Source organism: Reyranella aquatilis (genome assembly GCF_020880995.1).
Classification (GTDB): Bacteria; Pseudomonadota; Alphaproteobacteria; order Reyranellales; family Reyranellaceae; genus Reyranella; species Reyranella aquatilis.
On the sequence record NZ_JAJISD010000005.1, the window covers coordinates 169776 to 225673 of the forward strand.

The 55898-nt window shown below is 66.5% G+C and carries 54 protein-coding genes (2 of these 54 cut by a window edge); 23 read left to right on the forward strand and 31 right to left on the reverse strand.

The window, feature by feature from the left end:
- Positions 1-161 carry the start of an SDR family NAD(P)-dependent oxidoreductase gene (locus LJ725_RS13325; protein WP_230551152.1) on the reverse strand. It extends 751 nt beyond the left edge of the window, so 161 of the gene's 912 nt are visible here — the first part of the coding sequence; the start codon lies at positions 159-161; its stop codon lies off the left edge, out of view.
- A 9-nt stretch (positions 162-170) separates the two neighbouring features.
- Positions 171-1421, reverse strand: a complete 1251-nt coding sequence (locus tag LJ725_RS13330) for a thiolase family protein (protein ID WP_230551153.1) — start codon at positions 1419-1421, stop codon at positions 171-173.
- A 71-nt stretch (positions 1422-1492) separates the two neighbouring features.
- On the opposite strand from LJ725_RS13330, the gene LJ725_RS13335 reads away from it, so the two are divergent.
- Positions 1493-2896: an FAD-binding oxidoreductase gene (locus LJ725_RS13335; RefSeq protein ID WP_230551154.1), complete on the forward strand. Its 1404-nt coding sequence runs from the start codon at positions 1493-1495 to the stop codon at positions 2894-2896.
- A 140-nt stretch (positions 2897-3036) separates the two neighbouring features.
- On the opposite strand, the gene LJ725_RS13340 is transcribed toward LJ725_RS13335, so the two are convergent.
- The 4 genes from LJ725_RS13340 to LJ725_RS13355 all read right to left on the reverse strand — a co-directional run bounded on the left by LJ725_RS13340 (position 3037) and on the right by LJ725_RS13355 (position 8022).
- On the reverse strand, positions 3037-3531 hold the full coding sequence (locus LJ725_RS13340) for a hypothetical protein (protein ID WP_230551155.1): 495 nt from the start codon (positions 3529-3531) through the stop codon (positions 3037-3039).
- Between the two features lie 194 nt (positions 3532-3725).
- On the reverse strand, positions 3726-7061 hold the full coding sequence (locus LJ725_RS13345) for a Calx-beta domain-containing protein (protein ID WP_230551156.1): 3336 nt from the start codon (positions 7059-7061) through the stop codon (positions 3726-3728).
- Positions 7062-7275: 214 nt separating this feature from the next.
- Positions 7276-7623 (reverse strand): RidA family protein, encoded by a 348-nt coding sequence (locus tag LJ725_RS13350; protein WP_230551157.1) that lies wholly within the window; start codon positions 7621-7623, stop codon positions 7276-7278.
- Between the two features lie 48 nt (positions 7624-7671).
- Positions 7672-8022: a RidA family protein gene (locus tag LJ725_RS13355; protein ID WP_230551158.1), complete on the reverse strand. Its 351-nt coding sequence runs from the start codon at positions 8020-8022 to the stop codon at positions 7672-7674.
- Between the two features lie 114 nt (positions 8023-8136).
- On the opposite strand from LJ725_RS13355, the gene LJ725_RS13360 reads away from it, so the two are divergent.
- Positions 8137-9372 (forward strand): CaiB/BaiF CoA transferase family protein, encoded by a 1236-nt coding sequence (locus tag LJ725_RS13360; RefSeq protein ID WP_230551159.1) that lies wholly within the window; start codon positions 8137-8139, stop codon positions 9370-9372.
- Between the two features lie 132 nt (positions 9373-9504).
- Positions 9505-10341, forward strand: a complete 837-nt coding sequence (locus LJ725_RS13365) for an amidohydrolase family protein (protein ID WP_230551160.1) — start codon at positions 9505-9507, stop codon at positions 10339-10341.
- A gap of 82 nt (positions 10342-10423) precedes the next feature.
- On the opposite strand, the gene LJ725_RS13370 is transcribed toward LJ725_RS13365, so the two are convergent.
- Positions 10424-12007: a peptide chain release factor 3 gene (locus LJ725_RS13370; RefSeq protein WP_230551161.1), complete on the reverse strand. Its 1584-nt coding sequence runs from the start codon at positions 12005-12007 to the stop codon at positions 10424-10426.
- A 103-nt stretch (positions 12008-12110) separates the two neighbouring features.
- Between LJ725_RS13370 and LJ725_RS13375 the strand changes: the two genes are divergently transcribed.
- Entirely contained in the window at positions 12111-13205 is a 1095-nt protein-coding gene (locus LJ725_RS13375) for a hypothetical protein (RefSeq protein ID WP_230551162.1), read from the forward strand.
- Positions 13206-13226: 21 nt separating this feature from the next.
- On the opposite strand, the gene LJ725_RS13380 is transcribed toward LJ725_RS13375, so the two are convergent.
- Positions 13227-13778 carry a hypothetical protein gene (locus tag LJ725_RS13380; protein WP_230551163.1) on the reverse strand — a complete coding sequence of 184 codons (552 nt, stop codon included), beginning with the start codon at positions 13776-13778 and terminating at the stop codon, positions 13227-13229.
- Between the two features lie 188 nt (positions 13779-13966).
- Here LJ725_RS13380 and LJ725_RS13385 point away from each other — a divergent pair, with 188 nt between their 5' ends.
- Positions 13967-15394 (forward strand): M20 family metallopeptidase, encoded by a 1428-nt coding sequence (locus LJ725_RS13385; RefSeq protein WP_230551164.1) that lies wholly within the window; start codon positions 13967-13969, stop codon positions 15392-15394.
- 110 nt (positions 15395-15504) lie between these two features.
- On the opposite strand, the gene LJ725_RS13390 is transcribed toward LJ725_RS13385, so the two are convergent.
- Positions 15505-17313, reverse strand: coding sequence for an ABC-F family ATP-binding cassette domain-containing protein (locus LJ725_RS13390; RefSeq protein ID WP_230551165.1), 1809 nt, complete (start codon positions 17311-17313; stop codon positions 15505-15507).
- An 89-nt stretch (positions 17314-17402) separates the two neighbouring features.
- Here LJ725_RS13390 and LJ725_RS13395 point away from each other — a divergent pair, with 89 nt between their 5' ends.
- On the forward strand, positions 17403-17738 hold the full coding sequence (locus LJ725_RS13395) for a DUF1491 family protein (RefSeq protein WP_230551166.1): 336 nt from the start codon (positions 17403-17405) through the stop codon (positions 17736-17738).
- Positions 17739-17881: 143 nt separating this feature from the next.
- On the opposite strand, the gene LJ725_RS13400 is transcribed toward LJ725_RS13395, so the two are convergent.
- From LJ725_RS13400 to LJ725_RS13470, 15 genes are all read right to left on the reverse strand, one after another.
- Entirely contained in the window at positions 17882-18766 is an 885-nt protein-coding gene (locus tag LJ725_RS13400) for a M23 family metallopeptidase (protein ID WP_230551167.1), read from the reverse strand.
- Between the two features lie 118 nt (positions 18767-18884).
- Positions 18885-19532, reverse strand: a complete 648-nt coding sequence (locus tag LJ725_RS13405; protein WP_456239138.1) for a protein-L-isoaspartate(D-aspartate) O-methyltransferase — start codon at positions 19530-19532, stop codon at positions 18885-18887.
- A gap of 12 nt (positions 19533-19544) precedes the next feature.
- Positions 19545-20342, reverse strand: a complete 798-nt coding sequence (gene surE / locus LJ725_RS13410) for a 5'/3'-nucleotidase SurE (protein ID WP_230551168.1) — start codon at positions 20340-20342, stop codon at positions 19545-19547.
- Positions 20339-21895 (reverse strand): serine--tRNA ligase, encoded by a 1557-nt coding sequence (gene serS / locus LJ725_RS13415; RefSeq protein ID WP_230551169.1) that lies wholly within the window; start codon positions 21893-21895, stop codon positions 20339-20341. The genes surE and serS overlap by 4 nt, the downstream gene beginning before the upstream one ends.
- A gap of 2 nt (positions 21896-21897) precedes the next feature.
- Complete coding sequence (gene tatC / locus LJ725_RS13420) at positions 21898-22716, reverse strand: twin-arginine translocase subunit TatC (RefSeq protein ID WP_329958362.1); 819 nt, start codon at positions 22714-22716, stop codon at positions 21898-21900.
- A gap of 69 nt (positions 22717-22785) precedes the next feature.
- Positions 22786-23280 carry a Sec-independent protein translocase protein TatB gene (gene tatB / locus LJ725_RS13425; RefSeq protein WP_230551170.1) on the reverse strand — a complete coding sequence of 165 codons (495 nt, stop codon included), beginning with the start codon at positions 23278-23280 and terminating at the stop codon, positions 22786-22788.
- Positions 23281-23307: 27 nt separating this feature from the next.
- Positions 23308-23580, reverse strand: coding sequence for a twin-arginine translocase TatA/TatE family subunit (locus tag LJ725_RS13430; protein WP_230551171.1), 273 nt, complete (start codon positions 23578-23580; stop codon positions 23308-23310).
- A 111-nt stretch (positions 23581-23691) separates the two neighbouring features.
- Positions 23692-24792, reverse strand: coding sequence for an SMC-Scp complex subunit ScpB (gene scpB / locus LJ725_RS13435; protein WP_230551172.1), 1101 nt, complete (start codon positions 24790-24792; stop codon positions 23692-23694).
- A gap of 11 nt (positions 24793-24803) precedes the next feature.
- Entirely contained in the window at positions 24804-25676 is an 873-nt protein-coding gene (locus LJ725_RS13440; RefSeq protein ID WP_230551173.1) for a segregation and condensation protein A, read from the reverse strand.
- A gap of 54 nt (positions 25677-25730) precedes the next feature.
- Entirely contained in the window at positions 25731-26762 is a 1032-nt protein-coding gene (gene nagZ, locus LJ725_RS13445; RefSeq protein ID WP_230551174.1) for a beta-N-acetylhexosaminidase, read from the reverse strand.
- Positions 26763-26775: 13 nt separating this feature from the next.
- Positions 26776-27552, reverse strand: a complete 777-nt coding sequence (locus LJ725_RS13450; protein ID WP_230551175.1) for an SPOR domain-containing protein — start codon at positions 27550-27552, stop codon at positions 26776-26778.
- Between the two features lie 147 nt (positions 27553-27699).
- Positions 27700-29442, reverse strand: a complete 1743-nt coding sequence (argS, locus tag LJ725_RS13455; protein ID WP_230551176.1) for an arginine--tRNA ligase — start codon at positions 29440-29442, stop codon at positions 27700-27702.
- Positions 29443-29489: 47 nt separating this feature from the next.
- Positions 29490-30677 carry a deoxyguanosinetriphosphate triphosphohydrolase gene (locus LJ725_RS13460; RefSeq protein ID WP_230551177.1) on the reverse strand — a complete coding sequence of 396 codons (1188 nt, stop codon included), beginning with the start codon at positions 30675-30677 and terminating at the stop codon, positions 29490-29492.
- A 60-nt stretch (positions 30678-30737) separates the two neighbouring features.
- The gene (locus tag LJ725_RS13465; protein WP_230551178.1) at positions 30738-31169 is read right to left on the reverse strand and encodes a universal stress protein; all 432 of its coding nucleotides are present in this window, start codon (positions 31167-31169) and stop codon (positions 30738-30740) included.
- Positions 31170-31173: 4 nt separating this feature from the next.
- Complete coding sequence (locus LJ725_RS13470) at positions 31174-31902, reverse strand: TerC family protein (protein WP_230551179.1); 729 nt, start codon at positions 31900-31902, stop codon at positions 31174-31176.
- A 137-nt stretch (positions 31903-32039) separates the two neighbouring features.
- Here LJ725_RS13470 and gpt point away from each other — a divergent pair, with 137 nt between their 5' ends.
- The 5 genes from gpt to LJ725_RS13495 all read left to right on the forward strand — a co-directional run bounded on the left by gpt (position 32040) and on the right by LJ725_RS13495 (position 35573).
- Positions 32040-32543, forward strand: a complete 504-nt coding sequence (gpt, locus tag LJ725_RS13475) for a xanthine phosphoribosyltransferase (protein WP_230551180.1) — start codon at positions 32040-32042, stop codon at positions 32541-32543.
- A gap of 154 nt (positions 32544-32697) precedes the next feature.
- Complete coding sequence (locus tag LJ725_RS13480) at positions 32698-33711, forward strand: zinc-dependent alcohol dehydrogenase family protein (protein WP_230551181.1); 1014 nt, start codon at positions 32698-32700, stop codon at positions 33709-33711.
- Positions 33712-33845: 134 nt separating this feature from the next.
- The gene (locus LJ725_RS13485) at positions 33846-34058 is read left to right on the forward strand and encodes a hypothetical protein (RefSeq protein WP_230551182.1); all 213 of its coding nucleotides are present in this window, start codon (positions 33846-33848) and stop codon (positions 34056-34058) included.
- Between the two features lie 75 nt (positions 34059-34133).
- Positions 34134-34886 (forward strand): ADYC domain-containing protein, encoded by a 753-nt coding sequence (locus LJ725_RS13490; protein WP_230551183.1) that lies wholly within the window; start codon positions 34134-34136, stop codon positions 34884-34886.
- Positions 34887-34946: 60 nt separating this feature from the next.
- Positions 34947-35573 (forward strand): 2-hydroxychromene-2-carboxylate isomerase, encoded by a 627-nt coding sequence (locus LJ725_RS13495; RefSeq protein ID WP_230551184.1) that lies wholly within the window; start codon positions 34947-34949, stop codon positions 35571-35573.
- Positions 35574-35580: 7 nt separating this feature from the next.
- On the opposite strand, the gene LJ725_RS13500 is transcribed toward LJ725_RS13495, so the two are convergent.
- Positions 35581-37035, reverse strand: a complete 1455-nt coding sequence (locus LJ725_RS13500; RefSeq protein WP_230551185.1) for a tetratricopeptide repeat protein — start codon at positions 37033-37035, stop codon at positions 35581-35583.
- Positions 37036-37176: 141 nt separating this feature from the next.
- On the opposite strand from LJ725_RS13500, the gene LJ725_RS13505 reads away from it, so the two are divergent.
- Genes LJ725_RS13505 through LJ725_RS13520 form a run of 4 tightly spaced genes read left to right on the forward strand, consistent with a single transcriptional unit; the run spans position 37177 to position 41644 of the window.
- Positions 37177-38151, forward strand: coding sequence for a Bug family tripartite tricarboxylate transporter substrate binding protein (locus LJ725_RS13505; RefSeq protein WP_230551186.1), 975 nt, complete (start codon positions 37177-37179; stop codon positions 38149-38151).
- Positions 38152-38159: 8 nt separating this feature from the next.
- On the forward strand, positions 38160-40196 hold the full coding sequence (locus LJ725_RS13510; protein ID WP_230551187.1) for a bifunctional aldolase/short-chain dehydrogenase: 2037 nt from the start codon (positions 38160-38162) through the stop codon (positions 40194-40196).
- Between the two features lie 25 nt (positions 40197-40221).
- Positions 40222-41118: a TauD/TfdA dioxygenase family protein gene (locus tag LJ725_RS13515; protein WP_230551188.1), complete on the forward strand. Its 897-nt coding sequence runs from the start codon at positions 40222-40224 to the stop codon at positions 41116-41118.
- A gap of 1 nt (position 41119) precedes the next feature.
- Positions 41120-41644 (forward strand): hypothetical protein, encoded by a 525-nt coding sequence (locus LJ725_RS13520; protein WP_230551189.1) that lies wholly within the window; start codon positions 41120-41122, stop codon positions 41642-41644.
- Between the two features lie 6 nt (positions 41645-41650).
- Here the strand turns inward: LJ725_RS13520 and LJ725_RS13525 are convergent, their stop codons facing one another.
- Positions 41651-42292: a glutathione S-transferase family protein gene (locus tag LJ725_RS13525; protein ID WP_230551190.1), complete on the reverse strand. Its 642-nt coding sequence runs from the start codon at positions 42290-42292 to the stop codon at positions 41651-41653.
- Positions 42293-42356: 64 nt separating this feature from the next.
- Between LJ725_RS13525 and LJ725_RS13530 the strand changes: the two genes are divergently transcribed.
- Entirely contained in the window at positions 42357-43385 is a 1029-nt protein-coding gene (locus LJ725_RS13530) for an aldo/keto reductase (RefSeq protein ID WP_230551191.1), read from the forward strand.
- Between the two features lie 10 nt (positions 43386-43395).
- Entirely contained in the window at positions 43396-44223 is an 828-nt protein-coding gene (locus LJ725_RS13535) for an amidohydrolase family protein (protein ID WP_230551192.1), read from the forward strand.
- A 140-nt stretch (positions 44224-44363) separates the two neighbouring features.
- Here LJ725_RS13535 and LJ725_RS13540 read toward each other — a convergent pair whose 3' ends face one another.
- Positions 44364-44828, reverse strand: coding sequence for a CHRD domain-containing protein (locus tag LJ725_RS13540; RefSeq protein ID WP_230551193.1), 465 nt, complete (start codon positions 44826-44828; stop codon positions 44364-44366).
- 45 nt (positions 44829-44873) lie between these two features.
- Positions 44874-46619: an NAD(P)/FAD-dependent oxidoreductase gene (locus tag LJ725_RS13545; protein WP_230551194.1), complete on the reverse strand. Its 1746-nt coding sequence runs from the start codon at positions 46617-46619 to the stop codon at positions 44874-44876.
- Positions 46620-46707: 88 nt separating this feature from the next.
- Here LJ725_RS13545 and LJ725_RS13550 point away from each other — a divergent pair, with 88 nt between their 5' ends.
- From LJ725_RS13550 to LJ725_RS13560, 3 genes are read left to right on the forward strand one after another with little or no spacing between them, the layout of a single operon-like run.
- Positions 46708-47847: an amidohydrolase family protein gene (locus LJ725_RS13550; RefSeq protein ID WP_230551195.1), complete on the forward strand. Its 1140-nt coding sequence runs from the start codon at positions 46708-46710 to the stop codon at positions 47845-47847.
- A 1-nt stretch (position 47848) separates the two neighbouring features.
- Complete coding sequence (locus LJ725_RS13555) at positions 47849-48691, forward strand: DMT family transporter (protein WP_230551196.1); 843 nt, start codon at positions 47849-47851, stop codon at positions 48689-48691.
- A gap of 24 nt (positions 48692-48715) precedes the next feature.
- Positions 48716-49918, forward strand: a complete 1203-nt coding sequence (locus tag LJ725_RS13560; RefSeq protein ID WP_230551197.1) for a pyridoxal phosphate-dependent aminotransferase — start codon at positions 48716-48718, stop codon at positions 49916-49918.
- Positions 49919-50117: 199 nt separating this feature from the next.
- Here LJ725_RS13560 and LJ725_RS13565 read toward each other — a convergent pair whose 3' ends face one another.
- The 3 genes from LJ725_RS13565 to puuE form a co-directional block, all read right to left on the reverse strand.
- A complete protein-coding gene (locus LJ725_RS13565) occupies positions 50118-51095 on the reverse strand; it encodes a Bug family tripartite tricarboxylate transporter substrate binding protein (protein ID WP_230551198.1) in 978 nt (325 codons plus the stop codon).
- Positions 51096-51213: 118 nt separating this feature from the next.
- A complete protein-coding gene (locus LJ725_RS13570; protein WP_230551199.1) occupies positions 51214-51666 on the reverse strand; it encodes a hypothetical protein in 453 nt (150 codons plus the stop codon).
- Positions 51667-51901: 235 nt separating this feature from the next.
- Positions 51902-52816, reverse strand: a complete 915-nt coding sequence (gene puuE / locus LJ725_RS13575; protein ID WP_230551200.1) for an allantoinase PuuE — start codon at positions 52814-52816, stop codon at positions 51902-51904.
- A gap of 91 nt (positions 52817-52907) precedes the next feature.
- Between puuE and LJ725_RS13580 the strand changes: the two genes are divergently transcribed.
- From LJ725_RS13580 to LJ725_RS13590, 3 genes are all read left to right on the forward strand, one after another.
- Positions 52908-54149 carry a Zn-dependent hydrolase gene (locus LJ725_RS13580; RefSeq protein WP_230551201.1) on the forward strand — a complete coding sequence of 414 codons (1242 nt, stop codon included), beginning with the start codon at positions 52908-52910 and terminating at the stop codon, positions 54147-54149.
- A 91-nt stretch (positions 54150-54240) separates the two neighbouring features.
- Positions 54241-55395 carry a M20 family metallopeptidase gene (locus tag LJ725_RS13585; protein WP_230551202.1) on the forward strand — a complete coding sequence of 385 codons (1155 nt, stop codon included), beginning with the start codon at positions 54241-54243 and terminating at the stop codon, positions 55393-55395.
- 58 nt (positions 55396-55453) lie between these two features.
- Positions 55454-55898, forward strand: partial view of an alpha/beta fold hydrolase gene (locus LJ725_RS13590; protein ID WP_230551203.1) — the 5' portion only. Its footprint extends 302 nt past the window's final position; 445 of the gene's 747 nt are visible here — the first part of the coding sequence; it begins with the start codon at positions 55454-55456; its stop codon lies beyond the right edge, outside the window.

A 55898-nucleotide genomic window follows, 5' to 3' on the forward strand; every position in this document is an offset into this window, starting at 1 on the left:
CCGCCGCCCCCTGTATTGATGGGACGGCCGTCGACCGCGCCGCCCGGATCGTTGACGACCACCCTGGCGCCGCGGCTGGCCAGCAGGAGGGCATGCGCCCGGCCGAGCCCGTTGCCCGCGCCGGTGACGATGGCGACGCGATTGTCGAAGCGGATTGTCATGTCTGTCCTCTACTCTTTCGTGAGAATTACGACCGAGGCCACGGCCTCTTCCATGCCGATCACGCCGCCGCCGTTTTCGGCCAGCGCGACCTTTGCGCCTTTCACCTGACGGGCACCGGCCTCGCCGCGCAGCTGGGTGGCGAGTTCGGCCAGCATCGACAGGCCGGTGGCGCCGACCGGATGGCCCTTGGAGACCAGCCCGCCCGAGGTGTTGACCGGCAGCTTGCCGCCGGGACCGGTGGCACCCGACTCGACGAACTTGCCGCCCTCGCCCTCGGGGCAGAAGCGCAGCATCTCGCACTGGTAGATCTCGCAGAAGCTGGTGGCGTCGTGGACCTCGGCGACGTCGATGTCCTCCGGCCCAAGACCGGCCATCCGGTAGGCCTTGTCGGCAGCCGCGCGCGTCAGGCCGGGCTCGTCGAGGTTGCGATACATGCCGCCCGAGAAGCCGACGCCGGCGATCTTCACGGCGCGGTCCTGGACTTCCTTGGGCTGCTTCTCGAGATACTCCGCCGAGCAGAGCAGCGCCGCCGCCGCGCCGTCGCCGATCGGGGCGCACATCGCCCGGGTCAGCGGGAAGGACACGGGGCGATCCTCCAGCACCGACCGCGGCGTCATCTGGAAGCGGTACTGCGCCTTCTCGTTCAGCGCCCCGTAATTGTGGTTCTTGGCCGCGCCGGCCGCGATCTGCGCCTGGGTGGTGCCGTACTTCCACATGTGCCACTTGGCCTGCATGGCATAGGTATCCATGAAGATCGTGCGGTCATCGCCCGGCTTGAACTCGGAGCCGACCATCCTGCCGACCCGGTTCATCTCCTCGACCAGCCGGTCGTGCTGGCTGGTGATGTAGCCCTGGTTGAACAGCCCGGTCGTGCGCTCCGGCGCCTCCGGGCTGAACAGCTTCTCGACGCCGATGCAGAAGGAGAGTTCGTGGGTGCCGGCCAGCACGTCCTTCCAGGCCCCCATGAAGGCGGTCGAGGCGGTGGCACAGGCATTCTCGACGTTGAACATCGGCACCCGCGCGGGGAACAGCCCCTCTTCCACGAGCGGCTGGAACAGCGCCTGCCCGCGGATCGAATTCTGGCCCCAGAAGCCCATGCCGCAATTGCCCAGCCAGCCGGACTCGATGTCCGTCCCCCGGTCCATGCCGGCGTCCGCCAGGGTCCCCAAATAGGCCTCGCGGGCCAGGTCGCCGAAGCTGAGGCCGGGGTGCTTCTTGAAGACGGTCGTGTAGGCGCCGATCATGTAGACGTCGCGCATGGGGCGGTTTCCTCAGGTTGGCTTTGGCCGCATTTGAGCGTATCCAAACGGCTTACGCTAGGAGAACGAACATGGCTGTAGCGGCCCAGGCGAGACCCCTCAACGTCGATGCCACGATCGCCGAGCTTAAGGCGCTATTCGGCGAACGGGTCAGCACCGCGCACGCCGTGCGCGAGCAGCACGGCAAGGACATTTCGTATCACGAAGCGCACCTGCCGGACGCCGTGGTCTTCGCCGAATCGACCGAGGAAGTGCAGCAGATCGTCCAGCTCTGCGCCCGCCACAAGACCCCGATCATCCCCTTCGGCACCGGCACCTCGCTGGAGGGCCATATCAGCGCCCCCAACGGCGGCATCTCGCTCGACGTCAGCCGCATGAACAAGATTCTGCAGGTCAACGAGGCCGACCTCGACGTGGTCGTGCAGCCCGGCGTCACCCGCAAGCAGCTCAACGAATACCTGCGCGCCACCGGTCTCTTCTTCCCGATCGATCCCGGCGCCGACGCCTCGATCGGCGGCATGACCAGCACCCGCGCCTCCGGCACCAACGCGGTGCGCTACGGCACGATGCGCGAGAACGTGCTGTCGCTGCAGGTCGTGACGCCCGACGGCCGGATCATGCAGCTCGGCCGCCGTTCGCGGAAGTCGAGTGCGGGCTACGACCTGGTGAAGCTGTTCGTGGGCTCCGAGGGCACCCTGGGCGTCATCACCGAGATCACGCTGCGCCTCTACGGCATGCCGGAGTCGATGGTCGCCGCGACCTGCGCCTTCGACGACCTCGAGGGCGCGGTCAATACGGTGATCCAGACCATCCAGTCCGGCATCCCGGTGGCCCGCATCGAGCTGATGGACACCTACACCGTCGACACGGTGAACCAGTATTCCAAGCTCACGCTGCCGCGGAAGAACCTGCTGCTGCTGGAGTTCCACGGCACCGAGGCGGGTACGAAGGAGCAGGCCGAGATGGTGCAGGCCATCGCCGGCGAACATGGCGGCGGCGACTTCGCCTGGACCAACCAGGCCGAGGAGCGCAGCAAGATGTGGCAGGCGCGCCATGACGCGGCGTGGGCGGCCAAAGCCTACAAGCCAGGCTGGGGCATGTGGGCCACCGACGTCTGCGTGCCGATCAGCCGGCTGGCCGAATGCATCCTCGAGACGCAGAAGGACATCCAGGCCAACGACCTCTATGCGCCGATCGTCGGCCATGTCGGTGACGGCAACTTCCATCTCACCATGATGGTCGATCCCAGCGACCCGACCTACCTGCCGCGCGCCGAGGCACTCAACGACCGCATGGTCGCCCGCGCCCTGGCGCTGGGCGGCACCTGTACCGGCGAGCACGGCGTCGGCATCGGCAAGATCAAGTTCCTCTACGAGGAGCACGGCGAGGCCGTCTCGCTGATGCGCTCGATCAAGAAGGCGATCGACCCGGACAACATCATGAACCCGGGCAAGATCATCGGGCCGATCAATTAACCCTCGCCTCCCCATCCGGATGGGGAGGTGGCATCGTCATACGACGACGGAGGGGTCATGACGTTGTGACGCTCATGACCCCATCGCCCCGTATGACGGGGCACTTCCCCATTTGAAGGGGGAAGCAGATGCGCGAAGGATTACCCGCCCGAGTCGACGACGCACTCCTTGACGCGCTTCCAGGCAGCCGTGGCGCTCTTGCCGAGGTTGACGTCGTCGCGATCCTCGCTGCCGCCGAGCAGCATGCTGTAGCCCCCCTTGGCGGCGATGATCTCGATGGCCGCCGGCGGCAGGATCGCCCACATGCGCTGCCCGTCGGCCTGGATCAGGAGATTCCATTGCATGCCGTTCGCCGGCTCGCGCAGGGGAACGACGATAGAGTCGGGGAACTTGCCCTTGCGGCCTTCGGCGCGGACGCTGAGATAGGAGTGGCCGTCGGTGCGCATCGCCATGATGTCGTCGCGGCCGCCGACGCGGCGGAAAGCCCGGCAATTGGTGACGCCGCTTTGCTCCTTCGTCCGCGAGAAGTTCCAGCTGTCGAAGCCCTTGCCGTAAGGCTGGGCGCCGCCCTGCGCCAGTGCAGGTACCGTCAATCCCGCGAGGCACAGCCCCACGACTACGCTTTTTACCAACATTTACTCACTCCGATGCTCGCGCGGATATGAGCCCGCGGGGACAACAGAGGTCAAGACGGAGCAGAGGCCAGGAAAACCAAAAGGGCCGGCAGTTGCCGGCCCTTCTTCCGGACAATCCGGCACGCCTTACTGGGCGGCCCGGATCACGATTCCGACCTCGAGAGCCGGTGGGCTCCCGGCATCACGGCCGGCGATCAGATCAGGAAGTCGAACTTGGCCGGGTCCGCCGGCCCCGTCGCGGTGAAGCCGAAGCTCACGTCGGCCTCGGCATCGACCTTCCCGTTCCAGGCGGCGTTACGGACCACGTAGCCGCTGGCATCGTGCGAAACGATCTCCGCGTTCCATATGCTGGTGATCTCGCTCTGCGTCTCGATTTCGAGCTGCCAACCGGAGACGGCTTCCCCGTGGTTGTGAAGGCTCACGGCCGCGTTGAAGCCGCCGTTCCATGAATCCACCACCGCCATGAGGGCCTGCATGTCGCCACTCGACGGCCCATGCGACGTCGTATCGTCGTCCTTGATGGTGGCCGTTGCGGCGCCGCGTCCAATGGTGGCGCCTTGAGCATCGGTCAGGGTGACCGTGAACTTTTCGTTGCCCTCGGCCAGCTTGTCGCCGGCAATCGCCACCTGGATGACCTTGCTCTGCTCGCCCGCGGCGAAGGTGAGCGTCCCCGACTTCGCCGTATAGTCCGACCCCGCACTGGCCGTGTCGTTGGCGGTGCCGTACTGGACCGTCACCGGGCCAGTGGCCGCCTTCGACAGTGACACCGTGAAGTCGAGCATGGCCGTGCCCGAATCTCCCTCGGCCCGCGTGGCATCCGATATCGACAGGCTTGGCAGGACCGGCGCGGATGCCGGCGTTTCGCTGCCGGACGATATGCCATTGAGCGTAAAGCCCGTGGCCGCCGTCCCGTCGCTGCCCGGCGTTGCCTGGAAACCGAAGCTTGTCTCCTGGTTGGCGCCGACCGTGCCGTTATAGGACATGTTCTTGATGACGTAGTGATTGCCGATGTGGCTTACGATCTGTGCATTCCAGATGTTGGTGATGGCGAACGCCGCGTCGAACCCGACGGTCCAGCCTTTCAGGGCAGTCTCCCCGGCGGCAACCTGCATGTTGCCGATAAAGCCCGCGCCCCAGTTGTCGCTGACTTTGTAGTCAACCGCCGCCCCACCGGTCGGGGCGGTCCCATCGTCGTTGGTGATCGTGCCGGTGCCCGAGCCGTCGGCAATCGTGGCACCGCTGGCGCCCGAGAGGTTCAGCGTCAGAGTCTCGTTCGTCTCGACGAGGGTATCGCCCGACACGTTCACTGAGATCGTCTTCGAGGTCTGGCCCGCCGCGAAGGTCAGTGTCCCCGACTTGGCCGTATAGTCCGAACCCGCACGCGCCGTGCCGTCGGCCGTGCCGTACTGGACCGTCACCGGAGCCGTGGCCGCCTGCGACAGCGAGACGGTGAAGTTGAGCTTGGCCGTGCCCGAGTTTCCCTCGACCCGCGTGGCATCCGACACCGACAGGCTCGGCAGGGCCGGGGCGGCCACATCGTCGTTGGTGATCGTGCCGATGCCCGAACCGTCGGCGATCGTGGCACCGCTGGCGCCCGAGAGGTTCAGCGTCAGCGTCTCGTTCGCCTCGATGGCGGTATCTCCCGACACGTTCACCGAGACCGTCTTCGATGTCTGGCCCGCTGCAAAGGTGAGCGTGCCAGACTTCGCCGCATAGTCCGAACCCGCACTCGCCGTGCCGTCGGCAGTGCCGTACTGAACCGTCACCGGACCCGTGGCCGCCTGCGACAGCGAGACGGTGAAGTTGAGCTTGGCCGTGCCCGAGTTTCCCTCGACCCGCGTGGCATCCGACACCGACAGGCTTGGCAGGACCGGAGCGACCACGTCGTCATTGATGATCGTGCCGGTGCCCGAGCCGTCGGCGATCGTGGCGCCGACCGGCGACGACAGCAGCACGGTGAATGTCTCGTCGGCCTCGGCGACGCTGTCGCCCTTGATGTCCACGTGGATCATCTGCGAGGTCGTGCCCGGCGCGAAGGTCACCGTCCCCGAGGAGGTCGCGTAGTCCACGCCGCCGGCCGCGCTGCCATCGACGGTCTTGTACTGCACCGTCACCGGCGCGGACGATGCCTTGTCCAGCGTCACGACGAACATGAAATGGTTGTGCTCGCCGTTGCCCTCCTTGATCGACAGGTCGGCGATGGAGAGGGCAGGCAGCGCGTCGGGCTGGGTATCGATATCGTCGTTGACGATGGTGCCCGTGGCCTGACCTCTGGCGATCGTGGCTCCCGTGGGCGACGACAACGACAGCAGGAAAGTCTCGTTGGTCTCCACGAGGGTATCGCCGAGAATGTCGACGCTCACCGTCTTGGCAGTCTCGCCTGCCGCGAACGTCAGCGTACCGACGACCGAGGCATAGTCCTGGCCGGCGGTAGCGGTCCCGTTCGAGGTCGTATAGCCGACCGAAACCGGGCCGGTCGCGGCCTGCGAAAGCGTGACGGTGAAGACCATCTGGCTCCTGCCGGCATTGCCCTCGGCCAGCGTGCCGTTGGCGACCGAGAGTTGCGGCACGGCGGGCGCAGGCCCCTCGGCCGAATCGATGAGCTGCTGCCATTCCGCGCGCGCCGTGGCGTCGCGGGCAGCGATGTTGTTGTGGTCCAGCTCGGCGAGCGACACGCCCGTCAAGACGTAGGTCTGGCGGTTGCCCTCGATGCTGATGACCGTCGAGCCATCGACCTCCTTCACCGAGAATTCGCTGGCCTTGAACCAGCCGAAGTCGAGCGTGTCCTTCGACGGATCGAATGCGATGACGGTGTCGATGCCATAGTGCCAGTCGATGACGGTCGTCGTTCCGGTCTGGCCGGAGGGCGGCGCCCCGTTGCCGGCGGCCGTCGGCCAGTTGTTCGTACCGGCGATGGGCACGCCCTGCGGCTTGATCTGCGAATCCGGAACCGAACTGAAGCCGAGTTGCAGGGCAACGCGGTCCTCGCGGGCCTCCGCGAAGTAGAACACGAAGTTCTCGGCTTTCAGTTCGGCGGTCGTGACCCCCAGCAGGATCAACGCCTGACCCGTTCCCGAATTGGAGATGACCACTCCCTCGGGATTGTTGGTCATGTAGATCTGTTCGCGGGTACCGAAGTACCGGAAGTCCACCGTGTCGGTGGCGGGATTGAAGGCGACCCGGTCGATCTGGCCGATCTCGTGGGAGCGCGCATAGACGGTGTGGTCGCTCGCCGCGATTCCGTGTTCCCAGGCCAGCGCGCCGGACACGCATTCGCGCAGATGATCGTTGATGATCGGCACGAAGCTGTCGATCGTGAGTTGGCCGAGCGAAACACCGACGACAACCGCGATCTCGCCCGACCACGGATTCATGATCCCGACGCCGGTCGGGGTATCGACGATGATGCCGTTATGCACGGTGACGGGGCCAAGATCGAGCTTGTCCCGGGCCGGATCGAAGCCGGTAATGTCGGCACCGTCCGACGTGATCTGGAAGATTCTTCCGGTCGCGCCTGCTTCGTTCGCCATGTCCTTCCCTCCGGCTGGTTGTCACCGACAGCGTCTCGCCGGATGAGATGTCATGATCCCGGAGAGGAACAGACACCAACCGCAGGTACTCGACGAACGCGGCCGATTAATCGGTGAACGAGCGAGAGGCCGGCAAGATCGGCGGCTACGGACGCAACGCCCAAAGAAAAAGGGCCGGCGGATGCCGGCCCTTTTCCATTGAAGCGGACGCGCCTTACTTGGCGGCCTGGATCATGATCTCGACCTTGAGGCCGGGGGCGGCGAGCTTCGCCTCGACCGTCGCACGGGCCGGGGTGTTGCCGGGGGAGACCCAGGCGTCCCAGACTTCGTTCATCTGGCTCCAGGTCGAGATGTCGGTCAGCCAGATGTTGGCCGAGAGCACCTTCGACTTGTCCGTGCCGGCCTCGGCCAGGAACTTGTCGACCTTGTCGAGGATCTGCTTGGTCTGGCCCTTCACGTCGGCCTTGGCGTCGTCGGCGGTGAGGCCGGCGAGATAGACCGTGTCGCCATGGACCACGGCGCTGCTCATGCGGGGGCCGGCGTTGATGCGCTTGATGCTCATGCTCTCTCTCCTCTGGAAACTGAAAAGCGGGCGGGACCTTAGCAGAGGCTAGATCGCCGCGACGACCATGATTTCCACCTTCATGTCCGGGTCGTTCAGGCGGGCCTGCACGGTGGCGCGGGCCGGCGTGTGGCCGGGCACCACCCAGGCGTCCCAAACCTGGTTCATGGCCGCAAAATCGGAGATATCGCTCAGCCAGATCGTGGCGGTCAGGATTTTCGTCTTGTCGCTGCCACCCTTGGCCAGCAGCGCGTCGATCTCCGCCAGCGCCTGCCGGACCTGCCCGGTGATGTCGAGACTCGTATCCTCGGGAATCATGCCCGAACAGTAGATGCGGTTGCCCAGGATGACGGCCTCGCTCATGCGCGGGCCGACGTCGATTCGCGTGATGGTGCTCATGACCCGGAATCTAAAGCGCCTTCTCCCCTCGCACAACGGACCGGATACGCACTCCGCCCTCCCCGCGCCGCCGGTTCGCGTTACAGTCGCAGGAAGCCTATCGGAGCAAACGCCATGACCACCCAGCCCCAGATACGACGGCCCCTCGACGGCATGCTCGTGCTCGATCTCGGGCAGATCTACAACGGCCCCTATTGCGGCCTGCAACTCGCGTTCATGGGCGCGCGCGTGCTCAAGATCGAGCCGCCGGAGGGCGACGTGGTGCGCCGCCGCAAGCGCGAGGTCGAGCCCTATCCGCTCGTGATGCTCAACTCCAACAAGGAGTCGGTCGTCCTCGACTTCAAGCAGCCGCGCGGCAAGGAGCTGTTCCTGGCGCTGGTCGAGAAGGCCGACGTGCTGATCGAGAACTTCGCGGCGGGCGTCATGGACCGGCTCGGCCTCGGCTACGACGTGCTGAGCAAGCTCAATCCGCGCCTCGTCTATGGCGGCAGTTCGGGCTTCGGGCTCGACGGCCCCTATCGCGACCTCGCCGCGATGGACGTCACCATCCAGGCGATGAGCGGCATCACCAACGCCACGGGCGATGCCGACGGTCCGCCGACCAAGGCGGGCGCCGCGGTGTGCGACTTCCTCGCCGGCATCCATCTCTGCGCCGGCATCCTGGGCGCGCTGGTGCAACGCGAACGCACCGGCAAGGGACAGCGGGTCGAGGTCGCCATGCACGAAGCCGGCGCGATCTCCATCGCCTCGGCGCTGGGCGCGGTGATGGACGGCGACAGGAACGTGCCCGACCGCACCGGCAACCGCCATCCCGCGCTCGCGATGGCGCCCTACAACACCTATCGCTGCCGCGACGGCTATGTCGCGATCTTCACCTCGGCCGAGCGGCACTGGGTGTCGATGTGCGGGATGCTGGGCCGCGAGGATCTGCTGACCAACCCCGAATTCACCACCACGCCGGGGCGCGCGAAGAACATGGCGGTAATCGACGACATGGTCGGCGCCTGGACGCTGCCGAAGACGAAGGACGAGGTGCTGGCCGCCCTCACCGAGGCGCGCGTGCCCTGCGCTCCGGTGAAGACGGCACGCGAGGTCGCCTACGATCCCCATCTCGAGGCGCGCGGATTCTGGGTCGATGTCGAGCACCCGCGCCGCGGCAAGACCCGCGTGCCGATCTCGCCGATCCGGCTCCACACTGGCGGCAAGTCGGAGATCAAGCGGCCCGCGCCGACCCTGGGACAGCACACCGACGCGGTGCTGGGCGAACTCCTGGGCCTGCAGTCTGATGAACTCGGCAAGCTGCGCACCGACGAGGTGACGGTGCCAGTAACGGAGCGGAAGAAGAAATAGGGAATCAGACTCCTCTCCCCCGCCAGGGGGAGAGGTTGGGTGAGGGGGTTGCGCACGAACGCTTCGCCCCACCCCCTCACCTGGCCTCTCCCCCGAGCGGGGGAGAGGGACATGAGATGAAGGAGAAACGCCATGCCGATCATCGACTCGCAGGTCCATGCGTACGAAGCCAACACGCAGAAGCGGCCATGGGCGACGGTACCGAACTGGCCGCCGCACGTGACCGGCGACGAGATGGTGGCGGCGATGGACAAGGTTGGCGTCGACGGCGCGATCTTCATCTCGTCCTTCTCGATGTACCGCTACGACGGCAGCTATGCCGAGGAAGTGGCCCGCCAGCACCCCGGCCGCATGGCGATCGTGAAGCCGGTCGATCCGGACGATCCGAACGTGGCCGACGTGGTCGCGAAGTGGAAGGAGACGCAGGGCGCGGTCGGCATCCGCATCTTCCTGCGCGAGGAGGAGAAGCGCGCGCCCGACCATCCCGGCTTCGACCGCATCTGCAAGGCCGCCGTCGACTACGACTTCCCGCTGAATTTCCTGTTCTGGGGCAGGGTCGACGACGGCATCAAGCTGATCGACCGCCATCCCAACACCCGCTTCATCGTCGACCATCTCGGCCTGCTGCAGCCGCGCGTCCCGCCGGCGCCTGCCGAGCCGTGGGCCGACCTGCCGAAGATCCTCGATCTGGCGAAGCGTCCGAACGCGGTGATCAAGGTGAGCGGCGCCTGCACGCTCTCGAAGCAGCCCTACCCCTTCCCCGACATCTGGGATCCTCTGAAGCGCGTATTCGACGCCTGGGGCTTCGAGCGCTGCCTCTGGGGCACCGACTGGACCCGCGCCTTCGCCGTCGTGAACTACGAAAACGCGGTGAAGCCGTTCCTGGAGACGAAGACGCTGAGCGACAGCGAACGCGCAATGCTGATGGGCGGTGCGTGCACCAGGGCCTACGGCTGGTCGCCGGGTTGATTGTCATTCCGAGCGCAGCGAGGGACCTTTAGCTTCTGCCGACGCAAAGGTCTCTCGCTGCGCTCGGGATGACAGCGTGCGCCTACGACCGTTCCCGAATATCCGAGAACTTCACCTTCGGGCTCTTCTCGGCGGTGTAGCCCAGCTCCCAGGCATTGCGCGCCAGGAACACCGGGGAGCCGTCGCGGTCCTCGGACATGCCGCCGCGGTTGGCCGACATGAACGCCTCCAGGTCGGCCTTGGTCTCGGCGGAGATCCAGCGCGCGGTCTCGAACGGCGCGGGCTCCAGGTCGATAAGGACGTTGTATTCGGCCTCGACGCGGGTCTTGAGCACGTCGAGCTGCAGCTCGCCGACGACGCCCACGATATGGTCGCCGCCGATGACGCGGCGGAACACCTGAGTGACGCCCTCTTCCGCCAGGTCTTCCAGCGCACGACGCAGCTGCTTGGACTTCATCGGGTCCTCCAGCCGCACGCGGCGCAGGATTTCCGGCGCGAAGTTGGGGATGCCGGTGATCTTCAGCGTCTCGCCCTCGGTCAGCGTGTCGCCGACCCGCAGCACGCCGTGATTGGGAATGCCGATGATGTCGCCGGGCCAGGCCTCGTCGACGATCTCGCGTTCGCGGGCGAAGAACAGGATAGGCGAGTTGACCGACAGGGTCTTGGACGTGCCCATCTGCGTCAGCTTCATGCCGCGGCGGAACTTGCCGCTGCACAGGCGCAGGAAGGCGATGCGGTCGCGATGGTTGGGGTCCATGTTGGCCTGGACCTTGAACACGAAGCCCGAGACCTTGGGTTCGGTCGGCTCGATCGGACGCGGCTCGGCGGGCTGCGGCCGCGGCGGCGGCGCCCAGGCGGCGATCGCGTCGAGCAGTTCCTTCACGCCGAAATTGTTGTAGGCCGAGCCGAAGAACACCGGCGAGAGATGGCCGGCGCGATAGCTCTCCAGATCGAACGCCGGATAGCCCGCGCGCACCAGCTCGACCTCCTCGGCGAAGTTTGAATCGGCGATCTGATAGTTCTCGATCACCTCGCCGATGCGGCTGCGGTCGGTGTTGTCGAACACCAGCATGCGGTTGTTGGCGAGATCGTAGGTGCCCTTGAAGTTCTGGCCCGAGCCGGTGGGCCAGGTCATGGGCGAGACGTCGAGCGCCAGGGTCGAGGCGACCTCGTCCAGAAGCTCGATCGGGTCCTTGGACTCGCGGTCCAGCTTGTTGATGAAGGTGATGATCGGCACATCGCGCAGGCGGCAGATCTCGAACAGCTTGCGCGTGCGCGCCTCGATGCCCTTGGCGGCGTCGATCACCATCACCGCCGAATCGACGGCGGTCAGCGTGCGGTAGGTGTCCTCGCTGAAGTCCTCGTGGCCCGGCGTGTCGAGCAGGTTGAAGACGGCGCCGCCATACTCGAAATGCATCACCGAGGTGGTGACCGAGATGCCGCGCTGCTGCTCGATCTTCATCCAGTCCGAGCGCGCCCGCCGCGCCTCGCCACGCGCTTTCACGGCACCGGCGACATGGATGGCGCCGCCGAACAGCAGCAGCTTTTCCGTCAGCGTCGTCTTGCCGGCGTCAGGATGCGAGATGATCGCAAACGTGCGCCTGAGCCCGGCGGGATGGCCGGCCAGACGGGCGTCGGATGCGGGAAGAGCGGCGGAATCGGGCACTTTTCAGGGGGTCCTTCGGGGTGGCGAGGGGGTAGCGGACAGGTCCGGTGGCGTCAACTCGGGCAGAGGGCCGTTTCTCCCCGGCCCTCTGCCTGCCTGACGCTTGGTCGCCCTGCCGAGGTTTGTTAGTACGGCGCGGGCTTTTTCCGGCGCGCAGATCGGGCCGAATGGATTGGGGTCAATGGACAAGACGAAGGCTGGCGGGACACCAATCGCGCTGCGCGTGCTGAAAGAACTGGTACTGCCGCTGGCGGGCGGTGTCGCCTACGGCGCGGTCGTTGCCCAGGCCAAGCAGATGCCGCTCGACGGCGTGACGGCGGGCGGCGTGGCCTTCTTCTGCATCCTGGCCGCGCAAGGTCTCGTGCTGGGCGCGGCCCGCGCCGCCCGGAACGAGAAGGCGGCCCCGCCAGCCCTGCCCGCGCCGCCGTCCGAGCCCGCCAGGCTGCCGGCGCCCGAAAAGGAGCCCGCCCAGGAGCCCACCCGTGAGCCCGTCGGAGAGGCGGCGAAGGAAGCGGCAAAGGCGCCGAAGTCCCCGCCCCTGATCGTCATCGAACCCACCTTCGAGCCGGTCGCCGCGCCCGTTTCCATGACGGTCGTCGAACTGGCCCTGACGCCCGCGCCTGCCCCCAAGCCCGCCAACGACTTCGTCAGCATCCGCGTCGGCGTCGAGGAACTGAAGGAACAGGGCGTGTGGCCCGAGCCCGTCGAGGAAAAGCCGGATGACGGCCAGCGGCCACTCTTCCGCAACCTCGCCCATTCACCGGCCACCAGAACGCCCGTGGAAGCGCTGGCGCCGAAGCAGCTCCTCGACCTCAAGATGCCGTACCAGGCCGTGCTCAACGCCGCCGTGAACTTCGAGCGCGAGATCAAGCGCCGCGCCGGCCTGCCCGACGACCGCATCGTGGCGCTCGAAAGCCTGTTCGAGCAGGAGCGCTTCAACCTGTCGAGCGAGCAGCAGAAGCAGCTCGATACGCTGCGCCGCATCCGCAACAACATCCTCCACGGCTTCGAAACCCTGGTCGATCCGGTCGAGGCGGCTGCGCTCGTCGCCGCCTTTGACCGCGCGGCATCATGGTTCGATCTTGCGAACATCACACGGGAGAAATCCGAGAAAGAAGAGCCCGAGACTCCCGTGAAGGTGAAGGGACCCACGAATGATGAGGCAGAAGAACCCGCGAAAGAAAAACTTACTGACTAGAAAGTTGCAGCTGCCATCCAGCTAACCATCGTGGCTGTAGCGGACATGCTCAGACCTAGGAAGCACTGGAGGGTTTGCCACAATCCTCGGCCACACGTCTCGAGCTAGGGTATTCGCGATATTGTGCCTTGAGTAATGAATATGCGACCCGCCTTTTTTCCAATGATTGCCAGCTTGCCGCATATCCCGCTGATCAAAGTAAAAAAGGTGCCATTCAGGTGTCTGTGGATTGTGAATCAAGTGGGCTGAGAAAAGGCGCCGGTCTTCAAAAGTCTGAAAGATCTTCCTTATAAACTTCCTCGCCTTGCCGCGTGCCGGTCCTACGCCATTTTGCGCTAACGACCCCATTTCTTCGTCGGTCGGATCAAGGTGCAAGGGTCGATGTTCATACTGATGAACAAGGTACTGAAATGGCGCGAGCGCACCGATGCGCGCGTTCAGCAATACATTGGCGAAGTCCGACCCCGTGATTGTGACCTCACGGCAATACTTTTGAACCGCGGCTTTGTTGGGAAGCCGCATGAGGTCCAGGACTGCTGACCTTACATAGCCAGCCGGAGGTTCGTCGCTCATCGCTTTGGCGTCCTACTTGCCGCCACAGTAGGTGATCGCAGCATTGCCAGCCCATCCGTGGCCACGAATATCAGCACCACCATCAAGAACCAAGTCTTCGCAAGGCTTTCATTGTCGATGGGCGAGAATCTCCACCGCTCAGCTTTCGAAGCTAGTGCTGGCCCCAATCATCCCGCTACACTCCCGCCATGAACCCCGACCAGCTCAAGACCTTCATCGGCAGCTTCTGGGACGACCAGATCCTGCCGTCGCTCACCGAGTACATCCGCATCCCCAACAAGTCGCCGTCCTTCGATCCGAAGTGGGAGGAGAACGGCTACATGGAGCAGGCGGTCACGCTGATGACCGACTGGGCGCGGCCGCACGTCGCCGCCTTCGCCGGCGCGACGATGGAGGTGGTGCGTCTGCCGGGCCGCACGCCGCTGATCTTCATCGAGATCCCGGGCGACGACAACGACGACACCGTCCTGCTCTACGGCCATCTCGACAAGCAGCCCGAGATGAAGGGCTGGGCCGAGGGCATGGGGCCGTGGATTCCGGTGCGCAAGGACGACAAGCTCTACGGCCGCGGCGGCGCCGACGACGGCTACGCGATCTACGCCTGCTTTGCCGCGTTGCTGGCGCTGCAGGAGCAGAAGGTGCCGCGCGCCCGCTGCGTCATCATGATCGAGGGCTGCGAGGAATCCGGCAGCTACGACCTGCCCTTCTATGTCGACCACCTGCTCGACCGGATCGGCGATCCGTCGCTGGTGGTCTGCCTCGATTCGGGCTGCGGCGACTGGGACCGGATGTGGCTCACCACGTCGCTGCGCGGCATCGCGGCCGGCACGCTCAAGGTGACCGTGCTGAACGAGGGCGTGCATTCGGGCGACGCGTCGGGGATCGTGCCCTCCTCCTTCCGCATCACGCGCGCGCTGCTGACACGCCTGGAGGACGAGGCGACCGGCGAGATGAAGCTGCCGGAGCTGTTCGTGCAGATCCCGCCGCAGCGCATTGCGCAGGCCTCGGAAGCCGCGCGCGTGCTGGGCGACGAGGTCTATCGCAAGTTCCCGTTTGCCGGCACGACCAAGCCGATGGTCGACGACCTCGGCCAGATGGTGCTGAACCGCACCTGGCGGCCGCAGCTCGCGACGGTGGGCATGGCGGGCTATCCCGAGCCGGTCGATGCCGGCAACGTCCTGCTGCCCTACACCGAGGCCAAGATCAGCGTGCGCACACCGCCGACGCTCGATGCCAAAGAAGCCGTGAAGGCGATCAAGAAGGCGCTGGAGTCCGATCCGCCGTACGGCGCCACCGTCGAGTTCGATGCCGGCGAAGGCGGCCAGAGCGGCTGGCACGCGCCGCCGCTGGCGCCGTGGCTGGAGAAGGCCGTGAACGACGCCTCGCAAGAGGCGTTCGGCGAGCCGGTCGCCTACATGGGCGAAGGCGGCACGATCCCCTTCATGGGCATGCTGGGCGACAAGTTCCCCAAGACGCAGTTTGTGATCACCGGCGTGCTCGGCCCGCATTCGAATGCGCATGGGCCGAACGAGTTTCTGCACATTCCAACGGGCAAGAAGGTCACGGTCGCGACCGCGCTGATGATCGCGGCGCATTACGCGCGGAAGAAGAAGTAGCTTCTCTTCCTCCTCTCCCCCGCAGGGGGAGAGGCTGGGTGAGGGGGCGACGCACCTCTCGTAACCCCCTCACCTAACCTCTCCCCCTATCGGGGGGAGAGGAATATGAGTCAGGAATTCAGTTCCTCGCGCAGCATCTCGAGCTCCAGCCACTCCGTCTCGGCGGCGTCGATCTCGGCCTGGGCCGTCCCGATGCGGTTGGTCTTGGCCTGGAAGCTCTTGGGATCGCGGCGGTACAGGTCGGGATCGGCCAGCGCCTGCTGCAAGGTCGCGATCTCGGCCTGCAGGGCCTCGATCTTCTTCGGCAGTTCGACCAGGGCGCGTTCGCGCTTGTAGCCGAGGCGGGCCTTGCCCGGCGCTGCCGGCTTCGGCGCAGGCGGCTTGTCCTTCGCGCGTGACGGCGTGACACCCGTTGGCTCCACGCGCGGCCCGCGCTGGGCCACGTAGTCGCTGTAGCCGCCGGCATATTCGGTCGCCGTGCCGTCGCCTTCGAGCACGATGGTCGAGGTGACGAGCCGGTCGAGGAAGTCGCGGTCATGGCTCACCAGCAGGACGGTGCCGTCGTAATCGTCGAGCGCTTCCTGCAGCAGGTCGAGCGTGTCCGCGTCGAGATCGTTGGTCGGCTCGTCGAGCACGATCATGTTCGACGGCGCGGCCAGCGCCTTGGCGAGCAGCAGGCGGTTGCGCTCGCCGCCGGAGAGGGTGCGCACCGGCTGGCGCGCCTGCTCGTCGCGGAACAGGTACTCGCGCAGATAGGTCATCACATGCGTGAGATGCCCGCGCACCAGAACATGGTCGTTGCGGTCGGCCAGCGTGTCCCAGGGGGTCTTGTCGGGATCGAGGCCGATGCGGCGCTGGTCGATCACCACCGGCATCAGGTTGGCGCCGAGCTTCACCGTGCCGCTGTCGGGCTCGAGCTCGCCCATCAGCATCTTGAGCAGCGTCGTCTTGCCCGCGCCGTTCGGCCCGATCAGGCCGATGCGGTTCTTGCGAAAGATGCGGGTCGAGAAATCCTGGACGATGACCTTGTCGCCCCAGCGCTTGGTGATGTTGCGTGCGGTGACGACCAGCGCGCCCGAGGCCTCGGCGCTGCCCGCCTCGATGGTGGCGCGGCCGACGGGGCCGATCTGCTGGCTGCGCTGCTGGCGGAGCGCCGCGAGTGCACGCAGGCGGCCTTCGTTGCGCGTGCGGCGGGCGCGGATCGACTTGCCGGCCCATTCGGTCTCGCGCTCGATCAGCCGGTCGAGCTTGTGCCGCTCCGTCGCCTCGCGTTCGAGGATGTCGGTCGACCAGGCCTCGAACTCGCCATAGCCCTTGTCGAGACGGCGGACGATGCCGCGGTCGAGCCACAGCACGGCGCGCGTCAGGTTGGTGAGGAAGCGCCGGTCGTGACTCACCAGCACGTAGGCGCCGCGCCATTTCGAGAGCTTCTCTTCCAGCCACTCGATGGTCGGCAGGTCGAGATGGTTGGTCGGCTCGTCGAGCAGCATGACGTCGGGCTCGGCGATCAGCACGCGGGCCAGCGCCGCGCGCCGCGCCTCGCCGCCCGATAGCGTCGTCGGATCGCGATCGCCGGCGAGCTTCATGTCGTCGAGGATGGCGGCGACGCGATAGTCGTCGGGCCCCAGCGAATCGGTGAGCGCCGAGCCGACATAATCGGCGACCGTGGCGTGGCCGGTGAAGTCCGGCTCCTGCGGCAGGGTGGCGACGGTGGCGCCGGGCTGGGCGAAGCGCTCGCCGGAATCGGCGATCGGCGCGCCCGCGAGGATGCGCAGCAGGGTCGACTTGCCGGCGCCGTTGCGGCCGACCAGCGACAGGCGCTCGCCCGGCGCGATGCCGAGATCGACGCCGGCCAGGATGGTCTGGTCGCCGAGATGGAAGCGAATGTCGCTCAGCGCAAGGAGGGGCGGATCGGCCATGGGAGGCGCTGTATTGGCCGAACCTGACCGCGTCGGCAAGGTTTGCGGCGTTTGACGCGCCGGGCGGCGCCCTGCATGAAGGCGCCGTCATGGTGATGGGCCTCACGACGGGACTTTGGGTCAGCGCGCAGATACGCCTCTGCGACCGCGCGTTCATTCCCGCAGCGGTCGTGCGGCGCGGCGATCCCGATGTCGGCACCGTACTGCTGAAGATCAACCGCTTCGAGGCGGGCGTGACCGTCTTCACCCAGACCAGCACGCTCGACGACGAACCGTCGTGGAGCCGCGGCACCGGCCCCTCGCCCGTGACCGAGCCGGAAGCCGACGCCTACATCGCCCGCCAGGTCGCGCGCGATCCCGACCTCTGGGTCCTCGAGATCGAGGACCGCAAGGGCGAATACAAGATCAACGGCAAGATCGTTTAGGCGAAGACGCGAGGTCTTCGAGTAACCCCCTCACCCAGCCTCTCCCCCTATCGGGGGAGAGGAGTTCCAAAATCATGTTCCTCGCCCCGACAGGGGGAGAGGTTAGGTGAGGGGGATGCGCACGGGACGGCGAATGTCGCCCCCTACTGCGCCCCCAGCACCGTCGTCGGATCGATCGTCTTTCCGGCGCGGCGCACCTCGAAGTGGAGCTGCGGGTCGGGCGTCCCGCCGGACGTTCCGACCTTGGCGATCGTCTGGCCGCGCTTCACCGTATCGCCCTTCTTCACCAGCAATTCTTCGTTGTTGCCGTAGGCGGTGATGTAGCCGCCGGGATGCTCGATCAGCAGGAGGTTGCCCATCTTGGCCACCTCGTTGCCGGCATAGACGACCTTGCCGCCCTCGGCCGCCTTGACCGGCGTGCCCTTGGCGGCGGCGATGTTGATACCGTCGTTCTTCTGGCCGCCCGTGGTGCCGTAGGGCAGGACGATCTTGCCGTTCACCGGCCAGCTCATCTTCGGCGCCGGCGGCGTGGCCGCCACGGAGACCGATTTGCCGGCCAGCGGCGTCGGTTCGCCGGCGGGCGCGGCGGAGCGCGGCGCCTCGCCCGACGAGGAGCCGGGCGGCGGCGCGAGGCCTTCCCTCTTCACCGAGGACGGCGCGTTGGGATTGGCCGCCGCGGTCTGCGTGCCGGGCGCCTCGCCGTAGGTATCCTGCACGAAGCGCGCGCCCGGCATCGCCAGCTGCTGGCCGGGCTTCAGCGTATAGGGTGCCTTCAGGTTGTTGCGGTCGATGATGGTCTGCGAGGGCACACCATAGCGGCGCGACAGGCCGTCAACCGTGTCCTTGTCCTTCACCACATAGACCGGAACGGCGTTGGGGCCGGCGGCGGACCCGGGATATTCCATGGTGCCTTCGCGGGCACCCATGACGGTGTTGCAGGCGCCGAGCGCGACCGACAGCACCGCCATTGTACCCAGCGTGTGCATCCGGCCGGCCCATCGCGAGGGGAAGCGAGGGGCGTTTTTCATGGCCGGAGTGTAACTCATCGAGATTCGAGCGGGAATAGGACCCGGGGTCGTTCGTTTTTCGACGCTCCCGGACATTGCCTGAGGCAATGTCCTGCCGCCCCCCGGGCCTGAGCTTCGCTCAGCCCGACCCGAGCACCGGCAGCGGGCCGGCGACAAGCGGCACGAACCGCACCGGCATCAGCGTGTCGCGCTGCAGGCCGCTCTCGTTCTTCACGATGCGCTCGACGACTTGCGAGGTGGGATCGCGGCCGACCGGGACGATCAGGATGCCGCCGACCGCCAGCTGGTCGATCAGCGCCTGCGGCCGCTCCTCGGCGGCGGCGGTGACGATGATGCGATCGAACGGCGCCTGGCCCGGCCAGCCCTTGCTGCCGTCGTTGATGTCGACCACGACGTTGTAGATGCCGAGGTCGAGCAGCAGGCGCTCGGCGGCCTTGGAGAGCGGCTTGAAGCGCTCGACCGAATAGACACGGCGCGCGAGCTTGGCCAGCACGGCCGCCTGGTAGCCCGAGCCGGTGCCGATCTCGAGCACCTTCATGCGCGGACCGACCCGCAACGCCTCGGTCATGGCGGCCACCACCAGCGGCTGGCTGATCGTCTGGCCGAAGGCGATCGGTAGCGCGGTGTTCTCCCAGGCGCGCTCGGCGAAGGTCTGCGTGACGAAGCGCTCGCGGTCGACCGAGGCGATGGCCGCCAGCACGTTCTCGTCCGTAATGCCCGAGTTGCGCAGCTCGGCGATCAGGCGCTGCATGGCGGCGACGTTCACGCGGGGCCGCCCCTAGTCGAGATCGACGGGTGCCGCCTCGAACTCCGCCACGAGCTTGCGGCGCATGCTCTCGTGGGTGAGGTCGAGGTGCAGCGGAGTGACGGAGATATGGCCCGAGCGCACGGCGGCGATGTCGCTCGCGGCGTCGATCTCGCTCTCCTGCGGCGCATAGCCGATCCAGTAGTAGGTGCCGCCGCGCGGGTCCTTGCGCTCGACGATGTGGCCGCCGAAGCCGCGCGTGCCGGTGTGCGTGACCCGCACGCCCTTCACCGAGCCCGAGACCACGTCGGGGAAGTTGATGTTGACCAGCACGTTGCGCGGCCAGTCCATCGCCAGCACGCGGCGCGCCACGGCGGCGCCGTGGGCCGTCGCGGTGCCCCACTTCACCGGATGGTCGTGTGTGTAGGCCTGGCTGAAGGCGATCGACGGCAGACCGAGCAGGCAGCCTTCCATGGCGGCCGCGATGGTGCCCGAATAGGTCACGTCGTCGGCGATGTTGGTGCCGCGATTGACGCCCGACAGGACGAGGTCGGGCTTGCGGTCCTTCATCAGGTGCTTGACCGCGAACAGCACGCAGTCGGTCGGGGTGCCGTCGATGGCGAACTTGTGCTCGCTGACCTCGCGCGCGCGGATTGGGCGCGACAGCGACAGCGAGTGACCGGCGCCGCTCTGGTTGACCTCGGGCGCCACGATCCAGACGTCGCTCGAAAGCTGCGCGGCGATCTCGACCAGGGCTTCGAGGCCCGGCGCGTGGATGCCGTCGTCGTTGGTGACGAGGATGCGCGCCCTGGCGAGGTTGGCGACCTTCATTTCTTGGCGGGCATGGCACGGGGCGCGGGGATCAGCTCGAGGCCGCCCATGTAGGAACGCAGCGCCTCGGGCACCGTCACCGAGCCGTCCTCGTTCTGGTAGTTCTCCAGCACCGCGACCAGCGTGCGGCCGACCGCCAGGGCGGAGCCGTTCAGCGTATGCAGGAAGCGAGTACCTTTGCCCCCTCTTGGCCGGTAGCGCGCATTCATGCGCCGGGCTTGAAAGTCACCACAATTCGAGCAGCTCGAAATCTCACGATAAGCGTTCTGGCCCGGCAGCCACACTTCAAGATCATAGGTCTTGCGTGCCGAGAAACCCATATCACCACTGCAGAGTGTCATTACGCGATAGGCTAAGCCAAGCTGCTTCAACACTTCTTCGGCACGACCAGTCATGCGCTCGTGCTCTCCCTCTGATTGCTCGGGAGTCGTTATGCTAACTAATTCGACCTTGAAGAACTGATGCTGACGAATCATCCCCCTTGTATCCTTGCCAGCAGCGCCGGCTTCGGAGCGGAAAGATGGAGTCCAAGCTGTATAGCGAAGGGGCAGATCTTTCTCTTCGAGAATGGAATCACTCACAAGATTTGTGAGAGGCACTTCCGCCGTAGGGATCAGCCATCTCTTCTCAGTTCTAGTTTGCTGGCCTTGGATTGCCGAATAGAGATCTGAAAAAACAGTTGTCGCGACACTCGCGTTGTTAGCCACAAAATACTGTCGCACTCGCTTTAACGCTGCCTCTTGCTTCATCGGCTCAACATTGCCGTGGACGAGGTAGTTTCTAAGATATTTAGATAGGAATTCGGCTTTAAAGGCATTTTGCGTATATTGCGGAATGTTGTTCTTTTTATCTTGAAGGATTTTCTCCATCGCATCGTGGTCGGTAAATGTTGCTTGAAATAAATCGTCTTTGAATTTTGGAAGCTGGCCAACTCCATACACAGCATCATTCTTCACGAGCAATGGAGGATTTATTTCCGTGTATCCTCCTTCCTCGCTCGTATGTAAGTCGAGCATGAACTGAGCAAGGGCACGTTCCAATCGAGCCAAGTAGCGCTTCAGTATTACAAAGCGTGATCCGGATATTTTTACAGCCTGGACAAAATCCATCTCCCCCGTGGCTTCACCAAGTTCCACGTGGTCTTTTGGCGGGAAACTGAAATTGCGCTGACTGCCAATGCGGCGACTTTCCACATTACTGTGTTCGTCACTCCCAGTCGGAACATCATCCGCTGGGATATTTGGCAGCTGGTCAAGTTGACGCTTCAGCTCCTCGTCGAGGCGCGCTGCATCGCGTTCACCCTTTTTGAGACTCTCTTCTAAGGAGACGACTTTGGCCATTAGCGCATCGGCTGGCTCGCCCTTCCGCTTAGCCATACCTATTTGCTGGCTGAGCGATTTGCGCTGAGCCTGAAGCGATTCGCTCTCTGAGATAGCAAGGCGACGGCGCTTGTCTATCTCCAGAATTTCTTTCGCCCGCGCAGGTAATCCCCGACGCTGCAGGCCTCGGTCAAATATGTCGGGATGATCCCGAATAAATCGAATGTCGTGCATGACTATCTATTAGCAGATTCTTCGGCCTTCTTCTCGGCTTCCTCGGCCTTCTCTTCGGCCTCCTCGGCCGCCTTGTCCGCGGCCGCGCGCTTCCGCTCGATCACGCCGCCGATCAGGATGGAGATCTCGTAGAAGGCCATCAGCGGGATCGCGAGCGCGATCTGGCTGACCACGTCGGGCGGCGCCAAGACGGCGGCGATGACGAAGGCCACCACGATGGCGTAGCGGCGCTTGGACTTCAGCCCCTCGGTGGTGGCGATGCCGACCTGGATCAGCAGGGTCAGCAGGACGGGCACCTCGAAGGCGAAACCGAAGGCGAAGACGAGCTGCAGGATGCGTTCGAGATAGTCGGACGATCTCAGGGTCTTCTCGATGTCCGGCGGCGCGTACTGCGTCAGCATGAAGTTGATCACGTACGGCAGCACGACATAGTACATCAGCGCGCAGCCGGCATAGAACATGAACGGCGTGGCGACCAGGAACGGGACGAAGGCCCGCTTCTCGTGGCGATAGAGGCCGGGCGCGACGAACAGCCAGATCTGGACCGCGATCAGCGGGAAGCCCACGATCAGCGCCACGAAGGCCGACAATTTCACCGTGACGAAGAAGAACTCGAAAATGTCGAGGACGATGACCTTGTAGCCGTCGGCCAGCGCCGGCTGGATCAGGAACGAGAAGATCGGCTTGGCGAAGTAGAAGGTGATGAAGAAGACGGCGAAGAAGCAGACCAGCGCATAGATCAGGCGCTTGCGCAGCTCGATCAGGTGATCGAGCAGCGGCATCGGCTTGTCGTCTTCAGGTCCGTCGTGCGCCTGGGTCACGGATGGGCTCGCAGAATGGGAGCCGCGTTATGCCGCCCTTTGGCGCGCAATTCAAAGCGCAAGTTGGCGCTATCCGGCGGCGACGGCCTTGACCGGCTTCTCTTCGGCTGAAGTCACCGCAGGTTCGCTGGCCGAAGGCGCCGCTTCCGCCACCGGCGTGGCCTCGGAGGTGATTGCTGCGGTCGTGGTTCCGGCGGCCGGCTCGGCGGCGATCTGGGGCGCAGATTCCGGCTCGGCCAGCGGATTATCGAACTTCGCCTTGGCCTCGGCCATCGCCTTCTCGCCCTCGGCCATGCCCTCCTGAAGCGCGCTCTTGATTTCCCGGGTGGGATCGAGCGCCTGCAGGTCGAGGCCGGGATTGGCGGTGAGCTGCTTCTTCACGTCGTCGAGGTCGGCCTGGCGGACCATCTCGTCGACATGGCCACGGAATTCCGACGCCATGCCGCGCATCTGGGCCATCCATTTGCCCCAGCTGCGCAACATGCCGGGCAATTCCTTCGGGCCGATGACGACGAGCGCCACGACCGCGATGACCAGCAGTTCCGGACTATCGATGCCAAACATGGCCGCTCAGGCCCCCACGGCGCCGCCTTAGACCTTGGCGGCGGTATCCTGGTGGTGAACGGTGCCGCCCGGCGGGGTGGTGGTCGCCTGGGCCGAGATCGGCTTGGCGGTGTCGCCCGGCTGAGTGCCCGGCTGAGCCTGCGGCGGAGTCTCTTCCTGGCCGCCCCCGACGCCCTTCTTGAAGGCCGAGAGGCCCTTGCCGAAGTCGCCCATGAGCTGCGAGACCTTGCCGCGACCGCCGAAAAGCAGCAGCACGACGGCCAGCACGATCAGCCAGTGCCATACGCTGAAGCTACCCATTTCAAAATGCTCCCAAGTCGATTTGCAATCGGCGTGTCGATCAACGAGCGCCGATTATGGCATCCGCTGCGAAGCCACGGCAACCGGTCGAAATAAGGTGGTTCTGGGGCGTCAGCGCCCCGGTTCCCCCGTGTTCTCTTCGACCGCCAGAGGCTCGTCGGCCTCGTCTTCCGTCGGTTCGAGCGGCAGATCGGGCTCGTCCGGCCTGAATATGGGGGGCTGGGCCCGCGCGTCCAGCAGGCCCGCGGCCTTCAGTTCCTCCTGGCCCGGCAGGTCGTCGAGGCTCGGCAGGCCGAAATGTTCGAGAAAGAAATCGGTCGTGCCCCAGGTCACCGGCTTGCCGGGCGCCCGCCGGCGGCCCATCGGCTTGATCCAGTTCTGCTCGAACAGCAGGTCGAGCGTGCCCTTGCTGAGACCGACGCCGCGCACCTGCTCGATTTCCGCCCGGGTCACCGGCTGGTGATAGGCGATGATCGCCAGCGTCTCGACCGAGGCGCGCGACAGCTTGCGCGTCACCGGCCGCTCGATCTTGAGCTTCTCCGAGAGGTCCGGCGCCGTGCGGAAGGCATAGCCGCCCGCCACCTTGATCAGGTTCACGCCCCGGCCGGCATACATCTCCGCGAGATCGGCAAGGAGGCGCTTCACGTCGGCGTCGTTGGGCAGGCGCTCGGCCAGTTCCTTCTCGTCGAGCGCCTGGGTGCCGGCGAAGACCAGCGCCTCCAGCAGGCGCAGATGCTGGGCATGGTCGGGCGACACGACGTCCGTCACGCCGGGTGAGGCAGCGGCGCCAGCGGCCGCAGCAGCCGCAGCGACAGTCGCAACAGCCACCGCTTCCTCGGACACGGCCTCGGCAAGGGCCGCTTCGGTCGAGACCGGCGCCTCCTCGGCTACGGCTGCCTGTGCAGGCTTCTCGTCCTGGTCGCCATCCTCGTCGTCCACATCCTCGCCGTCGCCATCGTCCTCTTCGGCGTCGTCATCGTCCTCGTCTTCGTCGGCGTCATCGTCGTCCGACTCGTCGTCTTCTTCGTCTTCATCGTCATCGTCGTCATCCGAATCGTCGTCATCGTCGGAATCGTCGTCCGACTCCTCGTCGTCGTCGTCATCGTCATCTTCGTCGTCGCCGGCCTTCTCCTTGCCGGCAGCCAGCCGGCGGACGAGTTCGAGCGCTTCGGGCTCTTCGACGGCCGGAGTTGTGCTTTCGATGTCTGACATGTCGGGGACCGTCACTGCTGGTCGGTACGTTTACGCAAATGGATGGGGCCGAAGCGCTCGGTCTGGCGCAACTCGATCTGGCCGTCCTTGGCGAGCTGCAGGCCGGCCACGAAGGTCGCGGCGATCGCCGAACGGCGGCGCCCCGGATCGGTGAGGCCGGCCGGCAGGAAAGCTTCGAGCGACTGCCAGTCGATGGCGATGCCCAGCATGCGCCCCAGGCGCTCCGCCGCTTCCTCGACCGAGAAGAACTCCATCGGCGCGATCTGGTAGGTGTCGGCGTCCTTCGGCCGGACCTGCGAGCCGTAGGCGCTGAGCAGGTCGTAGAGCTTCACGTCCCAGACTGCGCGGCGCACCACCACGATGCCCTCGGGCTGGCCGCGCGAGAAGATATCCCGGCCGAGCTGCGGCCGCGCCATCAGGCGCGCGCCGGCCTCCTGCATGGCCTCGAGACGGCGCAGCTGCCATTGCAGCGCGTCGGCCATCTCCTGCCCCGACGGCTCCTCGCCGGCCGGCGGTTCGGGCAGCAACAGGCGCGATTTCAGGTAGGCGAGCCAGGCCGCCATGACCAGGTAATCGGCCGCCAGCTCCAGCCGCATCCGTCGCGCCTGGTGGATATGGGAGAGATACTGGTCGACCAGCGCCACCATCGAGATCTTGCGCAGATCGACCTTCTGGTCGCGCGCCAGGGTCAGCAGCAGGTCGAGCGGGCCTTCGAAGCCCTCGAGATTGACGATCAGCTCGCCCTCGCCCGGCGCGATCACGTCCGGACCGCCCGCGGCGAAGGTGTCGGCGACGGCGCCGCCCTCCCCGGCCGCACCCGGGACGGGGGCGCTGTCGGCAGGCGCGGGCGCGTCGTCAGGCGGCGGGCTGGCGGAACTGGTCATGCAGTCCCGGTTTAGTCAGCGAAAGCGCCTGCCGCCACAGGATTTGGTAGCGCCTTATCCCCACGCCGGGAGGAGTTCGGCGACCCGCCGGGCCGCATCGGCCAGACCTCTGCCTCCGGCCGGATCCCGATGCCGGGCGAGGAAGGACCGTCCGTCGTGGAACCGCCGGGCGGCCGCTTCGGTCAGGGCGCCGGTCCGGCCCGCGATCTCGACCATCTCCGGCATCCGGCCGTTGCAGTGCAGGGCGATGTCGCAGCCGGCGGCCAGCGCGCGGGCTGCGCGGTCGCCCAGCGACCCGCCCAGCGCCTGCATGGACAGGTCGTCCGACAGCAGCAGCCCGTCGAAGCCGATATGGGTGCGGATGACGTCCCGCACGGCCCCTGCCGACACGGTGATGCAGTCCTTCGGGTCGATCGCCTCGAACAGCAGGTGTCCCGTCATCGCCCAGGGAAGGTCCGACAGCAGCTGGAACGGCACGAAGTCGGTGCGCTCCAGCTCGGCGCGTGAGGCCGTGACCGTCGGCAGCGCCTCGTGGCTGTCGACGGTGGCGCGACCGTGGCCGGGGATGTGCTTGATGACGGGCATCACGCCCTCGGCCAGCAGTCCCTCGGCCGCCGCGCGGCCCAGCGCCGCCACCGGCTCGGGCCGGTCGGCATAGGCGCGGTCGCCGATCACGGCATGGGTCTCGGGAAAGGCGATGTCGAGCACCGGCAGGCAATCCACGTCGCAGCCGATCGAGGCCACGTCGGCCGCGAGCAGGCGCGAATTGAGCTTGGTGGCTTCCAGCCCCCGCTCCGGGTCGCGGGCATAGAGCTCGCCCAGCAGGCGGGCCGGCGGCGCCTTGCGCCAGCTGGGCGGACGCAGGCGCGCGACCCTGCCGCCTTCCTGGTCGATCAGGACCGGCGCATCAGCGCGCGCCACGCAGGAGCGCAGGTCGTCGACCAGCCGCCGCGCACGCTCGACCGTGTCGATGTTGCGCGCGAACAGGATGAAGCCCAGCGGATCGGCGTCGCGAAAGAACGCCCGCTCCTCGGCCGAGAGATCGGGCCCGGCACAGCCCAGGATGACCGCGCGCGGCCGGCTCATCGGAGAGCTTCCCCTAGCGGGCAGGCGGGACCGAGACGCAGTCGGCCTTGCGGGACTTGAGCGCGGCACAGACCGAATGGGCCTGCTTCTCGTCGAGCGGGCCGGCCTGCACTCGGTACCAGACACCGCGATCGCCGAGATCGACGCGGACCGCCTGCATGCGCAGGTTCGACAGTTCGCCGGCATGTGCGCTCTGCAGCCGCGCCCAGGTCGACTTGGCGACGTCCTCGTTCTTCACCGACGCCACCTGGATGCGCCAGCCACCGGTCGGGCCGGACATGTTCTCGATCAGGCTGGCGATGCTGGGGCCGCTTTCGGTCGGTGCAGGCGTGGTGGTGGCCGGCTGCACGTTGGGCGGATTGGCCGGCACCTTGGGCTCCCCGGCGGCGGGCGGTGGCGTGCCGGCCGTGGTCGAGGCGGGTTGCAGCGGCGTCGGCGTCTTGGCGGTCTCGGCCTCGCGCGGCGGCGCGGCCGGCAGCGGCAGGCCGTTGGCCGGCAGCTTCGGATTGACGGCCACCGGCAGCAGCTTCTCCGGCTGGGTCGGCACGGCGCCGGGCGAGATGCGGTTGAAGACTTCCTTGTCCTGGTTCGGCGGCACCAGCCCGCCGGCATTCTCGGGCTTCACGCGGGCCGGTGTGGTCGGTGCCTGGACCACCAATGGCTCAAGCCCCTTGCCGCCCGCCTTGACGTCCTGGTTGTGGGCCCACCACACGACCGACCCGAAGCTCGCGACGGCGGCGATCGACACCATCACCGTGAGGATCTGGCCGCGGCGTCGGTTGACCCGCATGAGCAGCGAGTCCCGGGGAGGCGGGGGAATGGAATCGGGTTCATGCGCGACGGGCCGAGGCGGAGGATCGAGCCGCACAGCTACCGACTCGTTGGGCCGGTAGATCGTTGGTCCGTCGCCGGAGGGGGACCGGCGAACATGCATTTTTTATCTCATTTCATCGACGGGTGTGACGCCGAAGACCTTTAAACCCGATCCTATCACAAAACCGATTCCCTGTACCAATGCCAGACGCGCCCGCGTGAGATCGGAGTCGCCCTCGATCACGAAGCGCAGGCCCGGCTCCTCCCGTCCCCTGTTCCAGTGGGAATGGAAGGCGGCGGCCAGGTCGTAGAGATAGAAGGCGATGCGATGGGGCTCGTGCGCCACCGCCGCCGCTTCGACTTGGCGGGGCCACTGGGCGATCATCCGGATCAGCGCGAGCTCGCCTGCATCGGAGAGGCGGTCGAGTGGCGCGCTGTCGAGACCGTCGATCGCGATGCCCGCGGCCGTGGCCTGGCGCATCACGGACCGCGTCCGCGCATGCCCATACTGGACGTACCAGACCGGGTTGTCGCGTGACTGTTCGGTGGCCTTCACGAGGTCGAAGTCGAACGGGGCATCGTTCTTGCGCGTGAGCATCGTGAAGCGCACGACGTCGGGCCCGACCTCGTCGAGCAGGTCGCGCAGGGTGACGAAGGTGCCGGCGCGCTTGGACATGCGCACCAGTTCGCCGTTGCGCATGACGCGCACCAGCTGGCAGAGCTTGACGTCGAGTTCGCCCTGTTTGGCGGTGATGGCACTGACCGCCGCCTTCATGCGGTTGACGTAGCCGCCATGGTCGGCGCCCCACACGTCGATCATGTCGGCGAAGCCGCGGCGGTACTTGTCGTGGTGGTAGGCGATGTCGTTGGCGAAGTAGGTCCAGCTGCCGTCCGACTTCTTCAGCGGCCGGTCGACCTCGTCGCCGAACTGGGTTGCCCGGAACAGGGTCTGCTCGCGGTCTTCCCAATCGTCGGGAAGCTGTCCCTTCGGCGGCTCCAGCCGCCCCTGGTAGATCAGGCCCTGTCGCGTCAGCTCCTCGAAGGCACGGTCGACGGCGCCGCTCTCGACCAGCGCACGCTCGGACGAATAGACGTCGATGTGGACGCCCAGCGTCTCGAGGTCGGCCTTGATCTCGGCCATCAGCGTGGCAATGGCGAACGCCCGCATCTCGGGCAGCCAGTCGGACTCGGGCTTGGCCACCCAGCGCGCGCCGTCGCGCTTGGCGATCGCCGCGCCCACGTCCTTGAGATATTCGCCGGGATAGAGACCCTCGGGGATCGACTCGATCGTCTCGCCGAGCGCCTCGCGGTAGCGCAGGTAGGTCGACTGGCCGAGCTTGTCGACCTGCGCGCCTGCATCGTTGATGTAATACTCCTTCGTGACGTCGTAGCCCGCCTTGTGCAGCAGGTTCGACAGCGCGTCGCCCACGATGGCGCCGCGCGCATGCGCGACGTGCAATGGCCCGGTCGGATTGGCCGACACGTACTCGACGTTCACCTTCCCGCCCTTGCCCATGCTCGAATCGCCATAGGCGATGCCGGCCTTCAGGCAATCGCCGAGACGCGCGCGCCAGAAGCCGTCAGCGATCTTGAGGTTGAGGAAGCCCGGCCCCGCCACCGCGCCGTCGACCACGTCGGGATTGGCCTTGAGGCGGGCCAGCAGCGGCTCGGCGATGTCGCGCGGCTTCTTGCCGGCTGCCTTGGACAGGACCATGGCGGCATTGGTGGCGATGTCGCCATGCGCGGCATCGCGCGGCGGCTCGGCCGTGATGGCGGAAAAGTCGAGCTTTTCGGGCAATTCACCCGCGGCCTGCATGGATTGGAGGGCCGCGACGATCTCGCCGATGAAATGACGGTACGGATTCATGGGCCGGGTATTGCCGAATCCGCGCCTTTTGTCATCCAGGGGGCCCCTCAGGAATACAGGTCGAACAGGCGCCGGTGTTCGTCGAGGGCGTAGCGATCGGTCATGCCGGCGATGTAGTCGGCGACCACCCGCGCGCGGGCGTGCGGCTCGGCCTGCTCGGCCTTCTCGCGCCACGGCGAGGGCAGGCAATTGGGCTCGGCGAACAGGAGATTGAACAGGTCGACCACGACACGGCGGGCCTTGGAGTGCGACCGGTTCAGCTTCCAGTGCTCGTACATGCGCGTGTAGAGGAAGCGCTTCACCGTCTTCTCGGTCGCCGTCATCGCCTCGGAGAAGGCGACGACCGGACGCCCGAGGGCGCGGATGTCGGCCACGGATTTCGGATTGGCCTCCTTGAGCCGGCGGCGCGTCTCGGCGATGACGTCCTCGACCATGGCGTTGATCACGCGACGCACCGCTTCGTGGATCAGGCGTGGCTGGTCGATGCCGGGATACTTGGCCGTCACCAGCGCGAACATCTCGCCGACAAGCGGCAGGTCGAGCAGGTCCTTCACCTCGAACAGGCCGGCCCGCAGCCCGTCGTCGATGTCATGGTTGTTGTAGGCGATGTCGTCGCTCAGCGCCGCGACCTGCGCCTCGGGCCCGGCATGGCCGTCGAGCTCGAGGTCCTGGTCCTTGCAGTATTCGACGATGGCGGCCGGCAGATCGGCCAGCGTCCGGCCGGACTTCAGCAGCGGACCGTTGTGCTTCACCGCACCCTCGAGCGTCTCCCAGGTGAGATTGAGCCCGTCGAACTCGGCATAGCGGTCCTCGAGCTTGGTGAGGATCCGCAGCGTCTGCGCGTTATGGTCGAAGCCGGCATAGGGGAGCATGACCCCGTGCAGCGCCTCCTCACCGGCGTGGCCGAACGGCGTGTGACCGAGATCGTGCGCCAGCGCGACGGCCTCGCCGAGATCCTCGTCGAGGCGCAGCGTGCGGCAGATCGTGCGCGTGATCTGGGCGACCTCGAGCGAGTGCGTGAGGCGGGTGCGGTAGTGGTCGCCCTCGTGGAAGACGAAGACCTGCGTCTTGTGCTTCAGGCGCCGGAACGCCGTGGAATGGATGATGCGGTCGCGGTCGCGCTGGAACGGGCTGCGGCTCGGCGACTCGCCCTCGCGATGATAGCGGCCCCTGCTCCGCCATGGCAGCGTCGCATAGGGCGCCAGCGCCTCGTGTCGCCACAACTCCTCGGCCAAACGCGGTCCTCCTGCAGGGCCGCGTTCTACGCCGTCCGGAGCGCCATGGCTACTTGGCGCCTACTTGACGAGCGTGACCGGCACCTTGGAGTGCGCGATCACGTCCTGCGCGACCGAACCCATCAGCACGCCGGCCAGGCCGGTATGGCCGCGGGTGCCCAGCACCACCAGCCCCGCGCCCACCTTCTTCACGAAGTCGGCGACGATCTCGCCCTGGCGGCCGACGCCGATATGCGTCTTGGCCGTCACCCCGGCCTTGCCGGCCAGCGCGACCGCGGAGGCGAGCGCCTTCTGGCCCTCCTCGCGATGGTGCGAATCGATCTGCTCGCGCGGCACGAAGGTCGAGATGGCACCGCCGAGGCTCGGCTGGACGTTCAGGAGGTGCAGCTCGGCGGCGCAGCCGGTGGCGACCATGTCGAGCGCGTGCTGGACGGCGCGGTCGGAGCAGGCCGAACCGTCGACCGCGACGAGGATGGCGTTGATCTTGTGCATGGAGCTACTCCTTGCCCTTGTCGGCCGCGAGATCGACCGGATCGTGTTCCTTGTGCTTCTGCTTCGCCCGATACTGGAGGAAGTAGCCGACCACGACGACCAGCACGGCACAGCCGATCTCGAGGATCGTCTTGGCATGCGGCGTGAGGGCGGTGAGCTTGGCGGCATAGCCCGGATCGGTGGCCAGCACCTCACCCGCGATCCAGCCCAGCAGCGCGCCGCCGGCGATGACGATGATCGGGAAACGGTTGAGGAGCGCCATGATCAGCGTTGCGCCGAACACGATCAGCGGGATGGAGATGATCAGGCCCAGCACCATCAGCGTGGTGTCGCCCTTGGCCGCGGCGGCGATCGCGATGGCATTGTCGAGGCTCATCACCGCGTCGGCGATGATGATGGTACGGATGGCCGAGCCCAGCGAACTGGCGGCCTTGACGCCGTCCTCGCCCTCTTCCTCGCCCTGTACCAGCTTGACGCCGATCCAGAGCAGCAGCATGCCGCCCACCAGCTTCAGGAAGGGCACCGACAGGAGATAGTCGACGATCAGGACGAACAGGATTCGCAGCAGGATGGCGCCGCCGCTGCCGATGATGATGGCCGGGCGCTGGTGCTTCTTCTCGAGGTTCCGGCAGGCCAGCGCGATGACGAGCGCGTTGTCGCCCGACAGGATGATGTTCACCAGAATGATCTGGGTCAGACCGCTCCAGAAAGCGGGCGTCAGCTCAAATCCCATATGCAGCGGTCCCCGTGCCGATTTCCCTGCATGCCCTGTTTCCCAGCGGCCTGCGCTTCTATGCTTCGGCCGAAGGTGTTAGTGCAGCCCTTCCGAAGGGGCAAGCCAAACCGGACAGGATCCAGGGACGAAATCGCATGGCGGGAAGTGCCGGCTACAACAGAATGTTCCCCGTCTCGTGGACGGAACTGCACCGCGACGCCCGGGCGCTGGCCTGGCGTCTGGCCGACCTCGGGCCGTTCAGGGGACTGGTCGCCATCACCCGCGGCGGGCTGGTCCCGGCGGCCATCGTGGCACGCGAACTGAATCTTCGCCTGATCGACACGATCTGCTGCTCGACCTACGACCGCATGGAGCGCGGCGCCAAGGTCGAGATGCTCAAGGGCACCGCCGCCGAGCAGGACAAGGGCAAGGGCTGGCTGATCGTCGACGACCTCGTTGACACCGGCGTCACCGCCCGCGCCGTCCGGGCCATGCTGCCCGAAGCGCATTTCGCCACCGTCTATGCAAAACCCGCCGGCCGTCCGGTCGTGGACAGTTATGTCACCGAAGTGAGCCAGGACACCTGGATCCTGTTTCCCTGGGACCAGGAGGCCGTCATGGCCAAGACGATCATCGAACTGAAGGGCGACGCCAAGTGAGGCACGCCGGCGACACCACCGCCATTGTCATCCCGAGCGCAGCGAGGGACCTTTCAAGCCGCCATTCAAGGGTCCCTCGCTGCGCTCGGGATGACAATGTGCGGGCCATTACGATGTGCGCCATTCGTATCTCTGCGCCGATGGGAGCCCACCAATGAAGTGCTACGTCATTCCCGCCCCCAAGGGCATCGAGTCGCTGACCCTGGTCGAGCGCCCTGCCCCGACGCCCGGGCCGCGCCAGGTGCTGGTGCGGGTGAGGGCGACGTCGCTCAACTACCGCGACCTGCTCACCATCGAGGCACAGTACGCGCGCTCGGCGCCCAAACCCGACCTGATCCCGCTGTCGGACGGCGCCGGCGAGGTGGTCGCGGTCGGACCGGGCGTGAGCCGGGTCAAGGTCGGCGACCGGGTCGCGGGCTGCTTCATGCAGCGCTGGTTCGGCGGCGCGATCAGCGAGAGCGCCATGCCCTCGGCCATGGGCGGTGCGATCGACGGCATGCTGACCGAGCTCGCCGTGCTGGAAGAAGAAGGCGTCGTGAAGCTGCCGGCGCATCTCAGCTACGAGGAAGGAGCCACCCTTCCCTGCGCCGCCGTCACCGCCTGGAACGCGCTGGTCGAGATCGGCCACATCAAGGCCGGCGACGTGGTGCAGATCCAGGGCACCGGCGGCGTCTCGATCTTCGCGCTACAGTTCGCCCGCATGTTCGGCGCCCGCGTGATCGGCACCTCGAGTTCCGCCGCCAAGGCCGAACGGCTGAAGCAGATGGGCGCCGAGGCGGTGATCGACTACAGGGCGACGCCCGACTGGGACCAGGAGGCGCTGAAGCTGACCGGTGGCCGCGGTGCCGACATCACGGTCGAGGTCGGCGGCGCCGGCACGCTCCCCCGCTCCTTCCTGGCTACGCGGCTGGGCGGCTCGATCGCGGTGATCGGACTCCTGTCGGGCATGGCGACGCTCGACCCGATGCCGATCCTGCGCCGCAACCTCAAGGTCCAGGGCCTCTATGTCGGCAGCACGCAGATGTTCGAGGCGATGAACCGCGCGATCGAGGCGAACGGCCTGAAGCCCGTGATCGACAAGGTGTTCCCGTTCGCCGAGGTCCAGGCCGCCTACCGGCACCTCAAGAGCCAGAAGCATTTCGGCAAGATCGTCATTTCACACGCCTAGGAAGCAGATCTTCACCGGCCGCGTGCAACCCCCACGCCTGTCGCTGCAACTCCCGTGATCGGCGGCCGGATGCGACAAGGCCGGCACCGACGGACGGCATACCGCCGCCCGGCACATCTCAAGGGAGACCTCCAATGTTCAAGACGATCCTCGCCACTGCGACCGCCGCCCTGATCGCCACCGCCATCGCCGCACCGGCTCAGGCAGGACTGTCGCTCAACGGCCTGTCGATCAATGGCTGGCGGCTCAACGGCCTGGCGATCAATGGCCTGGCGATCAATGGCGCAGAAGTCCCGGCGCAGACCTTCGTGCTTGAGGCGATCGAACTGCCGCCGGCGGAACTCTAGGCTCCAGATATGCCCTGTCGGCTGCTGACAGGACTCGTGATTGGCGGCGCCCTCCTCGGGGCGCCGTCTGCATTCATGGCCGTCGCTCAATCCTCCGAGCGCTCGGCGCCAAAAATCTCGTCGCTCGGCGTCGAGGGCACGGAGATTCTGGTGACCCTCTCCGATGGCCGGACGCTGCGCAGCATGCAACTGGTCGGCGCGGTGCTGAAGGTCCGTTTCGATGGGGCGGCCGCGGAGGTGCGCATCGCGGCCGTCGAGCCCGATCCCGACGACAAGTCAAACACGGTGTGGCTCCACACGCTCGAGAGACGCGGGTCCGATGGGAGCTGGGCCAACCTGTGCAGTCCTGGACCCGACGGCCGCCGCCAGGGCTTCCCGCTGCAGGGCGCCCAAGGCCTTGAGGTCACCTGCTCCTCGGGTGCCGTCGGCAAATGTGTGCGCTTCGGCTACAGACCATGGGCTGCCGGGCAGGACGGGCGGCGCCTGACGCCGCTGCACGCGGCGTGCGTACGCATGGTGCGCGGCGACTATGGAGGCAACGGAGAGGCGTGGACAAGGAATGGCATGCGCATCGACGTCTACGACACCGAAGGTATCCAGACGCCGGAAAACGATCCGGCAGACAGGTTCGAGGCCGGTTGGTCGCCCGACGGGGCGGTCTGCGTCCGTCATGTTCGCGTGGGCGAGAACGTCAGCCTGACCGAACTCGAAGCGCGCTATTCGCACCTGCGCGGCCGGACCGGTGAGATCTGCACCGAAGATTTTGCCCGCGCGCACGGCGCCATCCTGTTCAACCGCTCTCTGAATGTCGCCGCGGCTCGACCCTAGCGAGGTTCACATGTCGACACGGATTGCATGCGGTAAATTCTGCCGAGGAGAGGACGTACCATGGCGCAGCGTGTGATCGACTACTGGTTCACGACGGGAAGCACCCACAACTACCTGACCGCGATGCGGCTGCCCGACGTAGCCGCGGCGACTGGGGTGGCTTTCCGTTGGCGGCCGTTCGATCTGCGCACCCTGTTCGACGAGCGCGGCTACTTCCCTTTCCCCAAGGGCTCGCCAAAGACCGCCTACATGTTCCGCGACATCGAGCGCCGCGCGGCCGCGCGTGGCATCCCCATTGCCCTGCCGGTCCCCTATCCGCTGCCCGACAGCATGACCGCCAATCTCGTCGCCTTGCTCGGCATCCGCGAGGGATGGGGTATCGACTATATCCGCGCCGCCTACCGGCGCTGGTTCCAGGAGGGCCAGCCGGCCGGTACGGATCCGAACCTTTCGGCGAGCCTGGCCGAGATCGGCCAGGACAGGGAACGGGTCCTGTCGCTTGCCACCGCCGCGGCCAACCGGGACGCCCTCACCGCCGAAACCGATGTCGCCCGCTCGATCGGCCTTGTCGGTTCGCCGAGCTTCGTCGTCGACGGAGAAGTCTTCTGGGGCGACGACCGGCTGGAAGACGCCGTCACCTGGGCCCGTCACGGGACGCTCGCCTGCGCCACGCCGACGCGCGACTAGAGAGACTCTACGCCTCCGGCAGGCCGGCCTTGCGCAGGCCCTCCGTGTAGAGTTCGCGATCGGCCGGCCGGCGAAAGAAGCGCACGACCTCGGCGATGCTCTTGTCGGCGCCATCGCTTGCCGCGAGAAGCTGGGCCGCCGCGGCGCGCGCCTCGGCCTCGCTGCCCAGTTGACCATAACTCGCCGCCATGACGCGGCAGGCCGTATGGAACCAGCGCACCGCCATGCTGTGCCGTGCCGTCTCGATCGCCTCGTCGAAGCGACCGGCGAGGTACAGCGCCGAAGCGCGCTGGGCCAGCCACGCGAATTTCTGAGGGTCGTTGGGACTGAGGCGCAGCGCCGTGTCGATGGCGGCCAGCGCGTCGACGGGCCGCCCCCCGAAGGTACAAGCGACGGCCAGCGCGAAGTAGCCCGGTGCGAGATTGGGATTGAGCCGCACTGCCTGCTGGCCATGGTCGATCCCGGTCTCGGCACCGCCGTCATGCGCCGCCGACAGCGCAAGCACGTAGTAGGCGAGCGCGTTCTGCGGATCGCGTGCCAGCGCCCGGCGCGCCGCGGCCGCAGATTCCTCGAAGGCAACGTCGCGGTCGTGGCGAAAGCCGTAGATGCCTTGCTGGAACAGGGTGCGACCGATGCCGACATGGGCATCGGCCAGGGTATCGTCGAGTGCGATCGCCCGACGGTAGTAGTCGAGTGCCTTCGCCGCTTCCTCCAGGCCGACCTGATGGAAGTGCCACGAGCCGCGCAGGTACAGGTCCCATGCCGCCATGTTCTCCGGCAGCCTGTTGCGGGTGCGCATATGCTCGTGTTGCGTGACCGCGGGTTCGATCGCCACGGCGACCCTTTCCGTCACCTGGTCCTGGATGGCGAAGATATCGGTGAGACTCCCGTCATAGCGTTCGGCCCAGAGCTGGGTGCCGCTATCCGCTTCGCTCAACTGGGCGGTGACGCGCACGCGATCGCCGGCGCGCCGCACGCTTCCCTGAACGACATAGCGCACGCCGAGCTCACGCCCGACCTGGCGAAGATCGATGGCCCGCCCCTGATAGGTGAAGGTCGAATTGCGGGCGATCACCAGAAGCGACCGCCATTTCGACAAGGCCGTGATGATGTCCTCGGTGATGCCGCCGGCGAAATATTCCTGATCGGCCTCGCCGCCCAAGTTGGCGAATGGAAGCACGGCGACGGCCGGCCGGTCGAAAGGCACGCCCTCGCCGGCGAAGCGGGCACCGAAGGCCACGGTATCGAGGTCCCAGTCCGCACGACCGAAATCCGCCCTGGAGCGGGCTATGGCCTCCGTGAGCAGCGAAAGGTTGTGATCGCTGGGAACGGTGGCACCCGAGACCCACCGGCTGACCACCGACTTGTCTATGCCGATCATCTGGGCAAGCTTGCCGCGGCTGAGATTGAGGGTCTTCAATACCAGCCCGAGCTTCTGTGCAAAATCGGACGCGGTCGCCATGCCTGGAGGATTGCGAAATTGGCCCCTGGGCGCAACCGGGCGCCCGCGTGCGGTGCGCGAAGCCGTCGCGTGCACCCCAGGGGGCGATCCTCTATACCGCAGCAGTTCATCGGCTTCGTCACCACATCCGGGACCAGCATCATGTTGAAGCGCCGTCATCTCGCCGCGTTCATCGTCGCGGCGCCATTCGTGAAATCCGCGTTCGCACAGACCTGGACGCCGTCCGGCCCCGTCAAGATGGTCGTGGCCTATCCGGCCGGCGGCCCGACCGATGTGATCGCGCGCATCGTCGCGGCCGACATTTCGGGTCCGCTGGGACAGCAGGTGGTGGTCGAGAACGTGTCGGGCGGCGCCGGCGCCATCGGCACGCGCGCCGTCGCCAAGGCCAAGCCGGACGGGCAGACGATCACCTTCGGCAACAACCAGACGCACGGCAACAACATGTTCATGCTGAAGGAGCCGGGCTACGACGCGGTGAAAGACTTCGCACCGCTGGCCGGCGCCGGCGCCTTCGAGCATGTCTTCGTGGTGCGCAACGACCTGCCGGTGAAGAACATCCAGGAGCTGATCGCGCTGGCCAAGTCCAAGCCCGGCGAGCTGAACTACGGATCGACCGGCATCGGTTCGGGCTCGCACCTGTCGACCGAGCTATTCATGGCGCGCACCGGCATCAAGATGACCCAGGTGCCCTATCGCGGCGCCCCGCCGCTGGTGCAGGACCTGGTCGGCGGTCGCATCGACATCTCCAATTCGACCCTGCCCAGCGTGCTGGCCCAGATCAAGGCGGGCACGATCCGCGCCATCGCCATCGGCAGCCCGAAGCGCAATCCGCAGCTGCCGGACGTGCCGACGCTCGAGGAGCAGGGCGTGACCGGCGCCAATGCCTCCTCGTGGGCGGCCTTCTTCGCGCCGGCGGGCACGCCGCAACCCGCGCTCGACCGGCTCTCGGGCGAGATCATGAAGAGCCTGAAGAAGCCCGAGGTGGTCGAGAAGATCGACAAGCTCGGCTTCACCGTCGAGCCGCGCGACCCCGCGCAGTTCAAGCCCTACCAGGAGCGGGAGATCGCGACCTGGGTGAAGATCGCCAAGGACGCCGGGATCGAGCCGGGAGAATAGGCAGCGCCATGAAGAACCTCTGGTCCGACAGCGATGCCCGGCAGGCCATCGCCAGCCACGCCGCCAAGGGCATCGACGAGGACCTGGCGCTGCGGGTCTATACGACGCGTCTGCTGGGCGGCGAGCCCAAGCTGGTGCTGCACGGCGGCGGCAACACCTCGGTGAAGACGCGCATGGCCGACGTCACCGGCCGGCCGCTCGACGTGCTCTGCGTCAAGGGCAGCGGCTGGGACATGGGCACGATCGAGGCGCCCGGCCTGCCCGCCGTCCGCCTCGCGCCGCTGCGCGAGCTGGAAGGGCTGCAGGCGCTCAGCGACGAGGACATGGTGAACGTGCAGCGCGCCAACCTGCTCGACAGCAAGGCGCCCAACCCGTCGGTCGAGACGCTGCTGCATGCGTTCCTGCCGCACAAGTTCATCGACCACACGCATTCCAACGCGGTACTGGCCCTGACCGACCAGCCCGACGGCGCCGAACTGGCCGCCGATCTCTATGGGAAGCGCGCGGCGCTGGTGCCCTATGTCATGCCGGGCTTCGCGCTGGCGAAGAAGACCGCCGAAATCGCGCGCGCCCATCCCGACGTCGAGGGGCTGATCCTGCTGAAGCACGGCATCTTCTCGATGGGGGCGACCGCCGAGGAAGCCTATGTCCGCATGATCGACCTCGTGACCATGGCCGAGCAGCGCCTCGCCAAGGCCACGCGCAGGATTTTCCCCGGCGCAGACCTGCCCGCCAAGCCCGCAACGGCGGCGGAGATCGCGCCGATCCTGCGCGGCCTGTTCTCGTTGCCGGCGAAGGCCGGCGGCCGCGAGGCCGCGCAGCGTTTCGTGTTCGAGTTCCGCAGCTCGCCGGAAATACTGGCCTACGTGAACGGCAAGGAGATCGCGCGCTACAGCCAGCAGGGTCCCGTGACGCCCGACCATGCGATCCGGACCAAGAACGTGGCCTTCATCGCGCCCGCGCCGGAAGCCGGCCGGCTCGATGCGTTCAAGCAAGAGGCCAAGGCCGCGCTTGAGAAATTCGCGGCCGACTATCACGCCTATTTCAAACGCTATAACGGCCAGCAGATCACGGCGAAGAAGGAACTCGACCCGATCCCGCGCGTGGCGCTGGTGCCGGGTGTCGGCCTGTTCGGCATCGGCAACACGTCGAAGGACGCCAAGATCGCCGCCGATCTCGCCGAGACGACAGTGGCGGTGATCGCCGACGCCGAGCGGCTCGGAACCTACCAATGCATCCCCGAGCCCGACATCTTCGACATCGAATACTGGTCGCTGGAACAGGCAAAGCTGAGCAGCGCCGCCGAGAAGCCGTTGGCGCGCCGCATCGTGGTCGTCACGGGCGGCGCCTCCGGCATCGGCGCCGCAACCGCCGCCGCCTTCGCGCGCGAGGGCGCCGAGGTGGCGGTGCTCGACCGCGACGTCTCGAAGGTCAAGGGTTTCGCTGTCGCCTGCGACGTGACCGATCCGAAATCGGTGCGCGCGGCCTTCGACAAGGTCGCGGCGAGCTTCGGTGGTGTCGACATCGTGGTCTCGAATGCGGGCGCGGCCTGGCAGGGCCGCATCGGCGACGTCGACGAGTCCGTGCTGCGCCAGAGCTTCGAACTGAATTTCTGGGCACACCAGAGCGTGGCGCAGAACGCGGTCCGCATCATGCGGACCCAGAACCTGGGCGGCTGCCTGCTGTTCAACACCTCCAAGCAGGCGGTAAATCCCGGGCCGGACTTCGGCCCCTACGGACTGCCCAAGGCCGCGACGCTGTTCCTGATGCGCCAGTACGCGCTCGACCATGGCGGCGACGGCATCCGTGCCAACGCGGTGAATGCCGATCGCATCCGCACCGGTCTTCTGACGGACGAAATGATCGCACAGCGGTCCAGGGCGCGCGGTCTCAGCGAGGCCGATTACATGGGCGGCAACCTGCTCGGCCTCGAAGTCACGGCCGACGACGTGGCGCAGGCCTTCGTTTCGCTAGCCAAGGCGATGAAGACGACAGGCGCTGTCACGACCGTGGACGGTGGTAATATCGCGGCCGCCCTGCGCTAGGGGTTCCTTTCCCGGGGAGGTCCCGTTGCCGATCGAGACGCGTCCGCTCCAGCCGCTGCAATCGTCGTTCGCCGCCGAGATGACGGGCATCGACGCCACCAGGCCGCTGACGCCCGCAGAGGTCGCCGCCGTCGAGGCGGGCATGGACAGGTATGCCGTGCTGGTGTTGCCCGGCCAGGACATGACGGACGAACAGCAACTTGCCTTCACGCGCAACTTCGGGCCCCTGCAGGAAGGCGCCAACACGACGCTGACGGCGACAACGATGCGCCTGGGCGGTGCCTTCGCCGACGTCTCCAATCTCGACAAGGACAACCGGCGCCTCGAACGAACCGATCGCCGCCGCATGGCCGCGCTGGGCAACCGGCTTTGGCACTCCGATGCCACCTTCCGCATCGTGCCGGCGCGCTATTCCCTGCTGAGCGGCCGCATCGTGACGCGCGACGGCGGCAACACCGAGTTCGCCGACATGCGCGCCGCCTACGACGCGCTCGACGACGCCACCAAGGCCGAGATCGAGAACCTGGTCTGCGAGCATTCGCTGATCTATTCGCGCGGCCAGCTCGGATTCACCGACTTCACCGACGAGGAACGCCACCGGATGCGCCCCGTGCTGCACAGGCTCGTGCGCACGCATCCGGTCACCGGCCGCAAGTCATTGCTCTTGTCGGCCCATATCGGCGCCATCGTCGGCTGGCCGCGTCCCGAGGCCATGGCCTTCATCCGCGACCTGATGGAACACGCGACGCAGCCCGAGTTCGTCTATGTCCATCGCTGGACGAAGAACGACTTCGTGATCTGGGACAATCGCACCACGATGCACCGCGTCCGCCGCTTCGACGACCTCAACATCGTCCGCGACATGCGCCGCACCACGACCATGAGCGAAGGCCCGACGGTCGAAGGGCAGCAGGCGGCGTAACATGAAAATCAGGCTCGACAGCCTTTCACTCCTCGTCGCGCTGCATGCCGTATTGTTCGCCGCCCAGCCTGCCGTGGCCAAGGACGTGCGCTTTCCGGGCACTGGCAATCCGGCCTTCTCCTTGCACATACCCGACGACTGGACGACCGAGGAAGGCGACGACGACAGTCTCCTCGTGGCGAGCGGCGATCGCAGCATGGCCTTCACTCTGCTGCTCGAGACGAGCGACAAGCCATGGGACGACGACGCCCTCGACGAAATCGCCACGGTGGCGCTCAGGGTCGCGAAAGCGTCCCCGCCGAAACGCAAGGAAGCCGCTTCGATCTCGGGATTTCCGGGCTTTTCCTACCCTTCGGCGACGACGAACGATGCCGGGGACGTTGTCAGGCTGACGCTGTACATCATACGGATCGACAAGACTCACCTGGCGCTGTTCAACCGCATCGAAGCTGCGGACAATTCGCCGGCGCAGCGGAAAATCGCCGATACCGTGCTTCGGAGCATGACGATCAGTCCGCCACGCTGAGTGCCCTCAACGCCCCTCGAACTCCGCATCCTTCTTCGGGATCAGATCGTACGGAAGCGCGAAGCCCGGCAGCGCCTTGATCCGGTCGCGCCACGCCGCGAGGTTAGGCCGCGAATCGATCGACAGGCCGCCTTCGTGGGCGAACACCATGCGGCCCCAGCAGCCGATGTCGGCGATCGAGCAGGCATCGCCCACCAGCCATTCGCGGCCGGCCAGCGACCTGTCGGCGAAGTCGAGCGCAGCCTCAGCCTGCGGACGGAAGAAGTTCACGATGTCCTGCGAAACGTCGGGACGGAAGCGCGCAAAATGGCGGACGCGGGCCACGTTGGTGATGGCGTCGTTCTCCCACGCGAGCCACTCGCGCGCCTGCCAGCGATGCTGCTCGGTCCTGGGCTCGAACTGGCCGGTCGTGCGCGCGAGATAATCGAGGATCACGTTCGACATCACCAGCGTCAGGCCGCGATGGCGCAGCACCGGCACCTGGCCGTAGCGGTTGATCGCGAGGTGCGCGGCTTCCTTCTGCACCCCGTTCTTCAGGTTGACGGTGCGGAACGAGAACGGCAGGCCCGAGAGCGCGAGGAACAGCATCGGCTTGTAGCTCGAGCTCGACGTGAAACTGCCGTGCAGAACGAGGCGCTCGTCGTTCATCGGAACTCCTGTGGCATTGGGCCGAGGCAATTCGTACTCTCGTCTGCCTTCGGAGGAAACGAACATGACAGCGCTCAAGCGCCGCAAGGTCGGAAAGACGAAACTCGAAGTCACCGAGATCGGTCTGGGTGGCGCGCCGATGGGCGGCTTTCGCGCGACGATTTCCGACGCCGAGGCGGTGCAACTCACCAACGACGGCTACGACGCCGGCATCCGCTACTTCGACACCTCGCCCTTCTACGGCTATGGCCGCAGCGAGCTGCGCATGGGCGCGGCGTTGCGGGAGAAACCCCGCGACAGCTTCGTGCTCTCGACCAAGATCGGTCGCATCCTGCACGTGCGGAAGCCCGGCGAGGTGCTCCCAAAGGATTTTCGCGAGAACGGCCTGCCGGGCTTCGTACCGCAGTTCGACTACACTTATGACGGCGTGATGCGCTCGCTGGAGCATTCGCATCTCCGGCTCGGCCTCGACAAGATCGACATCGCGCTGGTCCACGACGTCGATTTCTGGACCATCAAGGACCGCGCCCTCCTCGACGAGCGCTTCAGGACGGTGATGGACTCCGGGTTCCGTGCGCTCGACGAGCTGCGCAAGGCCGGAATCATCTCCGCCATCGGCGTCGGCATCAACGAGAGCGACACCAGTACCCGCTTCATCAAGGCCGGCGACTTCGACTGCATGTTGCTCGCCGGGCGCTACACGCTGCTCGAACAGGGGGCGCTGGAGGAGTTCCTGCCGGAATGCCTCAAGCGGAACGTTTCGGTGATCCTGGGCGGGCCCTACAACTCGGGCATCCTGACCGGCAACGTGAAGACGGGCGCGACGCACGACTATGTGGCCGCGCCGCAGCATCTCGTCGACAAGGCACAGAAGATCGAGGCCGTATGCCAGCGGCACGGCGTGCCGTTGGGGGCGGCGGCGATGCAGTTCCCGCTGTTCCATCCCGCCTTCTGCTCCGTCATCCCCGGTGCGCTGAGCGTTGCCGAGGTGAAGCATAACGTCGCCCACATGAGCGTGAAGATCCCGGTCGAGCTGTGGAGCGAGTTGAAGCGCGAGAAGCTGCTCGACCCCGCCGCGCCGACCCCGAACTGAGGACACCGCAATGAAGATCGTCGACGCGCAGATCCACATCTGGTCGCAGACCGTCACGCCGCCCACGGGGCTGCATCGCAAGGTCGAGAAGTTCACCGCCGAGCAGGCACTGAAGGAGATGGACGAGGCCGGCGTCGACGCGGCGCTGATCCATCCGCCCTACTCCTGGGACCCGACCTCCAACCAGCTCGCCCTCGATGCCGCCCAGAAGTATCCCGACCGCTTCGCCGTGATGGGCCAGTTCCCGCTGCAGGATCCCGAGAGCCGGAACCGCATCAAGGGCTGGCGCGACCAGCCCGGCATGATGGGCCTGCGCTGGGCGCTGCTGCAGCCGGCCGAGCAGAAGTGGCTGAACGACGGGCTGCTCGACTGGGTCTGGCCGGCCGCCGAGAAGGAAGGCATTCCGGTCGCGACCATGGGCGGCATCTTCCCCGACAAGTTCCGCGAGATTGCCGAAGCGCACCCCAACCTCAAGATGATCGTCGATCATTGCGGGCTGAACCGTCACGGCCAGGACGAGGAAGCCTTCATCCATCTCGACAAGCTGGTGGCGCTGGCGAAGCTGCCCAACGTCGCCGTCAAGGCGACCGGCGCGCCGCACTATTCCACGAAGGGCTATCCGTTCCAAAACATCCAGGACGGGCTGCACCGCATCTTCGACGCCTTCGGCCCCAAGCGCTTCTTCTGGGGCACCGACATCACCCGCATGCCATGCACCTACCGCCAGTGCGTGACCTTCTTCACCGAGGAACTGCCGTGGTTGAAGGGACGTGACCTCGAGGACGTAATGGGTCGCGGCCTGTGCGAGTGGATCGACTGGAAGCTGAAGTTCGACTGAGCTTCAACTCCGTCATCTCGACCGAAGCGCCGCAGGGGCGCAGTGGAGTGACCTCTTGTGCGCCAGTAGATGTCGAATGGAGGCAAAAAGGTCTCTCCACTTCGCCTCGCTACGCTAGGCTCCGATCGAGGTGACGGGTGCTACTTCTGCAGCGGCAGGATCTGCCCGCGGATCTCGCCGTCGGGATACTTCTCCGTCATCACGTTGACATACCAGAGGCCGGCCAGCACCTCGCGGACCTGCTGCTCCGTCAGCGTCACGCCGTCGTTCACCGTCGAACGGTCGGCATAGAAGGGCACGTCGATCGGTACGACCTGCACCGCGTTCTGGTCCGGCGCGGCGGGACCATAGAGGCCGGCCTGCCGCACCGGGCCGCTCAGACGCACCAGAATGAGCTTGTATTCCAGCACCCGGGTTGATGGGCGATAGGTGGCGGCGAAATACCCCTCGCCCTTGCTGTCGGTGGCCGGCACCATCCGCGCCCCGCTCAGGTCGGCGCGGAGGTCGGTCTTCGGCAGGTTGGGCTCACCCATGTTGAACGAGCAGGCCGAGGCCGCGAGCAACGGGCCCAGGGACAGGAGGAGGCGGCGGGACGGGAGGCTCATGCTTCTAGTCTACGTCGCCGATCGCGCCGACGTCCCCGCGCCCCGTCACGCTTTGTGATGCACCGGCGCCCGGCCATAGACCGGCGTCGGCAGCCCTTCCATCCGCGCCTTGAGCTGCAGGGACAGGAAGATCGAGTAGAGCCGCGACTGCATCAGGTTGCCGCCGTGGAACCACAGGTTTTCCTGCGCCGTCGGCTTCCACATGTTGCGCAGCTCGCCCTCCCAGGGGCCGGGATCCTTGGCGGTGCCGGAGCCCAGGCCCCAGCACTTGCCGACCTTGTCGGCGACCTCGGGCGAGATCAGCTCGGCCGCCCACTGGTTCATCGAACCGTATCCCGTCGCATAGACGACGAGGTCGGCCTTGAGCTCGCTGCCATCGTCCAGCACGACCGAATCCTCGGTCATGCGCTCGATCTCGACGCCCGACTTGAGCTTGATGCGCCCGTCGGCGATCAGGTCGGAGGCGCCGACGTCGATGTAGTAGCCCGAGCCCCGCCGCAGATACATCGGGCCGATGCCGGTATTGTCTTCGCCGAAGGTCAGCTTGAAGCCCGCCTTCTCCAGCCGCGCATAGAAGTCCGCATCCTCGCGGCGGATCTGCTCCACGACCGGCTGCATCACCTTGGGCAGCGCGCCGTAGGGCATGGAGGCGGTCGTGAGATCGGCGATCTCGGTGGTGATGCCCGACGCCACCGCCTCTTCCGAATAGAGCGGCCGGTTGCGCGCCAGCGTGTCGGCGCGCACCACCAGCGTGGCCGAGCGCTGCAGCAGGGTCACGTCGGCGCCGTGCTCCCACAGGTCGGCGGCGATGTCGTGCGCGGAATTGTTCGAGCCCACGACCACGCAGCGCTTGCCGGCCCAGCCCTCGCCACCGGGATGCCGGCTCGAATGATGCTGCTTGCCCTTGAAGCGGTCGGCGCCGGGGAAGGCCGGAATCTCCGGAAAGCCGGACATGCCGGTCGCGATCACCAGCTGCTTCGGCGTGAGCGTGATCTCCCGGCCGTCACGCTCGACGACGACCGTCCATTCGCCCTTGGCCTCGTCGAACGATGCGCGCCTGCACGCGGTCGAGGACCAGTAATCGAGCTCCATGATCTTCGTGTAGGATTCGAGCCAGTCGCCCATCTTGTCCTTGGGCGTGTAGATCGGCCAGTGATCGGGAAAAGGCAGGTACGGCAGATGGTCGTACCAGACCGGATCGTGCAGGCAGAGCGACTTGTAGCGGTTGCGCCAGGCATCGCCCGGCCGCGCGTTGCGGTCGACGATCAGCGTCGGCACGCCGAGCCTCTTGAGGCGCGCGCCGAGCGCAATGCCGCCCTGCCCGCCGCCGATCACCAGCACGTAGGGCTGGCGCTCGTAGCCCAGCTCCCGCGCATCGGCGTTGCGGCGGTCGGTCCAGGTGACGCGGTCCCTGAAGGCACCGTGCTGCGTGCCGTGCTCGCGCGTCGGGCCCTTCTTTTCCTCGAACCCCTTCAACTCCAGCAGCGCGGTGAACAAGGTCCACGCCTTGCCGTCCTTCAGCCGGACGTGACCCCTGCCACGGCCTCGCACCGTCTCGAAGGTGAACCAGCCGGGTCGCCCTGCGAGTTGGAAGGAACCCGGTTTCACATCGCTGAGGCGCGCGCGAAGCATGTCAGCAATCGCAGAGCGGCTCTCCAGCGTGACGATGTTCCAGGTGAACGCCACCAGATCGCGCCAATAGCAGTCATCGGCGAACATGGCGCTCGCGCCGTCGATGTCTCCGCGCTCCAGCGCGGACGCAAACTCGGCAAGCCACTCGGTCTCGTTCATCGTCATCCCATTGCGACAGGCAGGCAGGCGGCGCACTCTATTGGATGGACGACTCCAGAGGAATGGGGCGTCCAGGAGGAAACGACCGATGAAGTACGATGTGATTTCCGCGGACGGGCATGTCGACCTGATCTGGCTGCCGCCGGATCTCTTCACCAGCAACGCGCCGGCTTCCATGAAGGAGCGCATGCCCCATGTCGTCGACGGTCCCAAGGGGCCGGAATGGACGAGCATCAAGGGCGCGAAATTCGGACTGGTGAACGGCATGGGCTCGGCCGGACGCGAATACGTGCCGGGCATCATCCATCGTTCCGACCGCATGGCCTCGACCGGCCTCTACGACGACGGCAAGAAGGGCATTCGCCGGCTCACCGAAGTCGATCATCGTCTCAAGGACCAGGATCGCGACGGCGTGCAGGCCGAGGTGCTGTACGGCGTGCTGGGATCGAGCGGACGCCTGAACGATCCGGAAGCCGCCATCGTGATGCTGCGCATCTACAACGACTGGCTCCACGATTTCTGCAAGCAGGCGCCGGACCGGCTGATCGGCCTCGCCAACATCCCGAACTACGACATGCAAGAATCGATCGCTGAGGCGACGCGCTGCGCCAAGCGCGGCGTGAAGGGGCTCGACATCGCTAACCGGCCCGACATGACGCCGCTCTGGGATCCGTTCTGGGAGCCGCTCTGGAAGTTCGGCCACGACACCGGCATCCCGCTGCACTTCCACACGATCGGCGGCCGCTCGCCCGACGTCACGAAGTACACGCCCGAGGTTCAGCGCCGCATCTTCGCCACGCACATCACCGGTTTCCAGATGCACATGAGCACCATGCTGATGGGGCTGATGTTCTCCGGCGCGCCGGCGCGCTATCCGAACCTCAAGATCGTGATCGGCGAGGCAGGCCTCGGCTGGATCCCCTACGTGCTGCAGCACATGGACCTCGAATGGGAGGACCAGTTCCAGGACCTCGACCTCAAGATGAAGCCCTCGGAATACTGGCATCGCCAGTTCTATGCGACCTACCAGACCGACCCCGTCGGCATCGAGCTGCTGCACCATCTCGGCGAGGACAATGTCATGTGGGGCTCCGACTATCCTCATCCCGACGGCATCTGGCCGGACAGCCAGGAGTTCCTCGGCCGGGAACTGACGGAGGTCTCGCCCGAGGCCAAGCGCAAGATCACCCGCGACAACGCGGTGAAGCTGTACCAGCTGGCAAACTGAGGTGGTGCCAGCGACGGGAGCGGCCCGCACGGCCCTCCTCACGACCTTCGCGATGCTGGCCTTCGCCAGCAACTCCCTGCTGTGTCGCGTGGCATTGCGCGACACCGCCATCGACGCCGCGACCTTCACGTCGATCCGTCTGGCCTCGGGGGCGCTCGTCCTCTGGATCCTGCTGCGCTCGCGCGGCCGGCAGCCGCTGGCCGCAGGCAGCTGGCCGATGGCGGCCATGCTGTTCGCCTACGCGGTCTGCTTCTCCTTCGCCTATCGCGATCTCACCGCCGCGACGGGAGCGCTGCTGCTGTTCGGCGCGGTGCAGCTCACCATGACGGCCTACGGCCTGTTCTCCGGCGAGCGCCTGGCAGGCCTGCGGCTGGTCGGCGTGCTGGTCGCGATCGCGGGCCTGGTCTGGCTGCTGCTGCCCGGCCTCTCGGCGCCGCCCTACATCGCCGCCGCATTGATGCTCGCCGCCGGACTCGCCTGGGGCATCTACTCGCTGCTCGGCCGCAGCGCCGGCGATCCGACGGCCGCGACCGGCGGCAATTTCATCCGGGCCGTGCCCTTCGCCGCCATCGTCAGCCTGGCGGTCGCCTCGCAGGCCAGTCCCGATCCGACCGGCCTGATCTACGCCGTGATCTCCGGCGCCGTGACCTCGGGCCTGGGCTACGTGCTGTGGTACGCGGCCCTTCCGGCGCTGTCCGCCACGTCGGCCGCCACAATCCAGCTCTGCGTCCCGGCCATTGCCGCGCTGGGGGGCGTGGTGCTACTCGCCGAGCCCATCACCGCGCGGCTGCTGTTCGCCTCGGCGGCCATCCTGGGCGGCATCGCCCTCACCATACGCAAGTAACGCAGGCAATTGCCCGAGGAAGCCATGTTCGAAGTCGCCGAGCGTCTCAGGAATGTGAAGGTGTCGGCCTCGGCCGCGATGACCCGCAAGGTGCGCGACCTGCGCGCCCAGGGCGTGAAGATTGTCGGCCTGTCCTCCGGCGAGCCCGACTTTCCGACACCGGCACACGCCGTCGAAGCCGCCCACCGGGCGGCCCTCGCCGGAGAGACCAAGTATCCGCCGCAGGACGGCATCAAGCCCCTCAAAGAAGCGATCCAGCGGAAGTTCAAGCGCGACAACAATCTCGACTATGCGCTCGACGAGATCATGGTCTCCAACGGCAGCAAGCAGATCATGTACGACGCGCTGATGGCCAGCGTGAACCCGGGCGACGAGGTGATCATCCCCGCCCCGGGCTGGATCTCCTATGCCGACCAGGCCGTGATCGCCGGCGCGAAACCGGTGCCGGTCTCCTGCCCCGAGAACAACCAGTTCAAGCTGCGCGCGGCCGATCTCGACGCGGTCATCACCGCAAAGACAAAGTGGGTGGTGATGAACTTCCCCAACAATCCCACGGGTGCGGTCTGCTCGCCGGCCGAGATGCGCCAGATCTGCGACGTGCTGCTGAAGCACAAGCATGTGCTGGTGATGGCCGACGACGTCTATGAGCACCTCGTCTACGGCGACGCGACGTTCAGCACCGTGGCCGAGGTTGAGCCGGCGCTGAAGGACCGCACGCTCACCGTCAACGGTGCCTCGAAGGCCTATGCCATGACCGGCTGGCGCGTCGGCTTCGCCGGCGGCCCCCGCGCGATGATCGCGGCCATGACCAACATGCAGGGCCAGATCGGCTCGGGCATCTCCACCATCAGCCAGGCCGCCGCCGTCGCCGCGCTCGACGGGCCGCAGGAGATGCTGAAGGAGCGCGCCGCCGACTACCAGAAGCGTCGCGACGAGGTCGTGGCCATGTTGCGCGCCGCCAATGGCGTCACCTGCCACCTGCCAGAGGGCGCCTTCTACGTGTTCCCCAACATCGCAGGCTGCATCGGCAAGACCAGCAAGGGTGGCCGCAGGATCGCCAACGACACAGATTTCGTGACGGCTCTGCTGGAAGAGAAGCACGTCGCCACCGTGCAGGGCGCGGCCTACGGCATGAGCCCCTACTTCCGCATTTCCTACGCCACCGACATGGCGAGCCTCCGCGAGGGCTGCAGCCGCATTCAGGAGTTCTGCGCCGAGCTGCGCTAGAGTCTTTCCGAGTAGCCTCGAATCACACCACCAAACTCATGCTGAGAAGGCCCGAAGGGCCGTCTAGAAGCATGGGCACGAGCACCACGTTTGTTGCCCATCCTTCGAGACGCGCCGCTTCGCGGCGCTCCTCAGGATGAGGCGGGTGTTTGATTTATCTGTATCGGAAAGACTCTAGGCGCGGGGCGAGCAGGCTCGGTCATTCCGCCTTGATGCCGGCGGCCTTGATGACCTTGGCCCACTTGTCGGTGGCTTCGGCGAGGATCGCGCCGAATTCCGCCGGCGTGCCGCCGAGCGGCGTGCCGCCCAGTTCGACGATCCGGTTCCTGATCCGCGGGTTGGCGAGGCCAGCGTTCAGCTCCTTGTTCAGCAGTTCGATGATCCCGGCCGGCGTTCCCTTGGGCACGCCGATGCCGGCGAAGCCGCTGGCCTCGTAGCCCGGCACGAAATCCGCCACCGGCGGAACGTCCGGCAGCACATCGAGGCGGGCCCTGGTCGTCACCGCGAGCGCGCGCAGCTTGCCGGCCTTCACCTGCTGGATCGATTCCGACAGCGGGGCGAAGACGACCTGCACGTGGCCGCTGATCAGGTCGGCAACCGCCGGCGCACCGCCCTTGTACGGCACGTGAACCAGATTCACGCCGGTCATCATCTTGAAGAGTTCGCAGGCGATGTTCTGCGGCGTGCCCTGACCGGCCGATCCGTAGTTGATCTTGCCCGGGTTGGCCTTGGCGTAGGCGATGAACTCGGGAAGCGTGTTCGCCGGAACTGACGGGTTGACCACGACGACGTAGGCGAGCCGCGCGGCGCAGATGACCGGCGCGATGTCGCGCATGAAATCGAAGCCGAGGTTGGAATAGAGCGCCGAGTTGATCGCGTGCGGCGTCACGACCTGGAGCAGCGTGTAGCCGTCGGGTGCGGCCTTGGCGACCGTGTCGGTTGCGATGTTGCCGCTGGCGCCCGGCTTGTTCTCGACGATGAACTGCTGGCCGAGACGCTCGGTCAGCCATTCGGCCGCGAGGCGGGCCTGGATGTCGGTCGCCCCGCCGGCCGGAAAGCCGACGAGGATGCGGGCCGGCTTCGACGGATAGGCCTGGGCAAAAGCTCCGCTCGAAACCACGGGCAAGGCAGCGGAACCCGCGGCCAGGTGCACGAACGCGCGACGGCTGATCTTCATGATGTTTCCTCCGCAGGCTGCGCCTTCTCGTGGATTTCGATCCATCCGGGCCAGCTGCGGGATCAGGCTACACCCGGCCTGTCGGCGGGCGGAAGGGGCGAACGGCTCGTCGCCCAGGCTAGAGAGCGTTGATTTCCCTGACCTTGTTGGCGAGGCCCAGCTTGCGGTTGCAGAGCGGCCAGTGCCAGGTCTCGCCCTGGTCGAACATCACCCAGGCGGTGAGCGCCGCCGCCTTTTCGTAGTCCTGGGCGGCCTCGATCGCTTCCTGGGTCGTGAGCACCGTGCCGTCACGCCGCTGCTGCATGGTGATGTAGGTGCGCGCCGTGTACTGGAAACGACCATGGTAGGCGCCGCGCCCGCCGACGATGCGACTCGAATGCGGTCCCCAGCTGCCGCTCTCGCAAATCGCGAGCGACTGGACGACTTCGTCCTTGCGCGCTTTCACGAACATCTCGTGCTCCGTCGGGCCCTGCGGGACGGCGGCCGTCTCGACGGGCTTCTTGGCGCATCCCGGGCCGAGGCAGAGCCCGGCGAGCAGGAGCGGGAGCGTGGCGGTTCGATGAATGTTCACGACCGGCCATTGATCACATGATTTTATCCCCAGGGTAAACCCCGCCCCCCGCAGGCCATGGCACCCAGGGCGCTACCGCCGCAGGATCGGCCGTCACATCAGCCGACCCCGTAAATTGCCGCCTGCGCTGGCTTAACGGGCTCTCGGGCCGCGGACCTACGGAAAGCGCTCAACCGCGCATGTCGAAGCGGCCAACCGTACTTTCTTGTACCAATTGTAACGAGGCCGGCCGCTTTCAGGCTCCGCCCGCCGGGTGCGTCCTGATCCAGTGACGCGCGATCTCCTCCCGCGTCGCCACCCAGACCTTGGGTTTCGATGCCACGTAGTCGAGGAAGCGCGCCAGCGTCGCGGCGCGGCTCGGCCGGCCGGCGAGGCGGCAGTGCAGGCCGACGGACATCATCTTCGGTGAGCGCGCGCCCTCGGCATACAGCACGTCGAAACTGTCCTTCATCGCCTGCAGCCAGCCGTCGCCCGCTGAGAAGCCAGGAGCGACGCTGAACTTCATGTCGTTCACTTCCAGCGTGTAGGGAATGATCAGGTGCGGTGCGCCGCCCACCTTCACCCAGTACGGCAGATCGTCGCTGTAGGAATCGCTCGAGTAGAGGAAGCCGCCATGCTTCACGACGGCTTCGAGCGTGTGCACGCCGAAGCGGCCGGTGTACCAGCCGACCGGTGCGCGGCCGGCGGCCTGCCGGATTGCCTTCACCGCCTTCTTCATGTGGTCGAGCTCCTGCTCGAGCGTGAAGTCCTTGTAGTTGATCCAGCGCCAGCCGTGGCTCGCCACCTCGTGCCCGGCCTCGGCCATCGCCTTGCCGGCGGCGGGGTTCAGTTCCAGCGCACGTCCGACGGCCCACGAGGTGAAGCGCATGTTGCGTTCCTCGAACAGGCGCAGGATCCGCCAGAAGCCGGCGCGGCTGCCATACTCGTACATCGATTCGGTCGACAGATCGCGGGCTCCGGCGAAGGGCGTGCCGCCCGGCGTCTCGGTCAGGAAGACTTCGGAGGCGGCGTCGCCGTTCAGGACCGTATTCTCCCCGCCCTCCTCGTAGTTCAGCACGAAGCTCACGGCGATGCGCGCGTCGCCGGGCCACTGCGCATGCGGCGGGTTGGGGCCGTAGCCGATCAGGTTGCGGTCGAGATGGTCGTGCATGAAGCCCCCTGAAACGCGCTGCCCGATCCCGGGCGATTGAAGCCCGACTATGGCGCGGCTATAGCTCGCGCGACAAGCTTGGGAGAGCGGGATGAGCGCGGCCGACGCGATCAGGGAAGACCGGCTGTGGCAGAGGCACGCCGACATGGCGAAGCTCGGCGGCACGCCGAAGGGCGGCGTCAATCGGCAGGCGCTCTCGCCCGAGGATGCGGCGGCCCGCAACCTGCTGGGTTCCTGGGCCAGGGCACGCGGCTTCTCGACCTTCACCGACGCGATCGGCAACCTGTTCGTGCGGCGCGAGGGCTCCGAGCCGGATGCCCGGCCGGTGATGAGCGGCTCGCACATGGACAGCCAGCCGACCGGCGGCCGCTTCGACGGCATGTATGGCGTGCTCGCAGCCTTCGAGGCGCTGGAAGCCCTGGAGGATGCCGGCGTGAAGACGAAGCGTCCCGTGGTCGCCGTCGCCTGGACCAACGAGGAAGGCTCTCGGTTCCAGCCCGGCGCCATGGGTTCGGCCGTCTTCGCCGGCCACAACGACCTCGAAAAGATGCTGCAGGTGAAGGACTGGAAGGGCGTCGTGCTCAAGGACGCGCTGGCGGAGACGCTGAAGGCCGCGCCCGCTCCGATGCGCGAGGGCCCGCCCGGCTTCCCGCTCGACGGCTACGTCGAGACCCATATCGAGCAGGGCCCGCGGCTGGAGAACGAGGGCAGGACGATCGGCGTCGTGACCGCCATCCAGGGCAGCCGCCGCTACATCGTGACCACGGAGGGCGAAGAGGCGCATGCCGGCACGACGCCGCGCGCTGCCCGCAAGGATGCCTTCGCGGCTGCGGTCCGCATCGCCCAGGCCATGTACGAGGCCACGACCGACACGGACGACACGCTGCGCTTCACCATCGGCCGGGTCGAAGTCGCACCGGGGTCGCCCAACACGGTACCGGGCCGCACGACCTTCACCATCGACATGCGCCATCCCGACGATTCCGTGCTGGACGCTCATGAGAAAAAGCTGAAGGAAATCGTAGCCACCAGGGCTGCCCCCTGCCCCGCCGGAATCGAGCGCGTCGTCGCCGTTCCGCCGACAAACTTCGATCCGATGGTGGTCGACCTCGTGCGGACGAAGACCAGGGCGCTCGGGCTCAGCAACATGGACATGCCCTCGGGCGCCGGCCACGACGCCATGCACATCGCCCATCTCTGCCCCGCCGGCATGATCTTCGTGCCCTGCGAACGCGGCATCAGCCACAACGAGATCGAGAACGCCACCCCGCAGGACCTCGCCGCTGGCGCCCGCGTGCTGGTCGAGGTGCTGGCGGAGCTGGCCAATCGCTGACGTACCCGTTTCGCCACCCATCCATTGTCATCCCGAGCGCAGCGAGAGACCTTTCCTGTCGCTCGCAGCAGTCACTGAGGAATAGCGCGCCATGTCGAAAAAGATGCAATCCGAACTCGTCTCGATCCTGTCAGACCTGATCGCGCTGCCGAGCCCCTTCCCGCCCGGCACCTCGGTCGAGATCTGCGCCTATACGGCCAGGCGCCTGAAGAAGGCGGGCTACAAGGTCGAGATCGCGACCCGCAAGAAGGGCGTCGACAATGTCGTGGCGCGAATGAAGGGCAAGGGGAAGGGCCCGGTCATCGCCTTCAACGCCCATGTCGATACGGTCGGCGTCGGCGAGCGCTCGAACTGGAAGAGCGATCCCTACAAGGCGCTGGTGAAGGGCGGGCTCGTCTACGGGCTGGGCGCGGGCAACTGCAAGGGAAGCATGGCGGTGCAGATCTGGATCGCCGAGGAGATCGCGCGCCGCGGCGGTCCCGAGAAGGGCGAGCTGATCTTCACATTCGTGGCCGACGAGGAGAATCTCGGGCCCGAAGGCATGGAGTACCTGCGCAAGAGCGGCAAGGTCCGGCCGGACGCCCTGATCCTGGGCGCGCAGACCGAGAACAACCTGATCGTGGCCGAGCGCGGCGTGATGTGGGCGCGCCTCACCACCAAGGGCCGCGCGGCGCATGCCGGCAATCCGGCGGCCGGCGACAACGCCATCCTGCGCATGATGCGCCTCGTGGGCGCGCTCAGCTCCTATTACGACAAGGCGCTGGCGGATCGCGTCTCGGGCGCGATGAAGTCGACGGTCAACATCGGCATGTTCCATGGCGGCCACAACACCAACGTCGTGCCCTCCGCCTGCACCGTCGAGATCGATCGCCGCCTGCTGCCCAACGAGAAGGTGAAGGACGCCTTCAAGGAGCTGAAGAAGGTGATCGACGGCGTCGGCGAGCCGAAGTCGATGTACGGCGTCGAGTTCCTGACCGGCACCAACGGCTTCTTCGCGCCCGAGAACGGCGCGGCGGTCGGCGCGTTCGAAGCGGCGGTGAAGACCCACAGCCGCCGCAAGGTGAAGTTCCTCAACGCCACCGGCGTGAGCGACGGCCGCTACTATGCCGACGACGGCATCGAGATCATCAACTTCGGCCCGGGCTCGGGCGCGCAGGGCCATGCCGCCAACGAGAGCGTGCCGATCGCCGAGATGGTCGATGCCGCCCACATCCAGCTCGACGTGGTGAAGCGCCTGCTGGGCTGATCGCCTGCTTTGCACCCTGCCCCGGCGCGTGGCACGCTCCGGGCAGGGAGAAGACACCATGCCGTTCTATGAAAAAGGCGACGTCCGCATTCACTACGAAGAGATGGGCTCGGGCCTGCCGCTGCTGATCATTCCGGGCGGCGGGCTGAACTCGACCATCGCCGGTCTCGACAAGACCCATCCGTTCAACGCGATGCGGGAATTCAGCGACCGCTTCCGCTGCATCTGCGCCGACCTGCGCAACGCCAATGGCGGCCAGTCGACCGGCCCGCTCGACATCGAACGCACTTGGGATGCCATCACCGACGACCATGTCGGCCTGATGGACCATCTCGGCGCCAAGCAGTTCATGGTGCTGGGCTACTGCATCGGCCAGCCGCTGATCTGGAACCTGATCAAGCGCGTGGGCGACCGCGTGATCGCCGCCGTCCTGACGCAGCCCTCGGGCTTCCGCCCCGAACTGCCCAACCAGTTCTACGACAACAACATGAAGGGCTGGGGGC

Bases quoted from the DNA above. Each gene is read 5' to 3' on its own strand.
- LJ725_RS13330 (WP_230551153.1), bottom strand. From the start codon at position 1,421: ATGCGCGACGTCTACATGATCGGCGCCTACACGACCGTCTTCAAGAAG.
- LJ725_RS13335 (WP_230551154.1), top strand. From the start codon at position 1,493: ATGGCTGTAGCGGCCCAGGCGAGACCCCTCAACGTCGATGCCACGATC.
- LJ725_RS13340 (WP_230551155.1), bottom strand. From the start codon at position 3,531: ATGTTGGTAAAAAGCGTAGTCGTGGGGCTGTGCCTCGCGGGATTGACG.
- LJ725_RS13345 (WP_230551156.1), bottom strand. From the start codon at position 7,061: ATGGCGAACGAAGCAGGCGCGACCGGAAGAATCTTCCAGATCACGTCG.
- LJ725_RS13350 (WP_230551157.1), bottom strand. From the start codon at position 7,623: ATGAGCATCAAGCGCATCAACGCCGGCCCCCGCATGAGCAGCGCCGTG.
- LJ725_RS13355 (WP_230551158.1), bottom strand. From the start codon at position 8,022: ATGAGCACCATCACGCGAATCGACGTCGGCCCGCGCATGAGCGAGGCC.
- LJ725_RS13360 (WP_230551159.1), top strand. From the start codon at position 8,137: ATGACCACCCAGCCCCAGATACGACGGCCCCTCGACGGCATGCTCGTG.
- LJ725_RS13365 (WP_230551160.1), top strand. From the start codon at position 9,505: ATGCCGATCATCGACTCGCAGGTCCATGCGTACGAAGCCAACACGCAG.
- LJ725_RS13380 (WP_230551163.1), bottom strand. From the start codon at position 13,778: ATGAGCGACGAACCTCCGGCTGGCTATGTAAGGTCAGCAGTCCTGGAC.
- LJ725_RS13385 (WP_230551164.1), top strand. From the start codon at position 13,967: ATGAACCCCGACCAGCTCAAGACCTTCATCGGCAGCTTCTGGGACGAC.
- LJ725_RS13390 (WP_230551165.1), bottom strand. From the start codon at position 17,313: ATGGCCGATCCGCCCCTCCTTGCGCTGAGCGACATTCGCTTCCATCTC.
- LJ725_RS13395 (WP_230551166.1), top strand. From the start codon at position 17,403: ATGGTGATGGGCCTCACGACGGGACTTTGGGTCAGCGCGCAGATACGC.
- LJ725_RS13400 (WP_230551167.1), bottom strand. From the start codon at position 18,766: ATGAAAAACGCCCCTCGCTTCCCCTCGCGATGGGCCGGCCGGATGCAC.
- surE (WP_230551168.1), bottom strand. From the start codon at position 20,342: ATGAAGGTCGCCAACCTCGCCAGGGCGCGCATCCTCGTCACCAACGAC.
- serS (WP_230551169.1), bottom strand. From the start codon at position 21,895: ATGCACGACATTCGATTTATTCGGGATCATCCCGACATATTTGACCGA.
- tatB (WP_230551170.1), bottom strand. From the start codon at position 23,280: ATGTTTGGCATCGATAGTCCGGAACTGCTGGTCATCGCGGTCGTGGCG.
- LJ725_RS13430 (WP_230551171.1), bottom strand. From the start codon at position 23,580: ATGGGTAGCTTCAGCGTATGGCACTGGCTGATCGTGCTGGCCGTCGTG.
- scpB (WP_230551172.1), bottom strand. From the start codon at position 24,792: ATGTCAGACATCGAAAGCACAACTCCGGCCGTCGAAGAGCCCGAAGCG.
- LJ725_RS13440 (WP_230551173.1), bottom strand. From the start codon at position 25,676: ATGACCAGTTCCGCCAGCCCGCCGCCTGACGACGCGCCCGCGCCTGCC.
- nagZ (WP_230551174.1), bottom strand. From the start codon at position 26,762: ATGAGCCGGCCGCGCGCGGTCATCCTGGGCTGTGCCGGGCCCGATCTC.
- LJ725_RS13450 (WP_230551175.1), bottom strand. From the start codon at position 27,552: ATGCGGGTCAACCGACGCCGCGGCCAGATCCTCACGGTGATGGTGTCG.
- argS (WP_230551176.1), bottom strand. From the start codon at position 29,442: ATGAATCCGTACCGTCATTTCATCGGCGAGATCGTCGCGGCCCTCCAA.
- LJ725_RS13465 (WP_230551178.1), bottom strand. From the start codon at position 31,169: ATGCACAAGATCAACGCCATCCTCGTCGCGGTCGACGGTTCGGCCTGC.
- LJ725_RS13470 (WP_230551179.1), bottom strand. From the start codon at position 31,902: ATGGGATTTGAGCTGACGCCCGCTTTCTGGAGCGGTCTGACCCAGATC.
- gpt (WP_230551180.1), top strand. From the start codon at position 32,040: ATGGCGGGAAGTGCCGGCTACAACAGAATGTTCCCCGTCTCGTGGACG.
- LJ725_RS13480 (WP_230551181.1), top strand. From the start codon at position 32,698: ATGAAGTGCTACGTCATTCCCGCCCCCAAGGGCATCGAGTCGCTGACC.
- LJ725_RS13485 (WP_230551182.1), top strand. From the start codon at position 33,846: ATGTTCAAGACGATCCTCGCCACTGCGACCGCCGCCCTGATCGCCACC.
- LJ725_RS13490 (WP_230551183.1), top strand. From the start codon at position 34,134: ATGGCCGTCGCTCAATCCTCCGAGCGCTCGGCGCCAAAAATCTCGTCG.
- LJ725_RS13495 (WP_230551184.1), top strand. From the start codon at position 34,947: ATGGCGCAGCGTGTGATCGACTACTGGTTCACGACGGGAAGCACCCAC.
- LJ725_RS13500 (WP_230551185.1), bottom strand. From the start codon at position 37,035: ATGGCGACCGCGTCCGATTTTGCACAGAAGCTCGGGCTGGTATTGAAG.
- LJ725_RS13505 (WP_230551186.1), top strand. From the start codon at position 37,177: ATGTTGAAGCGCCGTCATCTCGCCGCGTTCATCGTCGCGGCGCCATTC.
- LJ725_RS13510 (WP_230551187.1), top strand. From the start codon at position 38,160: ATGAAGAACCTCTGGTCCGACAGCGATGCCCGGCAGGCCATCGCCAGC.
- LJ725_RS13520 (WP_230551189.1), top strand. From the start codon at position 41,120: ATGAAAATCAGGCTCGACAGCCTTTCACTCCTCGTCGCGCTGCATGCC.
- LJ725_RS13525 (WP_230551190.1), bottom strand. From the start codon at position 42,292: ATGAACGACGAGCGCCTCGTTCTGCACGGCAGTTTCACGTCGAGCTCG.
- LJ725_RS13530 (WP_230551191.1), top strand. From the start codon at position 42,357: ATGACAGCGCTCAAGCGCCGCAAGGTCGGAAAGACGAAACTCGAAGTC.
- LJ725_RS13535 (WP_230551192.1), top strand. From the start codon at position 43,396: ATGAAGATCGTCGACGCGCAGATCCACATCTGGTCGCAGACCGTCACG.
- LJ725_RS13540 (WP_230551193.1), bottom strand. From the start codon at position 44,828: ATGAGCCTCCCGTCCCGCCGCCTCCTCCTGTCCCTGGGCCCGTTGCTC.
- LJ725_RS13545 (WP_230551194.1), bottom strand. From the start codon at position 46,619: ATGAACGAGACCGAGTGGCTTGCCGAGTTTGCGTCCGCGCTGGAGCGC.
- LJ725_RS13550 (WP_230551195.1), top strand. From the start codon at position 46,708: ATGAAGTACGATGTGATTTCCGCGGACGGGCATGTCGACCTGATCTGG.
- LJ725_RS13560 (WP_230551197.1), top strand. From the start codon at position 48,716: ATGTTCGAAGTCGCCGAGCGTCTCAGGAATGTGAAGGTGTCGGCCTCG.
- LJ725_RS13565 (WP_230551198.1), bottom strand. From the start codon at position 51,095: ATGAAGATCAGCCGTCGCGCGTTCGTGCACCTGGCCGCGGGTTCCGCT.
- puuE (WP_230551200.1), bottom strand. From the start codon at position 52,816: ATGCACGACCATCTCGACCGCAACCTGATCGGCTACGGCCCCAACCCG.
- LJ725_RS13580 (WP_230551201.1), top strand. From the start codon at position 52,908: ATGAGCGCGGCCGACGCGATCAGGGAAGACCGGCTGTGGCAGAGGCAC.
- LJ725_RS13585 (WP_230551202.1), top strand. From the start codon at position 54,241: ATGTCGAAAAAGATGCAATCCGAACTCGTCTCGATCCTGTCAGACCTG.